We start from the raw sequence: 45,344 nt of genomic DNA, 5'->3' as shown, positions 1-45,344 counted from the left end.
ATTTCCTGGAGGAGAAGGCTCCTCAGTTCTTGTGGAATAGATTCCACTAATCGCACGACTTCATGTCGCACGTCTTCTACCATCTCTCCTACAAAACCGGGAAGAGCGATTTTCACCGCACACGGCTTCTGAGTGATGTAATCCTGATTATGGATACAGTACGATCGCATCATGAGATGATTTCTACCGCTTGATAGTTTTCCTTTTACCGCTTATAAAAACCTATCTAAACCTACCTATATGCAAATCAAAAAGGTATAAGTCTACGGTGTAACTTGTTTGTCGAAAATCGGTAACGCTTGCGCTTGCCTAATATCCGGTATTGCTACTCGACATTAAGCTTAACCACCGAACCCCAGTTAGAGACGCTGTAGTAATCGTGTCTACGATTAACTAGATCGCAACGACCAATAAATCTATTCAGTTGATGTAACGCGTTCCACACGTGCTTTCGAGGGTTCACCCCCAGATAGGCGGACTTGGAGCGCGGTAATCTTTCACTAAAATTCATGCCCCTTCTAGCGATTGCAATGGCCGCGGCAATGTCAGAGGACAAGCCATACATTCGAGCGTACTTAACCAGACCAATTAAGCTGGTATAAGCTGGATTTCGCTTAAACAAAGAGATACCACGATTAGATAAAATCGACTCTAGTAGATGATAGAAACGACTGTAAGCCCATTGTGATATAGCGGTTCTCAAGCGTGGTGAGGATAGCCCGGTTTGGCCGGTTTGGCCGGTTTGGCCGGTTTGGCCGGTTTGGCCGGTTTGGCCGGTTTGGCCGGTTTGGCCGGTTTGGCCGTCAAGTACCTCATCTTTCTGAGAAAGGGTATAGCATTCTGGCATATTTCTTGCCACGTTCTCTTAACTGGGTTTTCTTCGCAGTAAAATCTAGATTTTCGCCAACTATTGGACAGGCAAAACAAGATGCTAAAACTGCCAATTGACAGCAAGCATCGACAATTTGAGCATCCTGTTTTCCAGTAGATAAACCCTGGGAAAGAGGAATTGTGCCTGATGCTTGAAGATTACCTTCAGTATCGACATAAGCCCAACCAATAGAGCCTGGGTTCCTATCGATACCAATACAACCATATTGAATTGGTCGGCTGACCCTCTCGACAGGCGCAGGAGTGAATAGGAGGGCCACTACCCATCTATAATCTTTACGGTAGAAGTGCCAGGTTTTAGCTCCCACTTCTGGTAATCTGTTAATATTGCGGTCAAAGTTTCCAATCTTTGATTCAACATATTTACCATACTTTGATTCCCGAGAGTATGGAACTCGAAACTTGATAATGTCACCATCCCATTGACCAACTTGATTGACATAACTTTCATCCTTAGAACCAACGATGAATACTTCACTGCGAGAGACTTTAACTCTAACTCCCGCAGCTTTTAAACATTTAATCTGCTGTGCGAGTTTGTGAATATAACGTTGCTTGTAGTGAATAGTAAATTTAAGTTTATGCCAGTTAGTCTTCTTACTCTCTAGAGATATAGCCAACGGAAAAATACAGCCAATTTTAGAGTTTTGCCAGTTTTTATTGGCCTAAAATTTGCGAGCTAATTTAACTTTTTTCTCGGCTTTACTTACCCATTGCCTAGCTGACTTGAGTTGAGATTCTAGCTGCTTGAGCTGGCGGATTCTACATTCCTTTGCTGACGATACTTTCCCTTCAGAATGGGCAATAATACCACCAGCATGACGTTTACTTATTCCGTAGGCTTTTTGTAAGTGAGTATTCCATTTAGATTTATCAAACTTTCCTTCTAGACCAAGTAAATGATTAACTGTCTCTACTGTGGCACGATCTGATATCGCAGAATAATCAAATAGAAATAACTCGAAATCAGTTAAGCCAAGATGTGTCAATTCGTCAATTGGCGTGGGTAAACCTTTACAGTAAGCTAGGATAGTCATAGCTTCAGGGCTAGCTCCTTTAACTCATCGACTATCTTTCTATTTTTATGACTGCGACTACCATAAAGCCTTGCAGAAAAAACCGTAATAATTTCTAACACATCAGTCGCTAAATCTTCCTAGAAACTACTATCTTCGGTGCGGTTGATAATCACGACCTCCGTACCAAAATGTTCACACAGACTGAATATCTATTCACTACCAAATCTAAGTAGTCTATCTTTATGTGTGATAACTAATCTTTCTACTTTCGAGTCAACGATTAATCTAATTAAACGTTTTCAACCTTTTTTGTTGTAATTTAAGCCACTTCCTAGATCGTCAATAATCTCGAACTGCCAACCATTCTGGGCACAGAATAATTCTACTACTTGTTTCTGCCGAAGTAGATCTTCTTTTTGGTCGTGGCTTGAAACTCGGCAATATCCAATGGTGTAGGACAGTTCTGCTTTAATCCCTAGCAGAGTTGCCATATCGTACCGACGATGACCATTCTCAGTCCGCTCAGGCACTATTTTTCCTTCTGCCTCCCAACGTCTTAACGTTGAAACGCTTACTCCTTTTAGTTTTGCCGCTTCTGATCTACTTAACTTGCTCCAATACTAACTATAGCTCCGTGTAAATGAGTAGATTTAATGTGATTTAGCTAGATATCTGCGAACAGTCGTTAGCCCCTAGAGCCCACCATCAGATTTTTCTGTGGCATTAGGCTTTTAAAGGGTTACTTAGTCTTGATCTTTTACACCACCCGGCGCTGTCAGCAGATCTCTGCCATTACAGTAGAGCTTTAGCTTCTGCAACCATCCCTCACACTCACAGCTTACGGCTAGCAACCTACTTGTGTTATCAAGGGCTGTGAGAGCTTTACTTCGTTCCGATTACACATTGGTTGAACATGACAGCGTAATGCTTTCCACGCCCGTTTATGGGCAGTGCCGATCAGTCAATCCGATAATTGCTTATGCCCTATCCTTGCCTTTTGGCGGGCGTCTAACAGCCGTTTGACCATCTATCATAACGGTGGTTCAGACACATTTTTGCTTTCGCTACGCATAAGTTCTGGCTCGACAGCTACCCCATTCGGCTAAGAGTATTTCTGCCTTTTATCCCCGCTTTATCCTGTTAGTTGCTACCTAACAACATAGGGGATATGCTTTTACCGCTGCACCTGCTCCCTGGGACTTGACTTAATGTCTCACGAGCGAAATGTAATCAGTTATCACTGACTCCTCGGAGTCAGGCTAACCATCCCTGGATAGGAATACCTATCCATTTAGGCTAAACGAATCGCACACCGGACATGATATATAGCGGTTCGATCGCGTAGTGAGGTATGCCCACGGAGGCCACGGAGGCCACGGAGGCCACGGAGGCCACGGAGGCCACGGAGCCCAGTCGTACCTCATCTTTCTCAGAACCGCTATAAGTCTACTGTTGACCTTTTTCCCAAAAACCCAATCGTACCTCATATTCCCGATCGAGGCTATACAAACAATTTTATGAGAGTTGTGCGATCGGACATCATCAGAAATTACAACTCATTACCCATTAACAATTACCCATTACCAATTCCCCATTATCAATTTACATACTTAGCTGATGAGAGCGAAATCTGCTTGCGTAAAAACATCCGGCGCGGCTGGCCTAACAGCCAATAAGTCCAATGCCAATCCACTTGTTGCAAGCGATAGCCGGCCTGATAGTACAACTGTCGCGCCGCGTGATTATTTTCCAGAACGTGGAGGTAAATTTCCGAAAATCCCCATTCTCTGGCTGTCTCCTCGCAGTTGCTCAGCAATTGTTGAGCAACTCCCTGCCGCCGGTACTCCGGGTGAACTGCTAAATTTGACAAATAAGGATAGTCAGAATTCGGGATTTGCCAAGGGAACCGAGAACGCAGAGCCATTTCTATTGTTCCTGCGATACACTGAGTTTGGTGCGATCGATAATTCTGCGTTCCCTCCTCCCGCGAGACTATCTCAGCAACCAGACAAATGTAATGTTCTGCCTTAGAACGCAGTCGATTTTTTAAATCTTCGTAAATGCCCAAACGCAACACCGGATACACCCATTCTACAAACCCCTCGCGGGAGTGAAAGCTCATCGCCAAAATATCGGCCAGCTGCGTCAAGTCGTTCGACGCAGCTACCCGGATCGAAAAGCCTGAAAGTCCGGGAGTTTGTTGTTCGTGAGACGGTGAGGAAAAAAAGGAAGGATTCACAATTCCAGGTCACTATATTAATTTTTCTAAGCTGTTTATAAGCGGCCAATCTTAATTACTTCAATGATGTTTTACTGATGTTGAAATGTAACTTATTGACCGAGTTTATTTGCCCGATACAATCACATTTTTTGTGCTTTATTTGATGATTATCTGATGTATATTAGAGTATTTAAGCATTTTAGACTAAATTTATAATCGATGAAAAGCCATCCGCTGATACTAGATTTGTGGGTAGCGGGAAAAATCTTAAAAACCATCAAAAAGGTTTGAATTTCAGGTTCCCGGAACCCTACCGCTTTCTGCTTGCGGAAATACCCGATCGAATATAATTTATCCGTCCAGGGGTAATTGAAAAACTCCACGACCTCCCAGACTAATACCGGGCGCGCGATCGCACCTCGGATGTTGGCCACCTGCACCAGGGCGCTGCAACCAAGCTTTCAGCAGAGTAGGGCAATCAGCAAGCCCGTCCCCTCGCTTTCCTAGCCTTACCTGTGGCGCTAGGGGCTCGATCTTGTGCTGCCCTACTCTGCTGCGCGCGATCGACACCTTCAAAACTTCGATCGAGCCGATTGGCCGGTTTCCACAGAGTACATCCCTAGCTAAGATTAACAGATGGATGCTCAAGCTTGCGGTGTTTCGCCGCAGTAATTGGCTGGTCGAAGGTCTGCAGGAGGCACAAAAAATGCCGCGAGCGGCCGAAAAAGTGCAAGTCTAACTAAAATGGTACAGCAATTGCGTCACTCGCACATCTTCGCCTGTGTTGTCTGTGGGCCACCCCCGAATATCAGTCAGGGGCACAGGCGCCGGAGAGGAAAGCCGTATCCAGGGCGGAATGTTAAAGTTGCTGTCACCTGGGGTCCAAAAAAACTGGCGAAGATGTTGGTTGTCTATTGTATCCTGCTACAGGCAGTTTTCACATACCCAATCAAATAGGGAGAAGAGCAAAAATAGCACATAAAGAAAGGCAAATCAACTCACAATCAGGACGGTTATTCCTATGTATTATGAGATATCCAGACGGCAGTTAAAAGTGCCGAATTCGTGTTTCCTATTCTGCTGCAGGGAGGTGAGGGGTAAAGGACACTTCCCGTAAGAATAGTTTATGTGAATATCATTAAATAATAAAATTGGGGTGCACGACAGACAACGGTGGCGATCTAAAAATTAGGAAGTGAAAAATTAGACATCAAAAATCCAGGTTGATGTATGGTTCGGCACACTCACAACAACTTTAGATTCACTAATTATTGTGATACCAGTTTCCCAAAATAATGCAACTGTAGGCAAACTCCCAACCATGATAGTCATCTGTCATTCCCATCGAAAATCTCAAATATCAAATCGAAAAGGGTATGACTTCAGCAATTGAAACCGGCGAATTCTTCCTTTCACTAGACTTATTAAATCGAACTGCCCCGGGGCACAGGAGAACGGTGCATGAATTCCCAATCAAATCCTAAGCTAAAAATTCTGGTCGTCGATGACGAACCGGATAACCTCGACTTGCTTTATCGCACCTTCCATCGAGACTATAAAGTGCTCAGAGCCGAATCAGGCCCCGCCGCCCTCGAAATTTTGGCAAAAGAGGGAGAAGTTGCTGTGATTATTTCCGACCAGCGAATGCCAAAAATGAGCGGTACGGAGTTTCTCAGCCTGACGGCGGCTCAATACCCCGACGTGATCCGCATTATTTTAACTGGCTATACGGATGTTGAAGATTTAGTTGAAGCTATTAACGCTGGCAAAGTATTCAAATTCGTTACCAAGCCTTGGGATGCTGAAGAACTCACAGCTCTTGTCAGTCAAGCTGTTGATACTCACAATCTCCTGAAAGCGCGCACCAATGAACTGCGCAGGGCTCTCTCGCAAGAATCGCTGCTTTATGCCGTTACCAATACTATTCGATCGGCTCCCAATTACCAGCAAATGCTGCAAAGAATTGTGGAAACCGTGGGGCAGATGTTTGAGGTGAGTTGCTGTCTGCTGCGGCCCTTCCAAGACGGCCGGGTGGCTGATGAGTGGTTCGTTTACCAGAAGGCGGAAACTAAAGGGTTGCGGGGCGATGCTGAAGCCAGACGAGATGCTTCTAGCGGTGGACTTTCAGCGGATGTGCTGCCGGAGTTGGTTTGGGAAACTATAGATGTGGAGGTGATTCAAGATGCCGAAACTGACGATCGAGTTTTAAACTGGGACAATCAGCAGCGATTGCAGGCTTACCAAGCTGCGAATATTCGATCGAGCTTGATCGTACCGCTGTTTTATCAAATGGAATTGATGGCAGTCTTGGCGCTGCACCAGTTCGATCGACCGCGCCAGTGGGAAGACCACGAGGTACAGTTAGTAATTACGGTGGCCGACCAAGCGGCTTTGGCGCTTTCTCAAGCCCGGGCTTACGAACAGGTGCGGGCTCTGGCAAAACGCGAGACCTTAGTCAATACTATTACTACGGCAATTCGATCGAGCCTCGACCCCCAAAATATTTTTGCAGCGATTACTCAACAACTCGGCCAAGCTTTGCAAGTTGACGGCTGCGCCCTATCTCTGTGGACAGAAGATGATGAATACGTCCAGTGTGTGGGTCTCTACGACACAAATAGGGATACAGTGGCTGTCAAACAGGATTTTAACAATCCAGAGGTAGTTGCTAACCCTCCAGCCCCTGAGACTGATGCTGCGAACCCTCGCGCCTGGGTTTTTGCCCATCCTTCCCTGCCGCAGTCTTTGGTGCCGATTCGGGGCAATCCGGTGCTGCTGCAAGTTATGGTATCCAAAGAGCCGGTGGCGATTGAAGACCTCAACGAACGCCCCGATTTAAATGTTACAGAACTGCAAGTGCGATCGCCAGCCCGGGCACTGTTAGTCGTTCCTTTAATCTCCGAAGGCAAAATCATCGGTAGCATTTCCCTGCGCCAAAATCGCAGCACCCGCCGCTGGAACGTCTCAGACATTGACCTGGCTCAAATAGTGGCAACTCAAGCGGCTCTAGCCGTGCAGCAGTCGCGCCTCTACCAGACTACCAGACAGCAGGCAGAAAGACTTCTGGAAGCCGATCGGCTCAAAACCGAATTTTTCCAAAATATCTCCCACGAATTCCGCACCCCTCTCACCCTAACTATCGGCCCTCTGGAATCAGCTTGCGGCCGCAAAGAAGACTTACCCTACGAACAAGCGGTAATCGCCTTGCGCAATTCCCGCCGCCTCCTGCGCTTGGTAAATCAACTGCTGGACTTGCAGCGCCTCGATGCGGGACGGATGCAGCCGAGTTTTCGCCCGTGCGATTTAGTCGGTTTCTGTTACTCTACCGCAGAATCTTTCCGCGCCTACTGCGAGAAAAAAGGACTGCACTTAATTACCCAACTGCAAGACTGTCCTTTACTTTATTTGGATATTGAAAGATTTGACAAAGTTATTTACAACCTGCTATCAAATGCTGTGAAATTCACCCCAGAAGGCGGAACAATCACCCTGACAGTTGAACCAGCAGGCGCTCACTGCTTGTTGCAAGTAAAAGACACCGGCATCGGCATTCGCACCGAACAAATTCCCTATTTGTTCGAGCGCTTTCATCAAGCCGAAGGTTCTGCGAGCCGTTCCTACGAAGGCAGCGGTTTAGGTTTGGCACTTGTCAAAGAATTAGTCGAACTCCACGGCGGTCAAATTTCCGTCGATTCAGTTTACGGCGAAGGTACTACTTTTACCGTTTGGCTGCACTTCGGTTCGACTCATTTGCCCCCAGAACGGGTACTAGAAATCCCCGCCGAGTTTCACTCATCCAAAGCAGCGGTGGAACTGGCAGATGTGGAGGCTGATTTGTCGGAAGACGAGGCAGAAAATCATAACTTTGAGGCTCTGGAACCGATAAATTCCGAAACAGTAGCGGGTACGGTTTTGGTGGTTGATGACAATCCAGATTTGCGCTTTTATGTGTCAGAAATTCTGCGAAATTCGGGCTTTGCAGTTTTGCTTGCCCGCAACGGAGAAGAAGGATTTGCCGTGGCAAAAAACCGCCGTCCCGATCTAATTCTCACGGATTTGATGATGCCTGTAATCTCGGGTTTGGATTTGATTCGGATGCTTCGACAGGATGAAGAATTGCGGGGAACTCCGGCAATTTTGCTAACTGCTAAAGCCGACGCCGATACTCGGATTGAAGGGGTAGAACGGGGTGCTGATGCTTATTTGTCGAAGCCTTTTAACGATCGCGAATTGTTGGCAGAAGTGCGGAATTTAATCGCCCTCAAACAAAACGAGCGGCGAGTGCAGCAGTTGAACAGTTATTTAACTGAGTCGGTGCTGCGCCGATTTTTGCCGCCGTCGATGGTGAAAGCCGCAGCGGCTGGAGATTTGGCTTTGGATTTGCGCCCGGAACCGCGATTGATTACTATTTTGTTTAGCGATATTGTCGGTTTTACTCAAATGGCAAATACGTTGCGATCGCGCCGGGTAGCTGAGCTGTTGAATGAATATTTGGCGGCAATGACTAAGGCTATTTTTGACAGCGGCGGTACTGTGGATAAGTTTGTGGGAGATGCAGTAATGGCTTTGTTTGGCGCGCCGGAAGAACTAACGCCTAACGAGCAAGTACGCCGTGCTATAGCTGCTGCTGGCAAAATGCTGCGAACTCTGAAGCAACTTAACGAGCGCTGGTTGGAGCAGGGAATTGTGGGGGAAAATGGGGTGCCTCCGGTACGGTTTCGCTGCGGTATTCACCAGGGTACTGCGGTAGTGGGTATGTTTGGCGGCCCCGATCGATCGGATTATACTGCGATCGGGCCGAGCGTGAATATTGCTGCCCGTTTGCAAGAGGTGGCGGAACCAAACTCTGTGCTGATTTCGGCGGCGGTTGCAGATTATGTTGAGGAGGATCGAATTGTTAAATATAAGCCGCTGCAACTCAAGGGAATTGATGAAACAGTGTTGACTTTTATGCTGAATTGTGATTAGTCCTTAGTCCTTAGTCATTGGTCATTAGTCCTTAGTTGTTTATTTGGTATTATAGATAGCAGGTATTTGGTCGCTAAAAGTTGCGAATACTCTCCTGGTTGGTGAGCGAGGAAAGCTCTATATTGATACTTTGAGTATCACGAGTCTCGATCTATGAGTTGTGATTGGCGATCGCACCTCGTAGACTCATTGCAGTGTTTGGTATTTGGTGTCAGGGGCGAGATCCCTTTTTTGCTGGATCTCGCCCTACGGGATAGCTATGCTTCACGCTCTCCGTGCAAGCAGCGCCCTTTGAAATGGTGGAAATGGAGCGGATTGTCAGTGGAAACAGAGGTTGGGTGACACAAGCGTTAAGGGAATGTGTAAGATGGGCAACACATACGGACTACAAATCATCGATCGTCACTAAACCACCTTCGGTGAACTGAATAACAAGTTCTCGATCGTCTAGCAGACTGGTTCCGAGCAATGGTCGCCTTCCTGTAGCAATTACACGAACTTCCCGTTCTTCCCCATCCCAGATGACAACGGCTTCATGGACTGGCAGTAACACCTCGCTGTTGTCTGCCAAATTAGCCGGAAGATCGAATATAAAAGGTAGCCTTAATAATGAAACGGCTTCTGGAGGCAAGCAAAGGTCTCCTGTGAATCCTGTATCGATGACAAATTCGATCGGTAAAGTTGAGCCGTTGGGGAGTATAAATGTCAAAGTTACGGTGGCGTGTCTATCAGTTACAATACCCGAAATCATTTGTATACACGCTCCATGACTCCACCGAATGACACAGCTACATTGTATCCAATGCGGATGCCAAATAGACGAGCATTTGGATGTTTTGCGCTCAGTTTGCGGGCGGCTTTTAACCCAGTTCCATCTACTTCATAGTCTCCTGATTCAAAGTCGATGATGACCATCTTGCCGATGTTTTCGTCTATCTCGACTTGTTTGCGGATGCTGTTTTCGTACAATTGTCTTGCGCGCCGTGCCACTTCTGCGCGGCTTAAAAGGATGGTTTGCATAGTCTCACCTCGCGATCGCTACACTGATATTGTAACGCAGAGGGCGATCGGCCTTTTTTGCTGGGGATCTCGCCCTACCGGATAGCTATACTTCACGCTCTCCGTGCAAGCAGCGCCCTTTGAAATGGTGGAAATGGAGGGGATTGTCAGTGGAAACACAGGTTGGGTGACGCGAGGGTTAAGGGAATGTGTAGGAAAGGGATCTCGCAATTCCAAGATGTTCGCATTGATTATGACCACACCCGCTGAATGGGATAAGCATCAAAAGCCGAATCGCAACTAATTAAAACAAGAGAATGATTCATCGCCTGTGCTACCAGAATGCGATTGCGCTAAGCGCACGCTACGCTAACGAACGGATCTCGATGATTGAGAGGAAGACTTACATAAAACTCAGTGTCTTCAAATGTAATTGGTAGAATCTGAACGTTAAGGTATTGCAATTCCTTCGGCAAATCTTCAAATGGTCGATTCAGTTGAAGCTTACCGATATTTATTTTAATAGACATTTCCCAAAGGCTAGCAATACTAAAATACAAATCGGTTTTAGCATCAATCGCTTCTTTCGCTTTACTACCTAGATTGGAATCGCCAAGTAAATACCAAAGAAAGGCATGAGTATCTAAAAGGAATTTCATGTTACATATATTCCTTTAAATCTTCGAGTGGCTGGTCGAAATCATCTGACATAAATATCTGACCGACCCAACTGCCATAACCATGAAGTTCTTCAAGCTTTTCTTGAGATGATTCACTTTTTGCGTGTTTCTCAAGTAGATATTTTGCATAATGCAATATCTCTGTTTTTAGAGATTCTGGCATCTTGACGATAGTTTGAAAAATCTCTATGTCAATAGGCATAATTTCTGTCCTATGTTGGCGAGGTTATTTTCGCCAATTATACCATAATTACAGTCTAACAAAGGGGCGAGATCCCTTTTTTGCTGGGGCGATTGCATTAAAAAGACTGTGCAGTCTCTCTTCATTTCTCTACTGCGTAAACCTCAAAAGCTAACTCATGACGAAAAAAACAGACATTAAACTCCGCAAAAAAGTTGAGGTGTCCGAGGATTACGGGCGCGTCTGTCGATCGCAGGACAGGCAAATGCAAGTAAGATCGGCGAAAATTGAGCAACTGCACCCGAAATCACCAATCCTCGTGCCTCGCTGCTAGCCAAATTCCCGCTCAACTGAATAGGAACTGTTTGTTCTTCCCATATTGCCCCTGGTTGTATACCAATCTCATAGGGTAGGACGTTGACACTCGCGCCTGTATCCAATAATGCCATTACTTCTACAGAGTTGCTGCCATTAGAGAGTGTGATGGGCAAATATGGCAGAATGCTCGATCGACCGAGGGTATCAATTCGTTCTGTAAATGCAAATCTTTGACCATTAAGCATTGGCTGATTCCTGGGCGGCAATTAGAAGTCCTGATAATGCTTTCAGTCCTTCACTATCCGCCTGTGGAGACCAGATAGTGGCAGGGGTTGATGCTAATTGATTCAGGAGTAATTTTTTTGAATCACTATCTTCAGCAGACTCTAGACTGCATCCTTCTTCCTTGGCAACTGCAAGCAGGAGAAAGTGAATGAGTCGCAGTTTATCAAGATGAGATAGTTGGCTAACGGTGGGTAAAAGTTCGCTGAGAGGCATATCGTTTATTTAAGATTATACATCTAGTTTAGCTTCCTTTCCTCAGGTTATAAGGGCGAGATCCCTTTTTTGCTGGGGATCTCGCCCTACCGGATAGCTACACTTCACGCTCTCAGTGCAAGCAGCGCCCTTTGAAATGGTGGAAATGGAGCAGATTGTCAGTGGGAAAAGAGGCTGGGTGACACGAGCGTTAAGGGAATGTGTAGGATGGGCGATGCCTTCGGCCTGCTTCGCTTACGCCCGTCAGAGCGAGCTATAGGATAAAGTATTGACAAACTAGCTAACCTGTATAATATTGAAGCCTCATATTAAATCTAAAGCTGATTCAGGGATGATTTATCTGATTCAAGAGCGTGGGACTCAAGAGCAAATTGAAGAAATGCTAGAAATCCTGGGGAGTTATATTAAACTGGCAGTGGATATCGAACGGGGAATTCAAACCAGGTGGTGGAGAACTTCACGCCGATTGCGAAGCTTTGTTGTTGGAAAACGGGAGCAAGCAGGTAGATATCTGGGGAGCAGACTGGTATCCGCTGACGCAAGAAGTAGGTTATGAATCTCTAATCAATATCCGTCCGCGTCAGAACAATCGCTCAATGGAAATTCAAGACCAGGTTATTCGAGAACGGGTTGCTCAAATCGTTCAACAGTTATTAGGAGGATTATGAGAGATTGGAATGCTTTAAAATCACGCTATTTGCGAGACGAACTACCCATCCGTTTGGGGAATTTGGCATCTAATTTGGCACGAATTAAATCTCGATGTCAAAATTCAGCTAATGGCGAACTGGTTGAAGGTTTGCTGCAAGAAAGTAAGATATTTATTGAGTGGACGGCCAATGATGCAGAGGTAGAAATTGCCGCTGAGTTAGTTGAGTTACAAGTTCAGTTAGCTTGCTGGCAGTATTGTTGGGCAAGGATTTGGGAGGATGCGGAACAACGAATGACAGTGGCCCAAGAAACAAAGATTTGGTCGGAGAAAGTGCTGAATATGTCGGGTTTGTTGGCTGTTAAGTCGAATCCTGATTGCTGAGGCTCGGATATCAACTATAAAAAAAAATCAAGAAAAAAAATGACACAAATTACCACGACTGAATTACCCCAAACTCTCCAGACTCTATTTATAGAGGTCGAACGTACAAAAACTCCCCTCACCATCATCCATGAAGGAAAACCATTAGTGATTATCTATCCTGCCACTACCCAAACCTTACGCCCCGCGTTTGGTACAATGAAAGGGAGCGGTGAAATATTAGGAGATTTAATTGCTCCTGTCGCCGAAATGTGGGAGGTTTTAGAATGAAACTTTTACTCGATACCCACATTTGGCTTTGGTATTTGCTGGGTGACGAACGCTTGTCGCTCCAACTTCAAACGGCTATTTCCGATTCTAATACTGAACTTTGGCTGAGTCCAATTAGCATTTGGGAGACGCTCATCCTTGCAGAAAAAGGACGGATATCTTTACAGCCAGATCCGGTGACAGGGGTTAACTTAGCTTTAAAAACTTTGGAAACTCGTGAAGCCTCTATGAATCACGCCATTGCCATTTTAAGTCGCGAGATTGCATTACCCCATCAAGACCCCGGAGACCGATTTATTGCGGCCACAGTCATTTATTATGGGTTAATATTAGCCACTGTTGATGCCAACCTTACAGGTAATTCGGTGCTACAAACACTCAGTTAGGCAATATTCTATATTTCTGTGGGCGAGATCCCTTTTTTGCTGGGGCGCGCCCTACAGGATAGCTACGCTTCACGCCCTCTGTGCAAGCAGCGCCCTTTGAAATGGTGGAAAGGGAGCGGATTGTCAGCGGAAACAGAGGTTGGGTGACACGAGACTTAAGGGAATGTGTAGGAAAGGGATCTCGCTCTTTATTTTTATAGGGCGCTCGACAGGCAAAAATGACCAGGGATCTCGCGAAGCGTACCGCAGGTGTATTGCTCTTTTGGTGGATAGTTAAGTTAAACTGGTGATATAATAAATCAAGTAATTAATAAGACTGCAATGGCTAAACTTCAGATTGAAAACCTGCCTGATGAATTGTACAGTCGCATTCAATGTCTCGCCTCTGAAAAAAATTTGACTCTTAATGAAGCAGTCATTCGTCTATTGAAGCGATCGTTTGAGTCTGATAAAGTAACGCTCGATCGGGCGCAAGAGAACCAACCAATGTCAGCAATACTACAAAGGATTCGCAGTCGTCTTAGAGTTAATCCAAGCGATTTTGGCTTAATGGATAGTACGATTTTGATTGCAGAGGATCGCAACAGATGACTGTTCCGTTACGATGTGTAATCGATACAAATATTTGTATCAAGCTGTTTATCGCCGATCCGCTGACTCCCAAAGTTAATCAACTATTCGATCTTCTTGACGATCCAGATGTTAAGTTTTTCGTACCCGATCTGTTTTATATTGAGTGTGCTAATGTTCTTTGGAAATATGTTCGAGCCAACCTTTACACCGCAGAACTTGTTCAGGCAGATCTAAGTGACTTGAAAGCTTTACGATTTCAAGTTACTTCAACGAAGGATCTAATAAGTGAAGCCGTTCAAATTGGTTTGGACTATGGGATTACAGCTTATGATGGCTGTTATGTGGCACTTGCAGAGCAAGTTACAGCACCGTTGCTAACACTGGATGAACGCTTAGTGAATTCCTTGACAAATAGTAAGTTTGATGTGCAACTGTTTACAAATTTCACACTGCCGACTCGATCGACATAATCTTGACTGAGAGATTGATGTTTTTAGATAATGGAAAATAGGCGAGATCCATTTTTTGCTGGGGATCTCGCCCTACGGGATAGCTACGCTTCACGCCCTCTGTGCAATCAGCGCCCTTTGAAAGGGTGGAAATGGAGCGGATTGTCAGTGGACAGAGAGGTTGGGTGACACGAGGGTTAAGGGAATAAGCTTGGTGGGGCTTCCCCAACGCATTAAGCCAATACCAAGATGCTTTCTACTTCGCTATTCCAAAATTGAATTATAATGTCAAAATTATCTCTTAATATCTGAACAATCTTGGACGTTGGACTGTTACCAATGCGAAGGTAGATAAATTTGGGTGGATGCCCGTACAGCAAACTCCGTTGATGAAAATCAGAATCCTTGGAAACAATCACGAAATTATTCGCTTTTGCATATTCCCAAATAATTGAATCGTCAGTATTCGTAAGTGCCAAGGTTTTAACATGAGCGGAATCTGGATACAAATCAATAATCCTGTGAATAATTCCGTCTGACAGGTTTTCGTCCAGTAGTAGTTTCACAAAGATGCCACAAATAGTTTTTTCTCACGATCGGCAGCAAAGGCAAGGCAAGCTTTGATGTCTTGAGAAGTGAGTTCAGAAAAATCTTCGAGAACTTCTGCCTCTGTCATACCACCCGCCAGATACTCTAGGATATCATACACAGTAATTCGCATTCCCCGAATACACGGCTTGCCACTGCGTTTTCCCGGTTCGATCGTGATGATTTGATTGTATTCCATAGGTTTTTGAAAGTAATTGCTTAAATCTATCATAGATCGTATTTTTCCCAATCTCCGCTATCATCGTCAAGATTGTTCGACACAGATGATTGAGGCAGAAAAAGGCGAGATCCCTTTTTTGCTGGATCTCGCCCTACAGGATAGCTACGCTTCACGCATGGGGTGCAATCAGCGCTCTTTGAAAGGATGGAAATGGAGCGGATTATTAGTGAGAAAAGAGGTTGGGTGACACGAGGGTTAAGGGAATGTGTAGGAAAGGGATCTCGCTCAAGGGGAAAGCTACCAACTGGCACAACTATCACAAGCCGAGTAAACTTAATTTATGGACTTAGTTTTCTAAGATGATGGAAAGTGTAAATATCGATTTACGATTACTCGGGCGACTCATTACCTAGAGGGGCTTGACGGCGGTGACGAATGTGTACGATCGCAACTGTATCGCCCTCCACCACAAACAGAATCCGATAGGTTCTTCCTTTACCAACCCACAGTTGTCTAATTTCTCGACCGATGATGGCAGCTTCGGGTGCAATTGAGCAACGATAAGGAAACTGTTGCAGGGACGCGATCGCGTCTTGGAGGTCGTAGTACCAATGGTTTGCTGCATCAGCACTAAGATAATTGCACATCCAACGGTAGGCGGTTTCGATTTCTGCAAAGGCGGGTGGTTGGATGAGGACTTGATAACTCATGGACGTGAGGGAATGTTGAACTGCTGCTGTAGCGCTGTCAGAGCTCGATCGGCTGGGATACCTTCACCTCGATCGAAGCTTTCGAGTCCTTTGCGGATACCGATGATGGTTTCGAGGTAGTCGATGCGCTCTAACAGTTGTTCGTAGGTATTGAGTTGGCGGTGTGGAGTGGATTTGAGCGATCGCACCAAGCTTAGAATCTCGGTGAGCAGTTCGTCAGGGGTGCTATCGATTTCTTGCAGGAGGAGTTCTTTGATGGTCATCGCGGCATCTTGGGAGGATTGATACTTTTAGTATAGCCACTCTTGATCGGGGCGCTCGAAAGGGTGTGTTGGCATGATGCGATCGATCTTTTTGTTGATGGGGCGATCGCTCATAAGAACAAAGAAAGGGCGATCGCTCTTTTGTCTGCTAGGGCGATCGCTCATGAGAAAAAAGAAAGGGCGAGATCCCTACTGGATAGCTACGCTTCACGCCCTTCGTGCAATCATCGCCCTTTGAAAGGGTGGAAATGGAGCGGATTGTCAGTGGAAAGAGAGGTTGGGTGACACGAGGGTTAATGGAATATGTAGGAAAGGGATCTCGCCCGTCAGAGCGAGCTATAGGATAAAGTATTGACAAACTAGCTAACCTGTATAATATTGAAGCGTCATATTAAATCTAAAGCTGATTCAGGGATGATTTATCTGATTCAAGAGCGTGGGACTCAAGAGCAAATTGAAGAAATGCTAGAAATCCTGGGCAGTTATATTAAACTGGCAGTGGATATCGAACGGCGAATTCAAACCAGGTGGTGGAGAACTTCACGCTGATTGCGAAGCTTTGTTGGTGTAAAACGGGAGCAAGTAGGTAGATATCTGGGGAGCAGACTGGTATCCGCTGACGCAAGAGGTAGGCTATGAATCTCTAATCAATATCCGTCCGCGCCAGAACAATCGCTCGATGGAAATTCAAGACCCGCTTATTCGAGAACGGGTTGCTCAAATCGTTCAACAGTTATTAGGAAGATTATGAGAGATTGGAATGCTTTAAAATCACGCTATTTGCGAGACGAACTACCCATCCGTTTGGGAAATTTGGCATCTAATTTGGCACGAATTAAATCTCGATGTCAAAATTCAGCTAATGGCGAACTGGTTGAAGGTTTGCTGCAAGAAAGTAAGATATTTATTGAATGGACGGCTATGGATGCAGAGGTATAAATTGCCGCTGAGTTAGTTGAGTTACAAGTTCAGTTAGCTTGCTGGCAGTATTGTTGGGCAAGGATTTGGGAGGATGCGGAACAACGAATGAGAGTAGCCCAAGAAACAAAGATTTGGTCGGAGAAAGTGCTGAATATGTCTGGTTTGTTGGCTGTCAATTAGATAAATAGAGCGGCGATCGCTCTTTTTTGCTGGATCGCGGCCTACGGGATAGCTACACTTCACGCTCTCCGTGCAATCAGCGCACTTTGAAATGGTGGAAATGGAGCGGATTGTCAGTGGGAAAAGAGGTTGGGTGACAGGAGGGTTAAGGGAATGTGTAGGAAAGGGATCTCGCCCTTGTTGGAAAAAACTAGAAGGGCGATCGCGCAACTCTTCCATTGTATTGAGACGAGTCTGCTGTGAGGGTACTGGTGAGCGATCGAGATAAATATGATAATATTAATAAACGAACAATTAATTTGTCGAAAGAGTGTGAAAGAGTGATTCCAGAATTCGATGAAAACGGCAATCTACCACTCTTAGGTTCATTTCTGTGAATGGGAGGAGTTTGAGGAGAGATTTGGCACGACTGTTAAAAGAGAGAACATGATACGGGGTTTGAAACTGGCAATGACCCAGTTAAAAGCAGCAGGTGCTAGAACTATCTATATTAATGGTAGTTTTGTTACCAGTGAAGAAACCCCTAATGATTTTGATGCTTGTTACGATCGCGAAACTGTAGATAGGGAGTATTTGAGAACGAATGCTCCTAGATTGTTCAATCATTTTGAAAGAACTGCCCAAAAAGCTAAGTATAGAGGGGAAATTTTCCCCTCCGACGAACCTGTAGGCAATTACGGCGACAATTCCTTTGAGTTTTTTCAAAAGGATAGAAGACACAGGAAGAAAGGAATTATAGCGATAGATTTAATGAGGTGGGAACCATGATTAAAGATGAACTAGAGTATGAAGTCAGCAAAGAATGGGTAGAGAAATTTAACAAAACTCTAGCAGCAATGGAGCGAGATGAAGAAGCAAAAAGAAAGGACTTTCTCAAATGGGATGCAGGTAGAGGTTCGATCCAGTGCCATTTGGATCAATTACATGAAGAAATAGCGGAATATGAAAGATTGATGGCGTGGGACAAGAGCAAGCCGATCGAAATTGTAGTTGAGAATTTCAATAAACTGTCAGAGGCTTTAATTAAAGCTCGGATGGCTGCCAAAATGAGTGAAGAAGAACTAGCGGAAATTTTGGATATTGACCCAGAATGCATCAAGGGATACGAGAAAAAAAAATATCAAAATGCTAGTTTGACGGAAATTCTTGACATTAGCTTGGCTTTGGGTTTGGAGTTTAAAACTGCTGTGATGCAGGTAGATTTTGAGGAAATAGAGGCTATTAAAGAAACAGCGGAAAGATGGCGCAAACGAAAAAGAGAGAAGGCAAGTAAAACAGCCTAAAGGTTTGGATGATTTGATCAATAAAACTGCTGAATATGTCGGGTTTGTTGGCTGTCAATTAGATAATGGCGATCGCTTTTTCATTTTTGGCGATCGCTCATGAGAACAAAGAAAGGGCGATCGCCCTACAGGATAGCTACGCTTCACGCCCTCTGTGCAATCATCGCCTTTTGGAATGGTGGAAATGGAGCGAATTGTCAGTGGAAAAAGAGGTTGGGTGACACGAGGGTTAAGGGAATATGCAATTCGGGAGCTCGCAATGAATGTCAGTCACCCAGATTCATCAGCATAATTTTGAAACAGTTAATTAGACCGTGACAGACTTTTCAAAAGACACATCATACTTTTTGGCATTGCTACTCGCTTTAATCAAGGCTATCAACAGAAAATTGGGGAACTACAGTCTCTACTGGATTTTGACAGCGAATTCTCATACTCAAAGATTGAGAATATTTTTTTGATACTCTAGCAGAGTACACTCTCTCCTCATCATGCCCCAGTAAGTATCTGATTGTAACGTCGTAGGACACACCATCTTCTAAGGGTGTTACGTGACTAGCAGCAGAGGCGTTAAACCACTGCCAACCAATATCAAGCAACAGTTGCTTCTCTACTACTTGTGCTACTTTAGGCAGTATTGCCCATCCTCTATAAGAGGATACAGTTTTATTTAAGTCTCCGGTTCGGTTAATGATTGCAGTAAAAATATCTTCGTTCATTCTTCCATAGTATCTACCATCTGGAAAATCAATCATGGTTGGTGCAAAACGATGCCCTCCAAAGTGACTCGACTCCCATACTTCAACTTTTTCATGAACATTGTTCGAGTCTAGTATATCGTTAGACTTGATGTATAATGATGTTCCGTACTTGCCACAGCATTGGTCAAATCCTCCGTGAGTACAAATCAGAATATTACGATTCTTTTCAGAGCTATATTTTGATGGAAGTTTCTGATTAATGAAGTAATCTTCAATGGTATCAGATACCCGATCATAATCTGAACATTCTGCTTTATATAAAGTAAATCCATTGGACAAATCGTAATTCTGTGAGCGCACATAAAACAAAACTTGAATACGATCAATATGCTTAGTATTGTTGTTTTGAATTAGAAGAAAACGTGCAGATTCACGATATTGCTTAATCATTAAGCGTAATTTTTGAGGAATTATTTTTGATTCAAATGCTTCATTCGTCCAGGGTTTTTTACATTCAATCAAAATATACACTTCTGTTAAAAGTGCTGTACCAATAAGTTCCTCGTTAAGAAGTAAAGATTGAGCCGAGCAAAAAAACTTGTCTGATGTTACCATACTTACCTCATAAGAATAGATCAAGATCATCTTAGTGAGAAAATCTCACATAATGCCTTCAAGCAAATTTTATCAATGCTTCACTTAGCAGATGTTCCAATATGGCAGCAACATCACCTTCAGAAAGCTCAGACACTTGAAGAGACTCTTGAAAGCTGAATTCATTATGGCTAAATATAAACTTAAGAAGATGTTCCGCCTTACTACTAAAACGATGAATTTTTCCATGGATTATCAGATTTATCATGAGCTTATCTTCATCTAACTCCAGTAGAAACTGCTGATTTTTATATCGTATAAATGAAGAAATGTTAGAAAACTCAATCCTATGTTTGTCAGTAGAATAAGGCCAATAGAATGGTTCAAATACTTGCGATTTGCTTAGACAGGACCTTGCATAATAAGCGAATAGTTGATTATCATTTAATTTTTGAATAAACTTTTCTTTTAAGTCATTAAAATGTTGTAAATGAAGATCGTGGTAGTATCGTCCCTCATGAATTTCGTGGCTAAAAACTAGAGGAAAAGATTGCCTAAAAGAGACATCATCACGCAATTCATTGGTCAACCACGTTGCAAAATCAATCCCTGTTCTTGCGTCTATACCGATAGTCAGATGTAGCGACTGCTCATCCTTTGCAGTTGCAGCGTGCCAATGACCTCTTGGAATGTATAGAACATCTCCTGAAGATAAGAGACAATCTAGGACAGGAGAATCAGGAATGTCAGAGCTATGACTCTTTTGTACAAATAGTGGGAACTTTGTATCTTCTGAGTCTTCATAGACTTTCCACCTTTTGTGACCTTCAATTTGAAGAATAATCACATCATGATGATCGTAGTGTACATTGAATGCTTGACGACCTGGTTGAGAGAAGTAGAGGTTAGCATTAACAGGCTCCCCAATTTCCTTGGATAGCGAATCAACTGCTCTTCTAACTTGTGAGTCATAGTTCTGTAGTTGGTCGATGATGACTGTAGCACCTTTCCGACACCAATCAATAATCTTCGACTGCTCAGATAGATCGTTGATGGGTTTTCCGTCTAAAACAAGTTTCATCGTAGGAAGAGGAAAGAAAGACTTATTCATTATTTGGTTTAAGGAAGACCATCCAAACAACCAATCAAACTTTTTATCCTCGCTTCTAATTAAAATAGAACGCTTTGTGTAATAAAGTTCTCTGAACTCTTTGAGGGTAATTGGTGCCAAAATTTTTGAAAAAGTTGTTGCCATATTATACTGCATCGAAATAAATTTTGGGCAAATCGATAAAAGAGGTAAATTCAACCAAGCTTGAAGTAATAATGTCCTAACTTGGCTGAATAGATAGATCCGTTAGATGCTGTTGAAGCCACTAACCTGATTCTGCCCCCTCTCCTCCATTCTCACCGCTTTCCCAAGTTTGCTTTGTAAATTTTGGACGGGCGACTGGGTAAGGTTCAACTCCAATCACGACCGACAGAACATTATTCTCTTGTTTCGACTTAGATTTCATGCAAACACCTCAGAAAATTGATTAATCCGACCTCAAACTAGATTAGGCATTATCATCACCCTCCCCGTTACTCCAATTCAACTTTGTAAACTTCGGTTGCACACTGGGGTAATTCTCAACCGAGATTTGCATTACCTTGACATTCTTTTTTCCCTTGCTGCAAGTCTTGATCTCATTTTTCATTTTTGAGGACTCCTTAAGTTCAAAGTAGACAATGTACAAGCGTCGCCACACCAGCAACTGGAGCAGGATAACTTTGAATTTGACCGCTGTTTCGGTGTTACAGGCTAGAAAGTGGCAACTGTTCAATCCCTAAAGTGACGCTTCATACTTCTCCCATAATCCCTATAAATCAAAGCTTTGTCTAGCTCAAAAATGTTCAATTTTGTTGGCAATTTTGTCTGCTACTCCAACTCCCTTGCCTGAAGAATGTTGATAAATGCCATAAAATGTTGGAAAAAGTTAGGTATAATACGGAAAATAACCACATCTACAAGAGTGCATGAATCTTAAGGAAGTGTTACAAATGGCTGACGAGATGGTATTTGCCAAAACGGGTAAGCACCTTGATGACTTACAAGAGGCGATTCTGCGGGGAAGCATACAAGGTGAGAAATACACCAAAATTGCCGAGGAGATTCACTGTAACGAGAGTTATATCAGGGATGTTGGCTCAAAATTATGGCAAATACTTTCAGAGGAATTAGGCGAAGAGGTTAATAAAACGAATTTACGATCGGCAATGGGAAGGTTTATATTTGAAAATGTCTCTAATTTTGAAAACGTAGCAATTAGTAGTTTTAACACCTGTGTAGAAGCTAGACACCCGCTAAACATACCAAATCCACACCCACCAAATCAAGAAACATCGCATCAAGATTTAAGCGAGATGCCAGAATTAGGTGCTTTTTACGATCGCACCCCACAACTCAAAACCCTCACAACCTGGATTCTACAACAAAACAGCAGCCTCATAACCCTCACCGGCGGACTCGGTATCGGCAAAACCACGCTAGCAGTGCAACTCGTCCAACAAATCAAACACGAGTTTGAATGCGTCATTTGGTACAACCTCGACACATCCCCCACCCTCCCTGAATTTGAAGCCCACTTAATCCAGTTTTTCTCCCAGCCGGAAAAGCAAGATTCAGCGACAACCAACCCGAAAGCATTACCCCTAATTAAATATTTACAAAAACATCGCTGCTTAGTAGTCTTAGATGAAGTTCACAACCTGTTCAGCAGCGGCGAATTAGCAGGAAAATATAAGCCGGGATACGAAGAATATCGCTCCTTATTCAAAAAAATAGATAAAATATCCCATCAAAGTTGCTTCCTGCTTATCGGTTGGGAACAACCCAGAGAAGTTACTGAAGTTAAAAATCAAAATACACACATTAATACCTTACAACTCAAAGGCTTAGACATCGCAGCCGGACGGGAAATCCTCAGAGATTATGGATTAGCAGATATCGACAACTACTCAGGACTGATTCACCGCTACCAAGGCAATCCCCTCTGGTTAAAAAGCGTCGCCACTCTGATGCAAGAGTTGGGCGGATGCGTCACAGAGTTATTAGCAGATGATACCATATTGTTGCCGGAAGATTTGAAAGATGTTTTGCAGCAGCAGTTTAGCCGCTTATCGGAAATAGAAAAACAAGTCCTCTCTTTGTTTTGTCGGGAAAGCGCACCAGTCAACCTGACAAAATTACTAGAATATGGCACTTTGCGATCGCCAGATTTACTCAATGCGCTCCAATCTTTATCGCGGCGTTGCTTCATCGACAAAGCTGGAAGTTTTTATACTTTGCCACCTGTGTTGAGGGAATATATCAAAGGGTTTTAATTCAAGCAGGATTTATATTATCTCTGGTCGATTACCATAACAAAAACAGTTCGTTCGTAGTGTGGACTTTAGTCCGCAGCCAACCAAGCGGACTAAAGTCCACACTACGAACCTGACTTATTGCGATTACGCAACATTCTAAGACAAAAATTCTGGGTTTTAGTCCACAAGTCGGGTAAAAAAACTACTTTCTTTGGCTTTCATGCGTTCAGGACTGACTTACAATACTTAAGATTACTTTTTTTCAGCCGATCGCACTTAAGCACCAATCAATGAAATATTCTGCATCCAGCCCCAGAAACAACAGCCAAACCTCTCGCTTTGACGGACTATCTTTGGACGATCGCAATCCCGACTTCATTAAACTCATGCTACCGCTGTGGGAATGGCTGTACCGCTACTATTTTCGCGTACAAAGCGACGGCTGGCACCACGTCCCCGCGAGCGGAAAAATGCTCGTTGTCGGCTCTCACAACGGGGGAATCGCCGCTCCTGATATGTTTATGTTCCTATACGAATGGTTCCACAGGTACGGCACGGAACGATTGGCCTACGGATTGATGCACCCGACGGTGTGGCAAGTTTCTCCTGATATTGCTGGTATGGCGGTTCGGTGTGGCGCCCTGAAAGCACATCCGAAAATGGCGATCGCAGCTTTGCGAAAAAATGCTCCGGTTCTCGTTTATCCGGGCGGCGCCGAAGACACTTTTCGTCCCCATCACTTGCGGAACAAAATCTACTTTGCCGGACGCAAGGGATTTATTAAATTAGCATTGCGAGAAGAAGTGCCAATTCTACCAATTATATCCCACGGTGCCCACGATACTTTGATAGTATTGGCAGATTTTTACGAAGAAGTTAAGCAATTGCATGAATTGGGGATGCCGTGGTTGTTTGGCATCGATCCGGTGGTGTTTCCAGTGTATTTGGGATTGCCTTGGGGATTAAGTCTTGGGCCTTTGCCACATCTGCCTTTACCGGTGCAAATTCGGACTCGCGTGTGCGAACCGATTGTATTTGAGAGGTACGGTAAAGAGGCGGCGGGCGATCGCGATTATGTTGATGCTTGTTTCGATTTAGTTACCAATCAAATGCAAGCACAATTAGATAATTTGGTTCGTAGTAAGGACTTCAGTGCTTAAAGCTCAATGTTTAAGTGCTAAAATTATGACTGCAAAAAACTTTGGCAATTGATATTATCATTTATGCCCAGTCCTAAACGCATCAGCCCAAAGAAACCGGGTTTTTTAGCCGATCTGCGGACTACAACGAAAGATTTTCGTAAAAAACCCGGTTTCTGACTACCCGTGCGATCGCGAACTAATACAAATTCAACAAACTATTGCCACAAATTTTAATTGTATACAAACTATTTTTTATATCGTGCCTGGTCGATTGACCGCAATAAAATTCGATCGCACGTGCGGACTTCATTCCGCTTGGAGGCGGAGGACCCAAGTCCGCACTACGAACCATTTTTTTGATGGTAATAGACTGGACATCATATCATTGGCACAACCCACTCCCGGACACGGCAATGCCGTTTCCCTACTTGTAAAATCTAAAATGGTATAATTGCCCGATCGCCTTTAACGCAATTCTCGGATGAAAAAGTACCGCCGGCGGCTCAATCATGTGCAGAACTTCCAAAAAAGCTTGACAAACTTTCGCATCTGTAGTCAATAGTTTTAACACCAGATCCATGTAATCAATTGTCAGCCGCGTAGCCAGGTTTGGTTTTGCACCTGCACTTCCCCGATAGCGCGAATCCTGACTGATTGCAAACGTCCAAGGGATAGTATGTAATTTTGCGAGTTTTTGTTGAAAATGTCGCCCAAAGCCTGTTAAATCGCCTGCTGGATACCGCTGCCACTGATGCAGCAGGCACTCATCAAGCATCTGAGCATCCAATCCAGCAACCGTCATTCCCTGGCCGTAAACTGGGTTGAAAGCGCAAACAGCATGGCCGACAATTACCAAATTTTCAGGATAGCGCGGGAGGCGTTCGTAGTGGCGCAAACGGTTTTCTGTACCTCGATAACTATACACAGGTGCGATCGCCTCTGCGTCTTTAATCGCATCATAAATCATCGGAGTTGGCAGACTGCGGGCAAATTCTAAAAAACCTGCTTCGTCTGCGGGGGGATAATCGCGATCGCCCCCAGCCAGAATTGCCAGCCAGCGATTGCCTTCGATCGGGAAAATTGCACCGCCGCGAGTGCGAAATGGCGGTGCAGTTGACACAAATACTGGCGTTGTATCTGACAATTTACCCCTGCATTCATAGATGCGACTGGCATAGCCGACAAAAGCATTGATCAGTGTTTCTCGCGGAGGTTCATAGCCGATTTTTTTCAACCATTTAGGTGTTTGAGAAACTTTGCCACTAGCATCGACTACTAAATCTGCATTCAAATTCTCTTCATTTGTGTTAGCTGGGTTTTGGCGATCGCGAAAACGCACCGACACGCCAGCAACCCCCAGGCCCGAGTCCTTCGCCAGCAACCCCGTTACTGTCCCTCCTTCGAGGAAATGCACGTTGGTATTTTCAGCCAAGCGGCGGCGAATTTGCCGATCGAGTAAATCCCGACTGAACATAATTAAATCATTGACATCCGGGCTAAAATGTGTCGCCCAACCCTGCGGACTAAACCACCCAATTGACTTCGGATCTAACCTCGGAGCACCAGCAGCTATTAGTTCATTTTCTAAGCCGGGAAACAACTGTTCTATGATGATTTTGCCCCGATTCAAAAGGATGTGCAGGTGGCGCGATTGAGGAAGGCCGGGGCGGGGTGCAGCTTCTTCTGGAAAAAAATCTCGTTCAACAATACTTACGCGATCGAAATGTTTGGCTAATACTCTAGCAGCCAACAGTCCTGCCAAACTTCCGCCCATAATAATTGCATGACTTTCTCGCTGCATCATCGCATCCTTTGAAGGCTAATAACTAATACCATGTCCGTTGAATTCCCCGTTATAAACTTTTGTCGCCTGGTGGGGGCGGGTTTATAGATATTGTGAATGTGAATCAAAGATTGTTGGTGAAACCCGCCCCTACAAGTATTGCGGTTCGTTAAAAAAAGTCGAGTTAACAAGTTAAACAAAATTGTCTTAGCACAAATACGCCTAAAGTGACAGTAGGCCGCAGACATATTTATACACTTCCGACTGTAGGGGGATGCTTTAGCTCGTCAATAAAGCGATGCTTGCCATTGGGGGCATGAGTCTCAAACTATACATTAGTCAGCTCGCGCCAGCGATCGCGCGCACCCACCCTTTAACGAGGAATATACTATGTATCAAAATTTGCCAATAAATCCACAACTGTATAACATTGGGTTCTGGCTGGCTCAAGTGCCTGTAGAACAGACTACTACTACAACAAGCAGAGTAGAAGACGCAGCACTTCTCTATTCCGGGCCACAATTTTTTATCGCCCTCATAGCTGGAGTCGTCCTCGCCTGCGCTTTCCAACTCTTGCTAACAAATTTATCAGTAGCCGCGGGCCTTTCCTACATCGGACAATCCCACGACGGACACCACTCGGATAGCGGCGGCCCGCCAGTGCGCCACATCGGCCGCAAAGTCGGCACTTGGACGCTAATCACCGTTACCGTCGCCCTCTTCTTCGCTTGCTTGCTAGCAGTTAAGCTGAGCTTGATTAGCAGTCCCGGTTTAGGTGCGATCGTCGGTTTAGTCGTGTGGGCGGCCTATTTCTCACTCCTCGTCTGGGTGAGCTCCACCACCGTCGGTTCCCTGATCGGTTCCGTCGTTAACACCGCAACATCAGGCGTTCAAGCTATTTTCGGTACCGCAGCCGCAGCCCTGGGCGCCAAAGCAGCCAGCAATCAAGTAGTAGCCACAGCCAAAGCAGCCGCCGCCGCAGTGGGCCACGAACTCGGTAGCGCGATCGACCCCACCAGCTTGCGGGAAAATGTCGAAGACTACATCCAAGCCCTCAAACCGCCGGAATTAGACATCAAAGCGATGCGCAGCGAGTTTGAAAAGCTGCTTAACGATCCGCAACTCAAAAGCATTGCGGGCGAAAATTTGCCGAATCTCGATCGCCAAACTCTCGTAGATTTAGTCAGTTCGCGATCGGACTTGTCAAAACGCGATGTCAACCGGATTGTAGACCAACTCCAAGATGCTTGGAAACAAGTAGGAAAACAAGACCAGAAATCTGACGGAATCGCCCAATTGATAGATTATCTCAAATCAGCAAAATCGGGAGATTTGCTCTCAGATACGCTGACAAGTAGGGTAGAAAAAGTTCTCGGGAATCTGGGCGGTCAAAATTCCGGGGACAGCCCCACAATGATGTCCCAAGCAACGACAATGGCAGTCAATGCTTTAATGGGAATAGTTTTGGGTCGCACCGATATTTCCGACTTGGATGTGGAAAAAGTAATTGGTCAGCTCAAAACAGCTAAAGACAAAGTTAGCCAGCAAGCTGATAAAATTACCGCTCAAGTCAAGGGCGAACCAGAAACTTACAGCCCAATTCGTGCTGACGTAGAAAACTACTTGCTCAACACTTATTCGTGGCAGATGAACCCGCAAAAGATCGAGCGCGAATTCCGTGAGGTGCTCTACGATCCAACCGCAGATCCGGGAACAGTGCGCCGCGAATTAGAAAAACTAAATCAGTCTAAGTTTGCAGAAATCCTGGCAAGTCGCGGCGTTTTTACCCAAGACAAAATTAAAGAAATTTCCCAGGAACTAGAAGGAATTAGACAGCGAGTTTTACAAACTGCTATTTTTGCAGAGGAGCAAGAAAAAGCTCGCGATTTGCAGTGGCGCGTGGAAACTTATTTGAAGCTGACGCCAAAAGCAGAATTTACTTCCTCAGGTATCGGGAGCGATTTCAAAAAAATCCTAGAGGATTCTGATGCTACTTACGAACAGTTGCGCGATCGGCTGACTCCTTTCACCCGCGACAGTTTCATCCAAATCCTCAGAGGCCGCGAAGGCTTCGGTTTCCAGGAAGTCGAACAGATTGTTAAAGAGTTGGAAAGGACGCGAGATGTAGTTTTAGCAGATTCTAAAGGTCTGCAAGAAGCTGCGCAAGTCCGACTAGACAATCAGTGGCAAAAAGTACAAGAATACTTGAAGTCTACGGGCAAAGAAGAACTCAATCCCGAAGGCCTCAAGCGCGATTTTAAAACCCTCCTGGACAACCCGGAAGCGGGAATGTGGGCGCTCAGAGCTAGAGCTTCTCGGTTCGATCGCGAAACTTTGGTAAAATTGCTATCTCAGCGGAAAGACCTCAGCGAAGACCAAGTAAATCAGCTTCTCGACAGCGCCGAAGAAACTTGGCACAGCGCGCTAGAAGCACCGCAAAAGCTGGCAGAAAAAGCTAAGGATCAGTACGACCAAACTACCACCGCCCTAGCAGATTACCTCCGCAATACAGGCAAGGCAGAACTCAATCCTGAAGGGATTAAGCGGGATTTGACCAAACTGATGGAAAATCCCAAAGAAGGGGCTTTAGCGCTGCGCGGCCGCCTGTCTCAGGTCGATCGCGATACTTTGGTCAAACTGCTTTCTCAGAGGGAAGATTTGACCGAGGAACAAGTCAATCAAATTATCGACCAAGTGCAGGAAACTCTGGGATCGATCGTGAAAGCGCCGCGCCGTTTGGCGAAGCGGGTGCAAACCCAAGTCCACGATTTTCAGAGCATCTTAGAGGATTATTTGCGCAATACGGGCAAGGAGGAATTAAATCCCGAAGCCATCAAGCGCGACTTGCAACTGCTGCTGCACGACCCAAAAGTCGGCGCTTACAGTTTGGGCGAACGGCTGTCGCATATCGATCGCTCGACGATGATTTCTCTGCTGTCTCAGCGGCCGGATATTTCCGAAGCCGAAGCTGCTCGCATTGTCGATCAAATTTTGTCGGTGCGCGACCAATTCGCACTGCAAATCCAGAAAATTCAGGAGGGCATTCAGTCGGTAATTGACGGAGTTCTCGGAAAAATTCGGGATTACCTCAATTCGCTCGATCGCCCCGAGCTCAATTACGAAGGCATTACGCGGGATGTGCGCAAGTTATTTGACGATCCGCAAGCCGGATTTGATGCTTTGCGCGATCGCCTCGGTCATTTCAACCGCGATACTTTAGTAGCCCTAATTAGTTCGCGCGAGGACATTTCCGAAGCAGATGCGAACCGTTTGATCGACCAAATTGAAAGAAGCCGCAACAGCGTCTTGCAAAGAGCAGAACGCTTGCAGCAAGAAGCGCAGCTTCGCCTCGAAAGCATCAGATTGCAAGCTGAAAAACAAGCTGAAGAAACTCGGAAAGCAGCGGAAGTTGCCTCTTGGTGGCTGTTTTTCACGGCTCTTTCCTCGGCCTTTGCGGCTGCGGGCGCTGGTGCTTTAGCTGTCATCCGCTAAAAAAGAGTCAATTTGCGCGATCGGATTTCTAATAGTGCCTGATGTGATTTCCTACTCACATCAGGCACTATTTTTAGGAGCATTCTCAAGAGCGTGCCAGCTCTATTTACGATTATAAAATTGGTTTGTAGTGAGGACTTCAGTCCTTCTTCTTCTTGCGGACTCAAGTCCTCACATTGTAAAATTGGTTTGTAGTGAGGACTTCAGTCCTTCTTCTTCTTCTTCTTCTTCTTCTTCTTCTTCTTCTTCTTGCGGACTAAAGTCCTCACTACGAACCTTAAAGCAAAACAGAATTGTTATCAGCCTTCTCAAGAGCGGTTCTCAAGCCAGGACGCTTGTTCTCTCAACCGCCGCCCTGCGCAGGGCCCGGCGAGTATCAAACGCAAACTTTTTTTGACTTCGATCGCCCGGATCTGAGAAAATCGCGGTTAGGTCATGACTCGCAGGCGATCGCTTGTGCATAATGAAGGGAACTAAAGATGTGAAAATACTACACTGACTGTGGGGGGCTAGATACCCGATACCTTGGAAATACCGAGGGCTTTAGCAAATCCGCCCACAACAGTCAAAACACGCAGGCACGCGCGATCGCCAATGCTAAACAACCTACGTCTCCAACCTCCCCAGGCTACTTGCCCAGTAACACCGTGAGGAGGACGACGCCATGCAACTCCGAAAAAAAACACTATTAATCATCGGTGCAGCTCTGATCAGCCTGATTGTGGTTCTCTATGCCACTGCATCAACCATTTTGCTGCACGATTTTAACAACCTGGAGGCACAGTACGTCCGCCAGGATGTCGCGCGGGCTTTGGATGCCTTAGATGACGACTTGTCGAATTTAGACACCAGCGCCCAAGATTACGCCGAGTGGGATGATACGTACTCTTTTGTCGATACACGGAACCAGGAATTTGTCAAGTCAAATTTCGTCAATTCGACATTTGTTTACTTGAGATTAAACTTATTGGTGCTGCTGGACTCCGACGGTAAAACCATCTTCAGCAAAGGTTTTGACCTGAAATCCAAAACCGAAATCCCGATTCCGGCAAACTTGCAACAGCACTTGACCGAGGCGTTGCTAGAGTCATCGACAGGTTCTGAGGAGGGGTACCCCGCCAAAACAGGCGTCGTCACCCTGCCAGAAGCCACGCTGCTGATAGCCTCAAAACCGATCGTCAACAGCAACGCCCAAGGCCCACCGCGGGGGACGCTGATCCTGGCACGCTACCTCGACAACACCGAAATTGGTTTGCTTTCGGAACTGACTCACCTGTCAGTGGATTTTAGATTGCCGAGTTTAGATTTTAAAGTGGGAGCCACGAACTACTCGGGGTACGGCGCAAAGGCGCTGGCTCGCTCCAGGCAGGATTTGGAGAATCTCAAACTCAAAATTTCCAACCTCAAATCAGTAGAAATTTTAATCGAGCCGCTCAGCGACAGCGTAGTCGCAGGATACGCCCTGATTCGGGACATCCGGGGCAAGCTAGCGCTGCTGCTGCGAGTAGAAGTAGACCGAGTAATCTCTAGCCAAGGTCAGGCTACCCTAGAACTCTTTACTTTCTCGATATTGGCAGTAGGTTTAATATTTAGCGCGATCGCCATGCTGTTGCTAGAAAATTTAGTCTTGGCGAGATTGGCGGACTTGAGCACCAGCGTCAGCAACATCGCAGCCAACGGCGACGCAGACTTGCGCGTTCAGATGCCCGGAGCAGATGAACTCGCAAGCTTGGCCGACGACATCAACCGAATGCTAGAAGCATTGGGAAATTCTCAAGTCGAACGTAAGGAGAGCGAAAACCGCTATCGGTTGATGGCCGAAAACTCAACCGACATGATTACCAGACACAACCCCAAAGGCGTGTTTGTTTACGTCTCGCCCGCCAGCCACGCTTTGCTGGGATACGAACCTTCGGAACTGATCGGCCGCCTCCCCAGCGATTATTTTCACCCCGACGATTTAGAAACCATTGCCAAAGCTTACTCGAAAATCCTGGCGCTCCCAGTTACTTACACCCTCAGCTACCGCATCCGCCACAAAGACGGCAATTACATTTGGTTTGAAACCACCAGCCGCACGATCCGCGATCCCCAAACCGGCTCCGTGGAAGAAATTATCGGCGTTTCGCGCGACATCAGCGTGCGCAAGCAAACAGAAGAAGAACTGCGAGAAAGCGAAGCTGCAATTAAAGCTTTGTACCAAGTGACTTCGGCTCCCCGTACAGACCCCCAGGGCCGCCTCTCTACCTTTGATTTGCGCCTCCAAGAACTGCTGGCAATGGGATGCAGGCAGTTAGGCTTGTCCGTGGGAATTTTGTCGCGGATTCAAGGCGACAACTATCAAATAATGGCTGTTGAGTGTCCCGACGAGTCGATCGTCAAATCACAAATCTACGATTTGGAAAAAACCTTCTGCGTAGCTACAGCAATGGCAAAAGAACCGATGTACTTTGAGTCGGTGAGGTATTCGGGTTTGTGTTTCAATACTCCCAATCCTGCCTTCAAGATCGAAGCTTACATGGGCATTCCCGTCACGGTGGCAGGTGAAGTTTACGGCACTCTGTGCTTCTTTGCTCCGACTCCTCTGACAGAACCGTTCCGAGTTGTAGATAGAGAGTTGGTGAAACTGATGGCTCAGTGGGTGGGCAGCGAACTCGAACGCCAGCAAACAGGCGTAGATTTGGCAAAAGCCCGCGACGAAGCACTGGCAGCTACCAAAGCCAAAAGCGAATTTTTAGCCACCATGAGCCACGAAATTCGCACTCCGATGAATGGAGTCATCGGCATGACAGGTTTGCTGCTGGATACCCGCTTAAGTCGGGAACAGCGCGATTTTGTAGAAACTATCCGCAGCAGCGGCGATGCCTTGCTGACGCTGATCAACGATATTCTAGATTTCTCGAAAATTGAGTCGGGCAAATTGGACTTGGAGGAACATCCGTTTGACATCCGCACTTGCATTGAGGAATCCCTCGACTTGGTAGCTGCTAAGGCGGCACAAAAAAAACTGGAATTGGGTTACTTGATCGATCGCTCCGTACCACCAACGGCGATCGGTGACAGCGCCCGCTTGAGGCAAATTTTAATCAACTTGCTCAGCAATGCTGTTAAATTTACTGAATCTGGAGAAGTGGTGGTTTCGGTGACTGCCAAAAAGCTTGCAGTGTCCGCGATCGACGCTCAAGAACCGCCAGCAATTAATGGCGAACCGCGAGCAATTCACAAAGTATACGAAATACAATTTGGGGTTAAAGATACTGGTATCGGCATTCCGGGCGATCGCATGGATCGGCTGTTTAAATCTTTCAGTCAGGTTGATTCTTCAACGAACAGGCAGTACGGCGGTACCGGATTGGGTTTGGCAATTAGCAAGCGTTTGGCCGAAATGATGGGCGGCAGGATGTGGGTGGAAAGTATGGGAAGTCTTGCGGGCAATCCTCCCGCAGATTTTAAAGCTGCTGTTTTTGATGTGGAATGTGAAGAATCTTGCGAAATTGCTGAAAAATATTGCTCTGGCAAATCTGTACTCAGCAGCCAGCAGAGCGACGCAAATCCCAAATCCGCAGGCTCTACTTTTTATTTCAGCACGATCGTTGGTGCCTGCAACAGTTCATTACCAGTTAATTTGAGCACTACTCAACCTGAATTAACTGGGAAGCGAGTCTTAATTGTCGATGACAATGCAACCAACCGCCAAATTTTGACTCTCCAAGCTAAGTCTTGGGGAATGGTGCCTAGGGCTTCAGCTTCGGCTCGTTTGGCTTTGGATTGGATCGCGGCTAAAGAGGTGTTTGACTTGGCAATTTTGGATATGCAAATGCCACAAATGGACGGGTTGGCTTTAGCTGCGGAAATTCGCCTGTATCCCGAGTGCCAAAAGTTGCCGTTAGTGATGCTAACTTCGATCGGCAGACAAGAAATTAACACCCCTGCGATTGAGGTGGATTTTGCTGCTTTTTTGAACAAGCCGATCAAACAATCTCAGCTTTACAATGTTTTAATCAATATTTTTGGGAAACAGAATACTGAAATTAGAGTGCAGCGCAGCAGCACACCTTTCTTACAAACCATACCCGTGCTGGCCCAGAACTTACCCCTGCGGATTCTGTTGGCTGACGATCATTTGGTGAATCAGAAGGTGGCTTTGCAAATTTTGCAGCGGATGGGGTATCGCGCGGATGTGGCGGGAAACGGTATCGAAGTGCTCGAAGCTTTGCGCCGCCAGCCTTACGATGTGGTGCTGATGGACGTGCAAATGCCGGAAATGGACGGACTGGAAGCTACCCGCCGCATCCGTGAGGAATTTTCAGCAGATTTCACCTTAGAAAATCCCACAGGAGAATCAGAAGTTTCCGCAAATAATCAGCAATCAAAAAATCAAAAATCGAGAGAAAATCCCACAGAAAAATCAGAAGTTTCCGCAAATAATCAGCAATCAAAAAATCAAAAATCGAGAGAAAATCCCACAGGAGAATCAGAAGTTTCCGCAAATAATCAGCAATCAAATAATCAAAAATCAAAAATCAAAAATCAAAAATCAACGAGGCCTTGGATTGTGGCGATGACGGCAAATGCGATGCGGGGCGATCGCGAAGAGTGCATGGCTGCGGGGATGGACGACTATTTGAGCAAGCCGATCGAGATTGAGGAGTTGGTTCGAGCTTTGAGCGCGTGTAAATCTCGATCGAATGGGGACTTTGAGCTCCCCCAGCCGATGTTTTGTATGAACTCGCAGATTGAACAAATAGGAGGAACAAGTGAATTAGAAGTGCGATCGAATGGGGCTGTTGCGTCCAATCAACAACAGACAATTCCCAATTCGCCCTCCGTCGTCGGGTGGGGTGCATCAAATCTCGATCGGGCTTTGTCAGAGAGCCGCGATTGCCTGAGTGCCAAGATTATAGAGGGACTGCGAGATGTGGAAGCTTTGGACGAGGCGATCGACATTTACCTCGAAACAGCTCCCGAACTGCTGCAAGGCATCTCTATGGCCCTGTGCAACGCCGATCCGCTGGCTTTGAGGCGGGATGCTCACTCTTTGAAGTCGATTAGCGGTACTCTCGGTGCTTTTCGTTTGTTTGAGCTGTGCGAGGAACTCGAAATCATGGGCCGGATGGGGACAGAGGCAAATAAGCCTTTATCTGGGATGGACTCCGGGCTTTTAGAACAGGTTGAGGCCGAGTATCAAAGAGTCGAAACAGCGTTGAAAATAGAAAGGGACTCTGTTGATTATCAATAGCAGAAAACTTATAGCCTTTCTCGGATCAATGAGGGACTGGACGGTAATTGGTAATTGTTAATTGGTAATCTATAGCACCAGCACCTGGTTAAAATATTGAGCCGTAGGGTGTGTCGCCCGCGATAAATCTCTGCATCAAAATCGACAATTTCATAGCGACGCACCTGCACCTTATTGAGCCGTAGGGTGTGTCGCCCGCGATAAATCTCTACATCAAAATCGACAATTTAATAGCGACGCACCAGCACCTTTCAAGAACTCTTGCAAACAAACCGAACGACTGCACAAGATTATGGACATTACTGAAGGGTTCACGATCGGGCAGGCGTTTTCTATTGATAATCCTCCCTATGAGGTTTTCTCAGAAGAATGGAAGGTTGTTGGATTGTCCCATCCAGATATTACCTTCTCGTACACGAAATATTGGGTAAGAGATATCGCTTATATACATATTTCGACGACAGACACAGTTGCAGGTGTTGCGATCGAGGAAACCGATCGAGGGGTTATTAGTAAACTACCCACCACCAACCGCGTATAGCGGTATGGTGGGGGCTTTCAATAGCCTTGAGACATCACTATTCAAAGAACAACAAAGCCCCGAACCTTTAGGCTGGTTTACAACAGCCCCAAGAGCCGAAATATTTTTCGCTCCGTTATAATCCGCATCGCCAATATAGCCACAATGTCCACACTCGAATTTCTTGCCTTTCCGATAGGATTCACCCCGAACAGGGTGGATATGGTTGCAATTGTGGCAAGGAAAGCGACGTATATCTAGGGTCGATAAACAAGATTTTTACACCATGTTTTATCGCTTTATAAATCAAGAATTGCCGCAACTGGAAGAACGCCCAACTATTGCTAAGTCTCCGCTCCTTCTTAGAACGGGGAAGGCTATTAGTGCGCTCTCTAATTCCCGTCAAGTCTTCCAAAGCAATAGCTTGGTTACTCGAAACCGCCCTAGATATCAGTCGGTGGCTGATGGTGTGATTTACCAATTCCTGAAAGCGTTTCTCCTTGCCCGACAACCGTTTCAACAATGCTCGACATCTGCGTCGATTACTGCGTGTGCCTCTCGTGGCTTTTTGTTGGAGATCCGCTCTAAGTTGGGCGTAATGATTTCTAATTTTGGTAATTTCTTTACCGCTAAATTTATCTCCTTCGGAGGTAACAACAATGTCAGTTCGACCAAAATCGCCACCCAAAATTTAATCAGTTTCGAGTGGTTCTGGGGGCACAGATTCAAGCTGAATATTCAGATAGTAAATACCATCTTTACGCTTGATCAGCGTGGCTGTTTTGGGGATTTGTCCCTTCAGCAATCCAAGCTGATAGTTGCCAATAGCCAACTTAAACCGCTCTCTACCGTCAATAGTAGTCAAGCTTACCGTCCAGTCTTTCTCCCTAAAAGAGAAGGTACGGGGGTCGTAAGTGGCACTGGTTGGGGCAAAGCTTTTAACTGGCTTGCCATCTTTCTTAGCCGTCTTCCTGTTGCCAGAAACCCGTCTAATCGCATGAATAGCCAATTGAGCTCCCAAGCTGAATCTAGCTCTGACATCGTGATAAACCAAGGATTGCATCGCCAACTCATTTGTCAGAGTTGGGGGGACAGTCTGGTTGACGTATTCGCAAGCAGCAGCAAACGCCAAGAGCGTCGAATCGATTTTCGTCGATTGCTCCAGGCTTACTTCGAGCTTGCAAGATACTGTCAGAACTTGTTTCATAAGTCCATCATATCTCAATATGTGAAACTTTGGCAAAAACCAGGAATTTGTTCGCTCACTCATCCACCCGACTACTTGCCGAGATCTACGATTGTCAGATTGCAGTCGGGTGGAATCGTCCACTCACGCGCATTCCTCCCACCACCAACCTTCGATCGGTATGGTGGGGGAATCCTGCTGTTCTAGTTGAACTCAAGAATTTCCCCTATCTCGAAGTGGGATTACTCATCAAGGGAGATCGAGCGAGATATTTGATGGATGAGTTGAGTTGATAGATTCATCACATAGCTGGTGATGCACCCTACAATAACTGAGGATCGCGAATTAAATAATTTACACATATTTGTGGGATGGGCGTCCCGCCCGTCCCACAATAACAATAAAAATTGTAAGTTATTTATAGCGGTTCTCAAGCGTGGTGAGGATAGCCCGGTTTGCCCGGTTTGGCCGGTTTGGCCGGTTTGGCCGGTTTGGCCATGAGTACCTCATCTTTCTGAGAAAGGCTATAATTCTCATTCCTGAGGACTAAAGTCCTCACTACAAACCCTTTGACTTTTTAGTTACTAACACCCAATCGTCGGCTGTTTTGACAACCTGAGCATTCTCCAAGGCTAGATGTTTGAGTACAGGTTTTTCTAACAGAAAATAAGGTGGCGGGAGAGATTGCCATTTCTGTTTCAGCGTCGGCCCGTCGGCGACAATAACTTGCCTCTCACTATAAAAATTCAGCGACGGACGAGGTAATTTATGAGAGGTAAAGACTTGCTGGCCCGCTGGGGTTCCTTGGCGGACAATTTCGGCGATCGGCTTCACCGGATAATCCTCCGCCAGTTCCCAAACCCAGTTATCGGAAGCGACAAATACTAACAGCGTGACGTAAGTTCCCCAAATTAAAACTAAGAGAAACTGCCGATCTTTGCGGTGCAGCAACACGGCCGCCAGTGTCATTGTCAAAGCAACAAACATCAGCATTAACTGCAAATCTCGCTGGGGGGGCGCAAATTTTCCCCCAAGCGGCACGAAACCGCCGAAGTACAGGCAACCGAGTAGAGAAACTACAGCCAGCAGCCACAAAATCGCGGGATGAGGCAACAAAGATATAGCATTAAAATGTTCTTCTGCTTCATCTTTTGCCGATTCTCCCGGCACCGACATTTGCTCCCAAACTTCAGCGAGATAGCTGCCAACGGCGATCGCAAAAGCTGGATAAACTGGCAAAACATACCAAGGCAATTTGGTATTCATCACAGAAATAGCCAGCAGATATACTCCAGTCCAAACTAATACTAATTTTGGCCCGGGAAAATTGCGATTTTCCCAACTCAAACGCAGCCCTTGCAGCCAAAATAACTGCCACGGCCATGCTGATTCTAAAATTTCTAAAAGATAATACCAGGGCGGGCCTTCGTGATCGCCTACTGTTTCCCAAATGCGCCGGAAAGATTGGTTTACTAAATTAGCGTTGATGAAATCTTGGCCGTAGTGCAGCCATTGGGCAAAATACCAAGCAGCTACCGGGAATGTTCCGATCGCCAATCCGCCCCAAAGATACCCACAAGTGAGGAGTCGGGGGGTATCCCAAATCAGGAAAACAAAGCCGATCGCGCCCAGCAGCAGCCCCAACATCACGCCTTTAGTCAGAGAAATGAGTCCGAACCCAATCCCTGCCCCCAAAGCGTAGCGCAAGTCGCGGCGCGATCGCAGCAAACACCACATGGATGCCAGCAAAAAACACAAAACTGCTCCGTCTAACATCGCCAAACGTCCATGCCGCACTACCGGGAGCAGCGTCAGATACACGAGAGCCGAAAAAATGGCGATCGAGCGCTGCGGAAACAACTCCCTGCCAATGGCGTAAAGCAGGGGCACTGAAGCCGCCGTCAGCATTGCCGGTGCCAACCTCGCCGTCAATTCGCTGACGCCGCCGGCGCGAAAACACAGCCCGATCAGCCAGTGTACCAGCGGCGGCTTGTTCAAATAAGGCACGGAGCCGATCGTCGGATACAGCCAATGTAAATTTCCCCGCCAAATTTCGCGGCTTACCTGGGCTGCAATTCCTTCATCCCAATCCCGCAACGCCACGCCGCCCAGATTCAGCCCGAAAATCAGCACCGCAGCCAACAGAAAAGCCAGCATCCACAGTTTGTCTGTCCAACTGTCATTGAAGCGAGTTTTCGGTTTCCGGCGCGGGAATGGAAAGATTTCTGACATAAGTTATACCATTTTAGATTTTAGATTTTAGATTTTAGACTTCGGCGTGACAGGTTCGACGAGCCAAACGTCTCGCGATTTTAGATTGCAGAATTGGGAATGACTTATGAATTAAGGGTTTCGAGTAAGTGGCTGGGGTTGGATGCTGTTGGGACACTCTCTGTTAACAGAGTTTTTAGCGTCCCAAACAGAAGGTAAACTTATACAGCAGTTATTTGCGATCGGGAAAATACCATGAACTTGCCTGTAATTATTGATATTATCATTGGCTTAGTGTTTATCTACCTGACTTTAAGCTTGCTAGCTTCGGAAATTCAGGAACTGATTGCTACTGTTATGCAGTGGCGGGCGGAACATTTAAAAAAGTCGATCGAAGTGCTGCTTTCTGGAGGAAGCGAAGGTGCGAAAGATCCGCTGCAATTTCAGCGAGTCGCACAGTTGGCAAATTCGATTTACGCCAATCCGATTATCAAGGATTTGAATCAGGGAGCGAAAGGGCTTATCTCACAAGGATTCCGCTCTTTTACTCACCGCATGGGAGATTTTTACCGCCGAGTTACTCGCACTAAAAATGTTTTCGGCAATAAATCAACAGGGCCGTCTTATATTCCAGCAGATGGTTTTGCTGCTAGCCTTTTGGATACTTTAAAAATTTCTATTTTGATGCAATCCCTGTCTAAAAGCCGATTGGAAAGATTTAAAGATTTACAGTTGGCACAAATTCAAGTGATTGGAGAGGGTCTGAATCTGCCGGAGTCTACTAAACCGATTATCGAGCAAGAATTTGGCTGGCTGACTGCGGAGTTCAATCGAGTTGTTGAAGATTATAAAAACGATTTGGGAAGTTTGAACAATAGTTTGGATCGGATGTCGGAAAAGTTGGGATTTTATATTAATGATTCTCAGGTTTATCTGCCAGAAACCGAGCTGGGAGGGAGAGAATTTCAGAGGCAGATGGCTTTTATTAAGGCGAGTTTTGACAGCGAATTTGAGCGGGTGGCGCTGCGGGCGCAACTGCAACCGAGTTTGAGCAATCTGTTAAATACTGTTAGGAAAGTTAGGAAAAGTCAGGATGCGGTAGCACAAATTATGGATGAGAAAGAGGAGAGTCCGATTTACAAACAAATTCAAGAAACCTTGGACAGTATGCCAGAATCTTTGAAACGCAGCCTTTATATTTTAGCGCAGCGCGCTGAAACTGGTGGCGGAGATACTCAAGAGCAGTTGCAGCGGTTTCAGAAAGAAATTGAAATTTGGTTTGACCAATCGATGGAGCGCGCTTCGGGGGTTTACAAGCGGAATGCTAGAGGGGTGGCGATTTTGATCGGAACTGCGATCGCCCTGGCTGCTAATGCTGACACAATTAATATTATTAATCGGTTGTCGAAGGATTCGATGCTGCGATCGACTGTTAATTTGTACGCTAAGCAGTTGGTGGAAAAAAACGCTAACACGAAATTAGATAATTTAACGAATCTCACCAAAGTTCAAAATGAGGTCGATCGAGCTTTGGATAAAGTAGCTCTGCCTTTTGGCTGGAGCGAACCGAACAGGTTAGAGCTAGACGCCCAGGGGAAATTATTGTTGCCGGCTTTGATGGCAAAATTGTTTGGTTGGATGTTGAGCGGCGTAGCTATTTCTATGGGAGCTGGTTTTTGGTTCGAGGCGCTCAATAAGATTATTAATATTCGGAATGCTGGGAAGAAACCGCCCTCTGCTACAGACTCTTGAGCGGTGCTGTGGCGCAGCCGATCGACTAACTGTCATACCATTTTAGATTTTAGATCGGAATGACGGATGACGATCGGGGTTTGGAGCACGAGCCGGCAATTAGATTCTTTTGTGAAGCAGTCACCTACAGGATACCGGATCTATCGGTAATTACTGGCCTGCTGGCAGTTTGGGGAAATACGGAAAATATAAATTCCGTGCGATCGCGGATGGCAGCGCCGCGGAAATAGGCGAAACTGATAAGTGGGTTGAATAGGCACAAGCAATACAAACCAGGTTGCTGCCTGTTTCCTGCGGTCTGACTCCAAGGGTACATCTACCAGTCAACACCCTTTTGGAGGAAGGAATATGTTCACTTCTTTGACGGAAATCAATCCCGCCTCGGAATACCAAAATCCCGCATCCAGAAGCTTTGCATTCAATGACTCCAGCATCAATGACGGGGGATATTTGGTCTCTGGGATTTTGGCCGCGGTTGCAGTAATTTTAGTCAAGTCCACCTCTCAAGGCATCCAGCAAGTTACTTCGGCACTTCAAAAATATGCCTCTATGCTTGCAGAGATTGACAAAGTTTGCACAATTTCTGGCCGTAGTTCAGATGATCTCGAACTAGATAACAGCCAATTGCTAAATTGGCACAGTGATGTGAGCGACAAAAACGGACTGGGTTTGTGTTATGCCGATCGAGATAGCGACACACTCAGCAACGGCTGCGCGCGCGATCGATTGTTTGCTAAGGAGAGTGTTGTAATTGAGGCTGTGGAGTGTGCTGAGGGTGATTGGCCCCAATGGAATTGTCATTAACCGCCTGATGGGGCGATCGACGATGCGATCTGGCTGAATCTGCGATCGATCGTATCAACTCCGGCTCAATAATTCTCATAACGTTTGTAGTGACGCCCCAAGTCCTCAAAGTTCGTGCTAAGAGTGCGCAAACAACTTAATTGCGATCGATTAATCAGCACTGAATGTCAGACAGTTTTGATTGTTAGTAAATGCCACCAAACCAACTTGGTATCAGTATTCTGGTCTCTCACAAATCTAGCCAGCGTAGTAGTATATACCAAGCGTGAAAAATCAATGCAACAATATTGGTAGGGTGTGGATCCATCGATAGTATAGCCTTTCTCAAAAAGGTGAGGTATGTCGGGCATAGGGCATAGGGCATAGGGCATAGGGCATAGGGCATAGGGCATAGGGCATAGGGCATACCTCATGTTTTTGAGAACCGCTATATCAAAAAAAGATGGAAAATCTAGCAAGCGACGCACCAGCTACAATATTTTAGTAAACTTTCCTAAACTAAAAGTGTTGTAGCAAGGATTTTTTAAATTGGTAATATCTCATAGGATTTGAGATTTTTAAATAGGGAATGACTGAGGTCGCTCGTAGTTTTACTCTTGCCGACAGTTGCATTCTTGGTTTTAAGAATGCGGAATTATTCAAAATGTATTATTATATAATTCATTTTAAAATTCGCTGAAATACAGGTGGGGACTTAGATCTAGCCGTGTCCTTCCACCAAAACTCTCCAACTATAATTCAAAATTCTAAATCTAATTTAGAGGGTTTACCAGTAGTAAATTACCCTTTAACATATTTTCAAATGCCTGTAATTATGGGTATTGGTCGCCAAATTGTGCTGAAAAAATCCGGCTTTTAAAAGCTGGATTTTTTTGAATTTTTTTAAATCAAAATATATAAAATGCCCAAGGATTATCACAATAAAATCGAGTAACTACAAGCACCAACAAGTACAATCCGGAAAAACAATCATTTAAATAATTGATTTAAAAATCTGTTGCATTTTTTTCAACATTGGTGTTAAGATGTAATCAAATAAGGCTGATGAGATTACTCCAGGGCTGTATCTACCAGTAACGCCCTTAATGGAGTATCAAAAATGAGTTCAACATTCGCTCAAACTAACTCACAATCTTCTTTGGAAAAACTGCCCCCACGTTCCTTAGTATTCATTGATTCTGGGGTGGAAGATTACGAGTCTATTGCAGCGGGAGTTCTGCCGGGACAGCAGGTAGTAATACTCGATAGCACCAAAAATGGCATCGAACAAATTACCTCTGAAATTGAAAACTATGCCTCTACCAACGGGGCGATCGACTCGGTTCACATTATTTCTCACGGCAGTTCAGGCAGCCTGCAACTTGGCAATACCGCTCTGGGTTCAGATAATATCGATCAATACAAAAGCCAATTGGAAAAGTGGCAGACTTCACTAGCCCCAGAAGCAGACATCATGCTGTACGGCTGCGATGTAGCTTCAGGTACAGGTGCTAATTTCGTTGACAAATTCAGCCAATTAACCGGGGCTGACGTTGCCGCATCCACCAACATCACCGGCAAAGATGGCGACTGGAATTTAGAATTTGCTAAGGGTCAAATTGAATCTCCTTTAGCCTTGCGGCCGGACACGATGGCAAATTACCAAGGTGATTTAGCTACTATCGTGGTTGCCAATAATAACGATAGCGGAGCAGGTTCCTTAAGGGCTGCGATCGCCTCCGCTGTAGCTGGCGATACAATTACCTTCGCTCCCGGTTTGGCTGGCAAAACCATCACCCTCACCAGCGGTCAACTCGATATTCCCGTTGGCAAAAACCTCACCATTGACGGCGCCGCCGCCGCTGGTTTAACCATCAGTGGTAACAACGCATCCCGTGCCTTTTTTGTCAATGCACAAGTGGGCACTGCTACGAGTTTTGCAGTCAAAAACCTCTCTATTATCAACGGTAAAACTACTGATACCGGCGGTGCGATCGGTACAACTGACGAAGTAAGGCTCACAGTAGACAACGTTCAGTTCAATAACAACGTTGCCGATAAGGGTGGTGGGGCAATTTTCGGCAATAACAACAATACCCTGACAGTAACGAACAGTAAATTTAACGGCAACATCGCCACCGCAGGTAATGACGAACGTGGTGCAGGTGCGATCGGCTTTTTGAGCTCCAAAGCTTTTACAGTCACCAACAGCGACTTCAACAACAACAAAGGAATTAACGGTGGGGCAATTAACAGCCTTCAGGGCAAGTTAACAATTGATAACTCGCGATTTATCGGCAACGACACCACCGCCGCCGTTTACGCAACAGGCCAAGATAATCCCTTTTTAAGGGGTTTTGGTGGCGCAGTTTACACAGACAGAGCCAGCGATCTGAACGAAGCTTCCGGCACAATTAAGATCACCAATAGCGTCTTTCAAGACAATAAAGGTCGAGGTGAAGGAGGCGCAGCTTATCTGTTCACCGGCAACCAAGACAAGGTAATTTTGGAAAACAGCACCTTCCAAAATAACGAAATTCTGGCGCTACCCAACGGTGGAAATACTGGAAACGGTGGTGCGGTAACGACTTTGAGCGACAGCACCAACCAGGGATTGACCATTACCAACACCACCTTTGCTGGCAACAAAGCTGGCAATCAAGGTGGTGGTCTGTGGACACGCAATGCCCCTGCTACGATTACTAACAGTACGTTTTCTGGCAACTCCACGGCGTTTGGTGCTGGTGATTTCAACAAACTTGGCGGTGCAATGACTCTTGGTGCGCCCACAACTATTGTCAACACGACGATCGCCGATAATTACGCCGGCTGGGTTGGTGGAGGTATCTTCGCCGATGCCAACGATGTCACCCTCAAAAACACGATTCTTTCCAACAATACAGCGGGCAACGGAGGAAACCCTTGGGGAATTCAGCAACACACCACCGCCCAATACACCGATCAAGGAGGGAATTTTCAGTGGCCGGTGATTAGCACTGATACCAAGGCGACGACAAGTGTGACGGTCGCCGATCCGAAACTCGGCCCTCTGCAAAACATCAACGGCGCTTTCGTCAGGCCTCTGCTGCTCGGAAGTCCGGCAATTGATAAAGGGGTTGCAAGTGGCGCACCGGCACTGGATCAGCGCGGCGTAAATCGCCCTCAAGATGGTGATACTATCCCAGGGGCGATCGTTGACAGCGGATCTTTTGAATACACCAGTGGAGTCGTGCCAACTCCAACTCCAACTCCGGCGCCAACGCCAACTCCGGCGCCAACTCCAACTCCAACTCCAACTCCGGCGCCAACGCCAACTCCGGCGCCAACTCCAACTCCAACTCCAACTCCGGCACCAACGCCAACTCCGGCGCCAACTCCAACTCCAACTCCAACTCCGGCACCAACTCCAACTCCGGCGCCGACTCCAACTCCAACTCCAACTCCGGCGCCAACGCCAACTCCGACGCCAACTCCGGCACCAACGCCAACTCCGGCGCCAACTCCAACTCCGACGCCAACTCCGGCACCAACTCCAACTCCGGCGCCGACTCCAACTCCAACTCCAACTCCGGCGCCAACGCCAACTCCGGCGCCAACTCCAACTCCGACGCCAACTCCGGCACCAACGCCAACTCCGGCGCCGACTCCAACTCCAACTCCAACTCCGGCGCCGACTCCGACACCCGCGCCGACTCCAACTCCCACTCCGACTCCGGCGCCGACTCCGACACCCGCGCCGACTCCAACTCCGGCTGGGGATGGTTCCCCGCTTGATGGCCTCAACGCCCCGCAACTCGACCCTGCTACCATCACCCCCAACCCCGTCCAAAAAACTGTCAACGGGGGTAACACTGCCGATTTCATCATGGGTGGCAGCACCAGCGAGTCGATTAACGGACTTGCAGGCAACGACACTATCTACGGCATGGGCGGCAATGACAACATTGACGGCGGTGCAGATAATGACTTGCTTTTCGGCAA

The 45,344-nt window shown here is 46.0% G+C and carries 44 protein-coding genes and 2 pseudogenes; 24 read left to right on the top strand and 22 right to left on the bottom strand.

Annotated elements, in window-relative coordinates:
* Positions 1 to 812 precede the first annotated feature (812 nt).
* The 5 genes and pseudogenes from QUB64_RS28785 to QUB64_RS28765 all read right to left on the bottom strand — a co-directional run bounded on the left by QUB64_RS28785 (position 813) and on the right by QUB64_RS28765 (position 4,779).
* Positions 813 to 1,511 carry a hypothetical protein gene (locus tag QUB64_RS28785; RefSeq protein ID WP_333277250.1) on the bottom strand — a complete coding sequence of 233 codons (699 nt, stop codon included), beginning with the start codon at positions 1,509 to 1,511 and terminating at the stop codon, positions 813 to 815.
* A 45-nt stretch (positions 1,512 to 1,556) separates the two neighbouring features.
* The gene (locus tag QUB64_RS28780; protein ID WP_333277248.1) at positions 1,557 to 1,928 is read right to left on the bottom strand and encodes a hypothetical protein; all 372 of its coding nucleotides are present in this window, start codon (positions 1,926 to 1,928) and stop codon (positions 1,557 to 1,559) included.
* Positions 1,925 to 2,518, bottom strand: a pseudogene (locus QUB64_RS28775) (IS607 family transposase); the annotation flags it as partial. The pseudogene QUB64_RS28775 and the gene QUB64_RS28780, both read right to left, overlap by 4 nt.
* A gap of 989 nt (positions 2,519 to 3,507) precedes the next feature.
* A complete protein-coding gene (locus QUB64_RS28770; RefSeq protein ID WP_333277246.1) occupies positions 3,508 to 4,149 on the bottom strand; it encodes a GNAT family N-acetyltransferase in 642 nt (213 codons plus the stop codon).
* 333 nt (positions 4,150 to 4,482) lie between these two features.
* Entirely contained in the window at positions 4,483 to 4,779 is a 297-nt protein-coding gene (locus QUB64_RS28765) for a hypothetical protein (RefSeq protein ID WP_333277244.1), read from the bottom strand.
* 813 nt (positions 4,780 to 5,592) lie between these two features.
* Between QUB64_RS28765 and QUB64_RS28760 the strand changes: the two genes are divergently transcribed.
* Entirely contained in the window at positions 5,593 to 9,099 is a 3,507-nt protein-coding gene (locus QUB64_RS28760; RefSeq protein WP_333277242.1) for a response regulator, read from the top strand.
* 385 nt (positions 9,100 to 9,484) lie between these two features.
* Here QUB64_RS28760 and QUB64_RS28755 read toward each other — a convergent pair whose 3' ends face one another.
* The 6 genes from QUB64_RS28755 to QUB64_RS28730 all read right to left on the bottom strand — a co-directional run bounded on the left by QUB64_RS28755 (position 9,485) and on the right by QUB64_RS28730 (position 11,775).
* The gene (locus QUB64_RS28755) at positions 9,485 to 9,850 is read right to left on the bottom strand and encodes a clan AA aspartic protease (protein ID WP_265239678.1); all 366 of its coding nucleotides are present in this window, start codon (positions 9,848 to 9,850) and stop codon (positions 9,485 to 9,487) included.
* Complete coding sequence (locus tag QUB64_RS28750; RefSeq protein WP_333277239.1) at positions 9,847 to 10,119, bottom strand: hypothetical protein; 273 nt, start codon at positions 10,117 to 10,119, stop codon at positions 9,847 to 9,849. Before QUB64_RS28750 ends, QUB64_RS28755 begins: the two co-directional genes overlap by 4 nt.
* A gap of 332 nt (positions 10,120 to 10,451) precedes the next feature.
* Positions 10,452 to 10,757: a type II toxin-antitoxin system VapC family toxin gene (locus QUB64_RS28745; protein ID WP_333277237.1), complete on the bottom strand. Its 306-nt coding sequence runs from the start codon at positions 10,755 to 10,757 to the stop codon at positions 10,452 to 10,454.
* Between the two features lies 1 nt (position 10,758).
* Positions 10,759 to 10,980 (bottom strand): type II toxin-antitoxin system VapB family antitoxin, encoded by a 222-nt coding sequence (gene vapB / locus QUB64_RS28740; protein ID WP_333277235.1) that lies wholly within the window; start codon positions 10,978 to 10,980, stop codon positions 10,759 to 10,761.
* A gap of 176 nt (positions 10,981 to 11,156) precedes the next feature.
* Positions 11,157 to 11,522: a hypothetical protein gene (locus tag QUB64_RS28735; protein ID WP_333277233.1), complete on the bottom strand. Its 366-nt coding sequence runs from the start codon at positions 11,520 to 11,522 to the stop codon at positions 11,157 to 11,159.
* Positions 11,515 to 11,775 (bottom strand): hypothetical protein, encoded by a 261-nt coding sequence (locus QUB64_RS28730; RefSeq protein WP_333277231.1) that lies wholly within the window; start codon positions 11,773 to 11,775, stop codon positions 11,515 to 11,517. Before QUB64_RS28730 ends, QUB64_RS28735 begins: the two co-directional genes overlap by 8 nt.
* Before the next feature lie 331 nt (positions 11,776 to 12,106).
* On the opposite strand from QUB64_RS28730, the gene QUB64_RS33105 reads away from it, so the two are divergent.
* From QUB64_RS33105 to QUB64_RS28700, 7 genes are all read left to right on the top strand, one after another.
* Complete coding sequence (locus QUB64_RS33105) at positions 12,107 to 12,331, top strand: DUF5674 family protein (protein WP_369124826.1); 225 nt, start codon at positions 12,107 to 12,109, stop codon at positions 12,329 to 12,331.
* On the top strand, positions 12,258 to 12,443 hold the full coding sequence (locus tag QUB64_RS28725; RefSeq protein WP_333277229.1) for a DUF5674 family protein: 186 nt from the start codon (positions 12,258 to 12,260) through the stop codon (positions 12,441 to 12,443). Before QUB64_RS33105 ends, QUB64_RS28725 begins: the two co-directional genes overlap by 74 nt.
* Positions 12,440 to 12,808, top strand: a complete 369-nt coding sequence (locus tag QUB64_RS28720) for a hypothetical protein (protein ID WP_333277227.1) — start codon at positions 12,440 to 12,442, stop codon at positions 12,806 to 12,808. Before QUB64_RS28725 ends, QUB64_RS28720 begins: the two co-directional genes overlap by 4 nt.
* Positions 12,809 to 12,847: 39 nt before the next feature.
* Positions 12,848 to 13,078, top strand: coding sequence for a type II toxin-antitoxin system Phd/YefM family antitoxin (locus QUB64_RS28715; protein WP_333277225.1), 231 nt, complete (start codon positions 12,848 to 12,850; stop codon positions 13,076 to 13,078).
* Positions 13,075 to 13,464 carry a type II toxin-antitoxin system VapC family toxin gene (locus QUB64_RS28710; protein ID WP_333277223.1) on the top strand — a complete coding sequence of 130 codons (390 nt, stop codon included), beginning with the start codon at positions 13,075 to 13,077 and terminating at the stop codon, positions 13,462 to 13,464. Before QUB64_RS28715 ends, QUB64_RS28710 begins: the two co-directional genes overlap by 4 nt.
* A gap of 321 nt (positions 13,465 to 13,785) precedes the next feature.
* Positions 13,786 to 14,055, top strand: coding sequence for a hypothetical protein (locus tag QUB64_RS28705; protein ID WP_333277221.1), 270 nt, complete (start codon positions 13,786 to 13,788; stop codon positions 14,053 to 14,055).
* Positions 14,052 to 14,507: a type II toxin-antitoxin system VapC family toxin gene (locus tag QUB64_RS28700; protein WP_333277219.1), complete on the top strand. Its 456-nt coding sequence runs from the start codon at positions 14,052 to 14,054 to the stop codon at positions 14,505 to 14,507. Before QUB64_RS28705 ends, QUB64_RS28700 begins: the two co-directional genes overlap by 4 nt.
* Positions 14,508 to 14,719: 212 nt before the next feature.
* Here the strand turns inward: QUB64_RS28700 and QUB64_RS28695 are convergent, their stop codons facing one another.
* From QUB64_RS28695 to QUB64_RS28680, 4 genes are all read right to left on the bottom strand, one after another.
* Entirely contained in the window at positions 14,720 to 15,052 is a 333-nt protein-coding gene (locus QUB64_RS28695) for a DUF5615 family PIN-like protein (RefSeq protein ID WP_333277217.1), read from the bottom strand.
* Positions 15,049 to 15,273, bottom strand: coding sequence for a DUF433 domain-containing protein (locus QUB64_RS28690; protein WP_293134555.1), 225 nt, complete (start codon positions 15,271 to 15,273; stop codon positions 15,049 to 15,051). The genes QUB64_RS28695 and QUB64_RS28690 overlap by 4 nt, the downstream gene beginning before the upstream one ends.
* A 371-nt stretch (positions 15,274 to 15,644) precedes the next feature.
* Positions 15,645 to 15,965 carry a type II toxin-antitoxin system RelE/ParE family toxin gene (locus QUB64_RS28685; RefSeq protein ID WP_333277215.1) on the bottom strand — a complete coding sequence of 107 codons (321 nt, stop codon included), beginning with the start codon at positions 15,963 to 15,965 and terminating at the stop codon, positions 15,645 to 15,647.
* Positions 15,962 to 16,228: a hypothetical protein gene (locus QUB64_RS28680; RefSeq protein ID WP_333277213.1), complete on the bottom strand. Its 267-nt coding sequence runs from the start codon at positions 16,226 to 16,228 to the stop codon at positions 15,962 to 15,964. The genes QUB64_RS28685 and QUB64_RS28680 overlap by 4 nt, the downstream gene beginning before the upstream one ends.
* Before the next feature lie 63 nt (positions 16,229 to 16,291).
* Between QUB64_RS28680 and QUB64_RS28675 the strand changes: the two genes are divergently transcribed.
* The 7 genes and pseudogenes from QUB64_RS28675 to QUB64_RS28655 all read left to right on the top strand — a co-directional run bounded on the left by QUB64_RS28675 (position 16,292) and on the right by QUB64_RS28655 (position 18,833).
* Positions 16,292 to 16,513, top strand: a complete 222-nt coding sequence (locus QUB64_RS28675) for a hypothetical protein (protein WP_333277211.1) — start codon at positions 16,292 to 16,294, stop codon at positions 16,511 to 16,513.
* 129 nt (positions 16,514 to 16,642) lie between these two features.
* Positions 16,643 to 16,777 carry a DUF5674 family protein gene (locus QUB64_RS33100; protein ID WP_369124825.1) on the top strand — a complete coding sequence of 45 codons (135 nt, stop codon included), beginning with the start codon at positions 16,643 to 16,645 and terminating at the stop codon, positions 16,775 to 16,777.
* A gap of 43 nt (positions 16,778 to 16,820) precedes the next feature.
* Positions 16,821 to 16,979 carry a DUF5674 family protein gene (locus tag QUB64_RS33095; RefSeq protein WP_369124827.1) on the top strand — a complete coding sequence of 53 codons (159 nt, stop codon included), beginning with the start codon at positions 16,821 to 16,823 and terminating at the stop codon, positions 16,977 to 16,979.
* The gene (locus tag QUB64_RS28670; RefSeq protein WP_333277209.1) at positions 16,976 to 17,167 is read left to right on the top strand and encodes a hypothetical protein; all 192 of its coding nucleotides are present in this window, start codon (positions 16,976 to 16,978) and stop codon (positions 17,165 to 17,167) included. Before QUB64_RS33095 ends, QUB64_RS28670 begins: the two co-directional genes overlap by 4 nt.
* Positions 17,168 to 17,752: 585 nt before the next feature.
* Positions 17,753 to 18,097, top strand: a pseudogene (locus QUB64_RS28665) (DUF6932 family protein); the annotation flags it as partial.
* Positions 18,094 to 18,612, top strand: coding sequence for a helix-turn-helix transcriptional regulator (locus QUB64_RS28660; protein WP_333277205.1), 519 nt, complete (start codon positions 18,094 to 18,096; stop codon positions 18,610 to 18,612). The pseudogene QUB64_RS28665 and the gene QUB64_RS28660, both read left to right, overlap by 4 nt.
* Before the next feature lie 65 nt (positions 18,613 to 18,677).
* Positions 18,678 to 18,833, top strand: a complete 156-nt coding sequence (locus tag QUB64_RS28655) for a hypothetical protein (RefSeq protein WP_333277203.1) — start codon at positions 18,678 to 18,680, stop codon at positions 18,831 to 18,833.
* 144 nt (positions 18,834 to 18,977) lie between these two features.
* On the opposite strand, the gene QUB64_RS28650 is transcribed toward QUB64_RS28655, so the two are convergent.
* The gene (locus tag QUB64_RS28650) at positions 18,978 to 19,928 is read right to left on the bottom strand and encodes a sucrase ferredoxin (protein ID WP_333277201.1); all 951 of its coding nucleotides are present in this window, start codon (positions 19,926 to 19,928) and stop codon (positions 18,978 to 18,980) included.
* 58 nt (positions 19,929 to 19,986) lie between these two features.
* The gene (locus QUB64_RS28645; RefSeq protein WP_333277199.1) at positions 19,987 to 21,162 is read right to left on the bottom strand and encodes a JmjC domain-containing protein; all 1,176 of its coding nucleotides are present in this window, start codon (positions 21,160 to 21,162) and stop codon (positions 19,987 to 19,989) included.
* Between the two features lie 764 nt (positions 21,163 to 21,926).
* On the opposite strand from QUB64_RS28645, the gene QUB64_RS28640 reads away from it, so the two are divergent.
* Together QUB64_RS28640 and QUB64_RS28635 are read left to right on the top strand one after the other, a co-directional pair.
* The gene (locus tag QUB64_RS28640) at positions 21,927 to 23,273 is read left to right on the top strand and encodes an NB-ARC domain-containing protein (RefSeq protein ID WP_333277197.1); all 1,347 of its coding nucleotides are present in this window, start codon (positions 21,927 to 21,929) and stop codon (positions 23,271 to 23,273) included.
* Between the two features lie 272 nt (positions 23,274 to 23,545).
* Positions 23,546 to 24,415: a glycerol acyltransferase gene (locus tag QUB64_RS28635; protein WP_333277195.1), complete on the top strand. Its 870-nt coding sequence runs from the start codon at positions 23,546 to 23,548 to the stop codon at positions 24,413 to 24,415.
* 406 nt (positions 24,416 to 24,821) lie between these two features.
* Here QUB64_RS28635 and QUB64_RS28630 read toward each other — a convergent pair whose 3' ends face one another.
* Positions 24,822 to 26,201 carry an NAD(P)/FAD-dependent oxidoreductase gene (locus QUB64_RS28630; protein ID WP_333277193.1) on the bottom strand — a complete coding sequence of 460 codons (1,380 nt, stop codon included), beginning with the start codon at positions 26,199 to 26,201 and terminating at the stop codon, positions 24,822 to 24,824.
* Between the two features lie 369 nt (positions 26,202 to 26,570).
* Here QUB64_RS28630 and QUB64_RS28625 point away from each other — a divergent pair, with 369 nt between their 5' ends.
* The 3 genes from QUB64_RS28625 to QUB64_RS28615 all read left to right on the top strand — a co-directional run bounded on the left by QUB64_RS28625 (position 26,571) and on the right by QUB64_RS28615 (position 35,452).
* Positions 26,571 to 29,672, top strand: coding sequence for an MFS transporter (locus tag QUB64_RS28625; RefSeq protein ID WP_333277191.1), 3,102 nt, complete (start codon positions 26,571 to 26,573; stop codon positions 29,670 to 29,672).
* A gap of 664 nt (positions 29,673 to 30,336) precedes the next feature.
* The gene (locus QUB64_RS28620) at positions 30,337 to 34,911 is read left to right on the top strand and encodes a response regulator (protein ID WP_333277189.1); all 4,575 of its coding nucleotides are present in this window, start codon (positions 30,337 to 30,339) and stop codon (positions 34,909 to 34,911) included.
* 292 nt (positions 34,912 to 35,203) lie between these two features.
* Positions 35,204 to 35,452, top strand: coding sequence for a hypothetical protein (locus QUB64_RS28615; RefSeq protein ID WP_333277187.1), 249 nt, complete (start codon positions 35,204 to 35,206; stop codon positions 35,450 to 35,452).
* On the opposite strand, the gene QUB64_RS28610 is transcribed toward QUB64_RS28615, so the two are convergent.
* From QUB64_RS28610 to QUB64_RS28595, 4 genes are all read right to left on the bottom strand, one after another.
* Positions 35,429 to 35,653: a zinc ribbon domain-containing protein gene (locus QUB64_RS28610; protein WP_333277252.1), complete on the bottom strand. Its 225-nt coding sequence runs from the start codon at positions 35,651 to 35,653 to the stop codon at positions 35,429 to 35,431. The genes QUB64_RS28615 and QUB64_RS28610 overlap by 24 nt on opposite strands.
* Complete coding sequence (locus tag QUB64_RS28605) at positions 35,634 to 36,119, bottom strand: transposase (RefSeq protein ID WP_333277185.1); 486 nt, start codon at positions 36,117 to 36,119, stop codon at positions 35,634 to 35,636. Before QUB64_RS28605 ends, QUB64_RS28610 begins: the two co-directional genes overlap by 20 nt.
* A gap of 3 nt (positions 36,120 to 36,122) precedes the next feature.
* A complete protein-coding gene (locus tag QUB64_RS28600; RefSeq protein ID WP_333277183.1) occupies positions 36,123 to 36,638 on the bottom strand; it encodes a hypothetical protein in 516 nt (171 codons plus the stop codon).
* Between the two features lie 537 nt (positions 36,639 to 37,175).
* Positions 37,176 to 38,849: an ArnT family glycosyltransferase gene (locus QUB64_RS28595; protein WP_333277181.1), complete on the bottom strand. Its 1,674-nt coding sequence runs from the start codon at positions 38,847 to 38,849 to the stop codon at positions 37,176 to 37,178.
* A gap of 234 nt (positions 38,850 to 39,083) precedes the next feature.
* Between QUB64_RS28595 and QUB64_RS28590 the strand changes: the two genes are divergently transcribed.
* The 4 genes from QUB64_RS28590 to QUB64_RS28575 form a co-directional block, all read left to right on the top strand.
* Positions 39,084 to 40,580: a hypothetical protein gene (locus QUB64_RS28590; RefSeq protein WP_333277179.1), complete on the top strand. Its 1,497-nt coding sequence runs from the start codon at positions 39,084 to 39,086 to the stop codon at positions 40,578 to 40,580.
* A 59-nt stretch (positions 40,581 to 40,639) separates the two neighbouring features.
* Positions 40,640 to 40,810: a hypothetical protein gene (locus QUB64_RS28585; protein WP_333277177.1), complete on the top strand. Its 171-nt coding sequence runs from the start codon at positions 40,640 to 40,642 to the stop codon at positions 40,808 to 40,810.
* Between the two features lie 118 nt (positions 40,811 to 40,928).
* Positions 40,929 to 41,384, top strand: a complete 456-nt coding sequence (locus QUB64_RS28580; RefSeq protein ID WP_333277175.1) for a hypothetical protein — start codon at positions 40,929 to 40,931, stop codon at positions 41,382 to 41,384.
* Positions 41,385 to 42,483: 1,099 nt separating this feature from the next.
* The coding region (locus QUB64_RS28575) for a DUF4347 domain-containing protein (RefSeq protein ID WP_333394289.1) at positions 42,484 to 45,344 on the top strand (2,861 nt) is incomplete at its 3' end.

The organism is Microcoleus sp. Aus8_D2 (genome assembly GCF_036702665.1).
In the GTDB taxonomy this organism is placed as follows: Bacteria; Cyanobacteriota; Cyanobacteriia; order Cyanobacteriales; family Microcoleaceae; genus Microcoleus.
The sequence above is the reverse complement of the archived record's forward strand: the minus strand, read 5'-3'. Positions and strand labels throughout refer to the sequence as shown.

Coding starts and splice junctions, on each gene's coding strand:
- QUB64_RS28750 (WP_333277239.1), bottom strand. CDS start 10,119: ATGCAAACCATCCTTTTAAGCCGCGCAGAAGTGGCACGGCGCGCAAGA.
- QUB64_RS28625 (WP_333277191.1), top strand. CDS start 26,571: ATGTATCAAAATTTGCCAATAAATCCACAACTGTATAACATTGGGTTC.
- QUB64_RS28690 (WP_293134555.1), bottom strand. CDS start 15,273: ATGGAATACAATCAAATCATCACGATCGAACCGGGAAAACGCAGTGGC.
- QUB64_RS28735 (WP_333277233.1), bottom strand. CDS start 11,522: ATGCTTAATGGTCAAAGATTTGCATTTACAGAACGAATTGATACCCTC.
- QUB64_RS28715 (WP_333277225.1), top strand. CDS start 12,848: ATGACACAAATTACCACGACTGAATTACCCCAAACTCTCCAGACTCTA.
- QUB64_RS28660 (WP_333277205.1), top strand. CDS start 18,094: ATGATTAAAGATGAACTAGAGTATGAAGTCAGCAAAGAATGGGTAGAG.
- QUB64_RS33105 (WP_369124826.1), top strand. CDS start 12,107: ATGATTTATCTGATTCAAGAGCGTGGGACTCAAGAGCAAATTGAAGAA.
- QUB64_RS28645 (WP_333277199.1), bottom strand. CDS start 21,162: ATGGCAACAACTTTTTCAAAAATTTTGGCACCAATTACCCTCAAAGAG.
- QUB64_RS28780 (WP_333277248.1), bottom strand. CDS start 1,928: ATGACTATCCTAGCTTACTGTAAAGGTTTACCCACGCCAATTGACGAA.
- QUB64_RS28730 (WP_333277231.1), bottom strand. CDS start 11,775: ATGCCTCTCAGCGAACTTTTACCCACCGTTAGCCAACTATCTCATCTT.
- QUB64_RS28760 (WP_333277242.1), top strand. CDS start 5,593: ATGAATTCCCAATCAAATCCTAAGCTAAAAATTCTGGTCGTCGATGAC.
- QUB64_RS28720 (WP_333277227.1), top strand. CDS start 12,440: ATGAGAGATTGGAATGCTTTAAAATCACGCTATTTGCGAGACGAACTA.
- QUB64_RS28685 (WP_333277215.1), bottom strand. CDS start 15,965: ATGAGTTATCAAGTCCTCATCCAACCACCCGCCTTTGCAGAAATCGAA.
- QUB64_RS28630 (WP_333277193.1), bottom strand. CDS start 26,201: ATGATGCAGCGAGAAAGTCATGCAATTATTATGGGCGGAAGTTTGGCA.
- QUB64_RS28745 (WP_333277237.1), bottom strand. CDS start 10,757: ATGAAATTCCTTTTAGATACTCATGCCTTTCTTTGGTATTTACTTGGC.
- QUB64_RS28640 (WP_333277197.1), top strand. CDS start 21,927: ATGAATCTTAAGGAAGTGTTACAAATGGCTGACGAGATGGTATTTGCC.
- QUB64_RS28710 (WP_333277223.1), top strand. CDS start 13,075: ATGAAACTTTTACTCGATACCCACATTTGGCTTTGGTATTTGCTGGGT.
- QUB64_RS28650 (WP_333277201.1), bottom strand. CDS start 19,928: ATGGTAACATCAGACAAGTTTTTTTGCTCGGCTCAATCTTTACTTCTT.
- QUB64_RS28655 (WP_333277203.1), top strand. CDS start 18,678: ATGGCGATCGCTTTTTCATTTTTGGCGATCGCTCATGAGAACAAAGAA.
- QUB64_RS28600 (WP_333277183.1), bottom strand. CDS start 36,638: ATGAAACAAGTTCTGACAGTATCTTGCAAGCTCGAAGTAAGCCTGGAG.
- QUB64_RS33100 (WP_369124825.1), top strand. CDS start 16,643: ATGATTTATCTGATTCAAGAGCGTGGGACTCAAGAGCAAATTGAAGAA.
- QUB64_RS28700 (WP_333277219.1), top strand. CDS start 14,052: ATGACTGTTCCGTTACGATGTGTAATCGATACAAATATTTGTATCAAG.
- QUB64_RS28635 (WP_333277195.1), top strand. CDS start 23,546: ATGAAATATTCTGCATCCAGCCCCAGAAACAACAGCCAAACCTCTCGC.
- QUB64_RS28620 (WP_333277189.1), top strand. CDS start 30,337: ATGCAACTCCGAAAAAAAACACTATTAATCATCGGTGCAGCTCTGATC.
- QUB64_RS28595 (WP_333277181.1), bottom strand. CDS start 38,849: ATGTCAGAAATCTTTCCATTCCCGCGCCGGAAACCGAAAACTCGCTTC.
- QUB64_RS28705 (WP_333277221.1), top strand. CDS start 13,786: ATGGCTAAACTTCAGATTGAAAACCTGCCTGATGAATTGTACAGTCGC.
- QUB64_RS28590 (WP_333277179.1), top strand. CDS start 39,084: ATGAACTTGCCTGTAATTATTGATATTATCATTGGCTTAGTGTTTATC.
- QUB64_RS28585 (WP_333277177.1), top strand. CDS start 40,640: ATGACGGATGACGATCGGGGTTTGGAGCACGAGCCGGCAATTAGATTC.
- QUB64_RS28580 (WP_333277175.1), top strand. CDS start 40,929: ATGTTCACTTCTTTGACGGAAATCAATCCCGCCTCGGAATACCAAAAT.
- QUB64_RS28680 (WP_333277213.1), bottom strand. CDS start 16,228: ATGACCATCAAAGAACTCCTCCTGCAAGAAATCGATAGCACCCCTGAC.
- QUB64_RS28670 (WP_333277209.1), top strand. CDS start 16,976: ATGAGAGATTGGAATGCTTTAAAATCACGCTATTTGCGAGACGAACTA.
- QUB64_RS28755 (WP_265239678.1), bottom strand. CDS start 9,850: ATGATTTCGGGTATTGTAACTGATAGACACGCCACCGTAACTTTGACA.
- vapB (WP_333277235.1), bottom strand. CDS start 10,980: ATGCCTATTGACATAGAGATTTTTCAAACTATCGTCAAGATGCCAGAA.
- QUB64_RS28615 (WP_333277187.1), top strand. CDS start 35,204: ATGGACATTACTGAAGGGTTCACGATCGGGCAGGCGTTTTCTATTGAT.